Source organism: Rhizobium sp. K102, from assembly GCF_022385315.1.
Taxonomy (GTDB): Bacteria; Pseudomonadota; Alphaproteobacteria; order Rhizobiales; family Rhizobiaceae; genus Rhizobium; species Rhizobium croatiense.
This window is the reverse complement of the sequence record NZ_CP092438.1, coordinates 115,344-171,508: the sequence shown is the minus strand read 5'-3', so window position 1 is coordinate 171,508 and position 56,165 is coordinate 115,344. Positions and strand designations below refer to the sequence as shown.

Sequence of the window (56,165 nt, the reverse complement as noted above, 5' to 3'; positions counted from 1 at the left end):
TGACGAACTTGGTCGTCGTCATGGTGTTGGCCACCATGCCGCGCGCCTTGCCCTGCTGGACGGCGAGATAGGCAGAAGCGGTATCCTGGAATGTCAGCGGCTCGGATTTGTTGAGCTTGATCGACATTTCCGACGTCGAGCCCTTGGTCGAGGCGATGCGCTGGCCGGCGTAATCGGCCTTCTTCTTGCCGGCATCGTCGGCCGGCACGATCAGCATTTCCTTGGCGAGATAATAGGGATCGCTGAACTGGATCTGCTCGGCGCGGCTCAGCGTATAGGCAAGGTTGGCCACGGTGATGTCGACGCGGCCAAGCTTGACCTCGGGTACGCGCGCTTCGACCGAAACCGGCTTGATCTCGGCCTTGACGCCCAATTCCTTGGCGATCGCGGCGCAGAGATCGACGTCGAAACCGGCCATTTCACGGGTCTTCGGATCGGGCGAGGCGAAGGGGGGAACGTCGGCGAACGTCGCGCAGCGCAGCGTTTTCGCCGACATGATATTGTCGAGCTGATCGGCTTTTGCGGGCACAGCGGCTGCCATGCCGGCAAATGCGACGGTGAGGCCTAGGTATTTCCAGTTCATTGCTGTTCTCCTTTGTTTTTGGTGTTGGTATCAGTGCCTGAGATCAGCGAGGAAACGCTGAGCCCGGGGATGGCGCGGATGGCTGAAGAATTCCTTTGGGGTCGCCGTTTCGATGATCTGGCCGGCATCGATGAACCAGATCCGATCGGCGACGTCGCGCGCAAAACCCATTTCATGGGTGACGCAGAGCATGGTCATGCCTTCGGACACCAGGCTCTTCATGACGGTGAGCACTTCGCCGACCATTTCGGGGTCGAGCGCGCTCGTCGGTTCGTCGAACAGCATCACCGGCGGTTCCATGGCAAGGGCGCGGGCGATCGCCACCCGCTGCTGCTGGCCGCCCGACAGCTGACCGGGATAGGCCCGGGCCTTGTCGGCGAGGCCGACCCGATCGAGGAGCTTGAGAGCCTTTTCGTGCGCGATATCGGGCGCCACGCCCTTCACCCGGATCGGCGACATCGAGACGTTTTCGGCGACTGAAAGATGCGGAAACAGGTTGAAGTTCTGGAATACGAAGCCGATCCGGCTGCGCATCGCGTTGAGTTCCTTCGCCCGCATGGCGGCATGAATGTTCTGCCCGTCGAGCGTGATCGATCCGCTGTTGATCTCCTCGAGGCGATTGATCGTGCGGATCAGCGTCGATTTTCCCGAGCCGGACGGTCCGCAAATGACCACGACCTCGCCGCGTGCCACCTGCGCATCGATATCCTTGAGGACCGGATAGTCGCCGTAGCTCTTGCAGACCTGGGAAAGCCGGATCGTCTGCGATTCCTGCGTTGAAACGGACATCGTCATAGCTGCTCCGATACGATTTTCGACGGCGTGACCACGGCAGCGGCGGGGACGAGAAGTCCCGCACGCCGCCGGGTGATGCGCCGCTCGAGGCGATTGGCGAAGTAAGTGAGCGTCCAGCAGATGATGAAGTAGACGATCGCCAGGATGAGGAAGACCTGGAAGGGCTGCGTCAGCAGCTGGTTGTTGACCTGGCTTGCCGCAAAGGTCAGATCAGGCACGTTGATCACATAGCCGAGCGTGGTGTCCTTGATCGTCGAGACGAAGGTGGAGATAATACTCGGGATCATGTTGTAGAGCGCCTGCGGCAGGATGATGTAGCGCATCGCGCCCATATAGCTGTGGCCGAGCGCCCGCGCCGCATCCATCTGGCCCGGCCCGAGGGCGACGATGCCGGCGCGGACGACTTCGCTGAGGAAGGCGCTCTGATAGACCACGAGCGTCGTCAGCATGGTCACGAAGCTCGGCACGTCGGCGCCGGTCAGCAGCGGAACCAGGAAATAGCTCCACAGGATGAGCATCAACAGCGGCACGCCCCTGGTGAAATAGACGAGCGCCGTGACCGGCCAGCGCAGCAGCGGCGACTTGGAAAGCCGCGCTAAGGCGAAGAGGATACTGGCCGGAAAAGCGAGGGTGATGCTGAGCGCCGAAAGGATCAACGTGTTGGCGAGCCCGCCGAGCGGTCCGTTCGGATATTGGCCAATCAAGAGCAGCAGCCAGTAGTCTCGGACGATGGCGATCATGTCCTGGATCATGTGCGCGCACTCCTGGTAGGATCCGCGCGCATCGACAGATAGGCGCCGACGCTCATGATGATCAGCGAGAAGAAGAGGTAGAGAACCGTGCCGATCAGGTAGATCTCGAAGGTGCGGAAGCTGAGGTTCTCGATTTCCTTGACGGCATGCGTCAGTTCCGAGGCGCCGATGACGACGGCGAGACTGCTGTTCTTGAACAGGGAAACGCTGTGATTGACGAGCGGCGGCAGCGCGTTGCGCACGCCCTGCGGCATGATGACGAAACGCATCGCCGAGACATAACCATGGCCGAGCGCACGGGCGGCCTGCATCTGGCCGTCGCTGACCGAGCGCACGCCGGAGCGAAGATCTTCGCTGAAATAGGCTGCCTGGCAGAGCCCGAGCCCGATCACCGCGAAGATCGCTTCGGCATTATGGCTCGCGAGCCATGTGGCGACCCCGTTCGGCATCAGGGTGAAAATCCCGAAATACCACAGCATCAGCTGCACCAGGGTGGGGACGTTGCGGTGGTAGGATACGTAAGCGGCGACCAACGGATCGCCGAAGCGGAAGGGCGACAGGCGCACGCCGAGCAGCAGCAGGGCGAGTGCCATCGCCAGCAACCAGGAGCCGGCATAGATGATGAAGGTCATCTGGATGCCATGCAGCAGCATGGCGGCATAGTCGGGATTTCCGAGGATTGCCGAAAGGTCGAAACCGCTCACGGAGTTGGCTCCCCGGATGGGTCCGTCTTCGGCTGCGGCTTCGCCGTCTGCAGGCCGCCCATGACCTGCAGCGTCGGCGTGATCTCCATATGTCCGATGTTGACGGCGACGGGAGCTGCTATGGCGAAGGCGATCGCGTCGGCGATATCGGCCGCCTGCGGCAGTTCGAAACCATCGATGAACCGTTCCCGGATGCTGGGGTCATCGCCGTGGACGTGGTTGAAAATATCGGTGGCGACCCGGCCGGGGCAGATTTCGGTCACGCGCACCCGCTTGCCGAAAGCATCAATGCGCAGTTGGTTGGACAGCATGCTCACGCCGGCCTTGGTGGCGTGATAGGAGGAGTTGCCGCCGAAATTATAGGCGCCGGCGATCGACGAGATGTTGATGACGTGGCCGCGGTCCCGCGCCACCATGCCCGGCACGATGAGGCGGCAGAGGTGCAGAACCGCCCTGAGATTGACGTCGACGAGAAGGTCGATATCGCCCTCGTCGGCTTCAAGGAACTTCTTCGGCCGGTCGACGCCGGCATTGTTGACGAGAATGTCGAACTCCACGCGGCCCGCGAGCTCGGCGATTGCCGGGCGGTCGGTCACATCGATGATATGAGGAATGCAGCCCGTGCGCTCGGCGAGCTGCTGCAGCGCTTGGGCACTGCGGGCAACGGCGTGGACTTCGATGTTCTCCCGGCGAAGCCGCTCAACCACGGCTGCGCCGATCCCGGAGGATGCGCCGGTCACCAGTGCGGTCTTGTAATCGGAGAATGGCATTGTCGTTCCCTTGTGGTTGATTAAGACAGTAGCGAAGCTTTAACCCCTTGCCTAAGACCGATTATCTCTGGAGCAATAAGCAACGGTTATGGAGCACGTGCGGTCTGCCGAAGAAGAGAATGCGGCGATGCCGATACTCTCTCTCGGCCTTGCCTCGGGCCGCATCGCGTTGCAAAAGCAATGCGCCTCTGCAAACATGATCCGCAGATCAGAATGGTACCCCGATCCTCATGGACATCAGACGCCTCAAATCCTTCATCGTGATCGTCGACAGCGGTAGCATCACACGAGCGGCGGATCTTTTGCATATCGCCCAGCCGGCGCTCAGCCAGCAGCTTGCAGCACTTGAGGAGCATTTCGGCCACAAGCTGCTGATCCGCAGCCAGCAGGGTGTCAGCATGACCGATGCCGGACACGCGGTATATCGCCATGCGCAGATCATCCTTCGGCAGATGGAGCAGGCGCAGGCCGATGCATCCGCCGCCGGCAATTCGCTTGCCGGGCGCGTCTCGGTTGGCCTCGTGCCGTTCAGCAGCGCGGCGACGCTTTCGGTCGACCTTTTGGCGGAGACCCGGAAACGGCATCCCGGCATCCTGCTGCATCTCACCGAAAGCGTCGGGCAGACCTATAGCCAGATGATCATGAACGGCCGGCTGGAGATGGCGCTTCTGCATGGAACCGGGCCGATCAAGGGCGTGCGGTTCGAACCGATCCTCAGCGAAGAGTTTTTCCTGGTCGCCCATCGCGATTTTGCCATCGAAGCGGATGCCAAACCCGTTCCGGTCAACGCTCTCGACGGAATACCGCTGCTGTTGCCGCCGGCCTATAATTTCGTCCGCCGCGCGGTCGACACCGCTTTCACCCGCACGCGCACCAATTTGAAGGTCGTGGCGGAAGTCGAAATCGTGCGCACCCTCGCCCGCGCGGTCGGCAGCGGTCTCGGCGCGACGATCATGCCGAAGGCGATTGCCGACCGCATCGTCTCGGGAATCGAGCGAGCCGCTGATCTGCCGGCTCGTCTCGCCGCGGATCGAAGAAACCCTGTCGCTTTGCGTTTCCGATCAGAAATCCCTTGTCGGAACCGGCCCTTGCCGTCCGGGATATCCTTCTCGAATTGACGGCGCGGCTGAAAGCCTGAAAGGGGATCTCCGGTCAGCGCATGTCCTTGCAGAACTGGGCAATCCGCGCGCAGCCTTCACCGAGTTTTTCCATGCTTGTCGCGTAGGAAATACGAAAGAAGGGGCTCATTCCGTAAGCCGCGCCTTGCACGGTCGCGACGTGGTGCTCCTCCACCAGCGCCATGACGAAATCGACGTCGGTCTCGATCTTGCGCCCGCCCTTGCTGGTCTTGCCGATCAGCCCCGATATGTTGGGATAGATATAGAAGGCGCCCTCGGGCCGATGGCAGCGCAGCCCTTTCACCTCCGACAATTTGTCGAGGACGAAGTCGCGTCGCGTCTTGTAGATCGCTGCCCGCTCCTTCAGAAGATCCTGGGGTCCGTCCAGCGCCGCGGTCGCCGCCGCCTGGGTCAGCGTCGCGATGCCGCCGCCATTCTGGCCGTTGACGTTGCTGATCGCCGAGATCAATTCTTTCGATCCGGCGCAGAATCCGAGGCGCCAGCCGGTCATTGCATAAGCCTTTGAGACGCCGTTCATCGTCAGGACGCGGTCGTACAGTCTCGGCTCGACTTCCGCGATCGTGCAGAACTGGAAGTCGTCATAGACCAGGTGCTCATAGATGTCGTCGGTCATGATCCAGACATTGGGATGGCGCAGCATGACCTCGGCGATGGCGGCCATCTCCGCCCGGGAGCAGGCTGCTCCGGTCGGATTGTTCGGGAAATTCAGGAAGAGCCATTTGGTGCGCGGCGTGATCGCCGCCTCCAGATCCTCAGGGCGCAGCTTGAAGCCGGTCTGCTCGTGGCAGGGGACGGCAACCGGCACGCCGCCGGCGAATTTGACGATGTCGGCATAGCTGACCCAGGAGGGGGTGGGGATGACGACCTCGTCGCCCGGGTTGCAGGTCGCCAGCATGGCGTTGAAGATCACCTGCTTGCCGCCGCCCGAGACGACGATCTGGCTGGCATCGTAGTCGAGATTGTTGTCGCGCTTGAACTTCCTGATGATGGCGGATTTGAGCGCCGGCGTGCCGTCCATCGGCGGATATTTCGTATCGCCGGCAAGTGCAGCCGCATGGGCCGCCTCGATCGCGTGCGCCGGGGTGGGGAAATCCGGCTCGCCGGAGGAGAGGCTGACGACTTTGATCCCTTTGGCGGCCAATTCCCGGGCGCGCTGGGTCATGGCGGCGGATGCGGATATGGAGACGTTTTTCAGACGGTCGGCGATCACGGACATCGGAATGGTCCTTCGGTGAGGGATTGGAACAAAGACCGCGGGCGGGCGATCGAAGTGCGTCAGTCGGCGAGTTCGGCGGCGAGCGCGAGTGTGGCGCCGGTGGCTTCGATCTCACCGCGCACGATGCCGGCAAGCTCGAGGGCGCCCGGCGTGTCGCTGTGAACGAGGATGGAGCGCGCCGGCATGGCGATCACGGCGCCGTCGATGGCCTCGACGTTGCCGTCGAGGAGGAACTTTCGCACACGGGCGCGCACAGCAGCTTCGTCCTTGATGACGGCACCCGGGAGCCCGCGCGTGACAAGCCTGCCGCCGGCGTCATAGGCCCGGTCCGCAAGGAAAAGCGCCAGTGTCTTCAGGCGTGCGCGTTTGGCCGCCTGCTCGATCTCGCTGCCTGACGTGACGAAGACGACGAGACTGGGGTCGACGGTGACGATCGCATCCATCATCAGGTCGGCGAGGACAGGGTCGCGGTTGACCATATTGCCCATGGCGGCATGGAAGCTGATATGGGAGACAGCGACACGCTCGGCTTTGGCGATCGCCATCAGCGCGCCGAGCTGGTAGAGCATCTGCTGGCGAAGCTCGTCCGCCTGAAAGGGTATTTCGCGCCGGCCGAAGCCCAGCCGGTCGGGCAGGCCGGGATGGGCGCCGATGCCGACGCCATTCTGTTTTGCCAGCCGCACCATCCGCCCCATCGTATCGGGGTCGCCGCCGTGGAAACCGCAGGCGATGTTGGCAGAGGAGACGATTTTCATCATCGCTTCGTCGTCGCACAGCCGATAGGGACCAAATCCTTCGCCCATGTCGGAATTCAGATCGATCTTCATCAGTTCCTCCTTTCGCCTCCCTTAGGCCATCGCCTTCAGGGCGCGCTTGACCATCCCAGATGTCAGCCTGACATCCTCGACATAGCGGGCGACGGCCTGTTCGACTGTGCGCGCCTCCGCATGCGTCGAGCGGACGAATTTCAGGCGGGCGCCGATGCGGGCCTGCCCGAGCCGCCAGAGGTCGCATTCGATCACCCCGGCGACCTTCGGATAGCCACCGGCCGTGTTCGCATCGCTCATCTGCACGATCGGTTCGCCGCCGGGCGGAACCTGGATGACGCCGGGCACGACGCCGTGAGAGCGCATCTCGATGGCGGCGGTCGGCGTGATCGGCTCGCCGGACAGGCGGTAGCCCGTGCGGTCGCTGCGCGAGGAAATCCGCCAGGTCTGGCTCCAGAAGGCTTCGCCGTCTCCGGCGAAAAGATCGTGCTCGCCGGCAGGCAGGGCGCGGATCGGCAAGGTGCCGTCGACGGGCGCCAGAAAGACCTCGCGCAGTGCCACGGCCGGCTCGACGACCGCGAGGCCTGTGGCCGGCAGCATGGCAATCTCCAAGTTCTCGCCGACCGCGATCCGATCGCCCTTCGCCAGCGGCCGGCCGGCATTGCCGCCGAATCCGCCGCGCAGCGACGTGCTTCGCGATCCCATGACGACTGGAATATCCAGCCCGCCTCCTGTCGAAATATAGGCGCGCGCCAGCCGCGGGGGTTGCTGCAGTTGGAGAAGCTGTCCGGGTTCTGCGGAATAGGCGCACCAGGGAATGAGTTCCGATCCGTCGAGGTGAGGATGGCCGTCGGCTCCGGTCACGGCAAAGACGGTGCGCCGCTCGAAACGCAGGCTGAACGGGAAGGTCTGGACCTCGATCACCGCCGCATTCTCGTCATTGCCGACGAGAATATTGCCGATCCTGACCGCCAGCGGGTCCATCGCGCCGCTCGCCGATACGCCGATGTCGCGATAGCCGGGACGTCCGAGATCCTGCACCGTGTTGAAAGGGCCGCTTTCCCAAATCTCGATCATAGCTCGATCCTTGCCGGCAGGAACCGCACCGTATCTCCGGGCGCCATCAAGGCGGGGGTCGGCGAGCTTGGGTCGAACATCTCAAGCGTCGCGAAGCCGATGGAATTCCAGCCGTTGGGACCGGTCAGCATGGCGACGCCGGTCTGCATGCCGCCGATCGTCACGCAACCCCTCGGCATCTTCAGCGACGGCACGGTCTTTCGCGGCATGTAGATGCGCGGATCGAGGCCATGCAGATAGCCGAAGCCCGGCGCGCTGCCCAAGGCGAAGACGCGGTAGGTGGCTTCATGATGGATGCGGACGACCTCGCGGTCGCTTAAGCCCGAGAGATCGCAAAGGGCCGGAAGATCGGTCGCATGTTCGCCGCCGTAATGGACCGGAATCTCGATGGTCTTGCCGTTGAGATCGATGCTCTGCGCATTCTCCCATGCCTCCAGCAGCCGGGCGACCACCGCATCGGGATCTTCGGGCGTCTCCTTGAAGATCACCAGCAGGTTGGTCATCCCGGGAATATTTTCGGCAAGGTCCGCCCAGCCTCTCACCGTCTGAGACAGGGCCCAGATCCGCCGCTGCGCGATGAGATCGAAATCGCCCGGCGCCTCGAGCAGGAAGGATCTGGCCCCGATCGAGGAAACCCGCGCCCGGCTTTGGGTGGCCGGAACGATTTCGCGTGGCGAGGCATGTCTGTTCGTCGTGGCGATCATGATGGCAGCTCGATTTCGAACAGAGGATCACCGAAGCCGACCAGGGCGCCGGGCTCGGCGAGCAGCCTGGTCAAGACACCGGAACGGCCGGCGCGAAGGGGAAGCAGCACATGCCCTACCCTGATGAAGCCGAGGAGATCGGCATCGGATACCGAGCGCGGCAGCGTTTGCGGTGTGGCGGCGGCGGCCGGATGTTCGGCGCAGAAATGCCCCGCCAGCGGCGCCTTCACGACCACAGGTGCGGAGCCTGGAGCGCGGAGTGCGGCTACCTGGGCGCCGCCCTCCCCTGAAATGACGATGCGAAGCTGCCCGTCCGGCCGGGAGATTTCGAGGCCCTCCAGGCCGGCGGCCGTCAGCGCCTCGGTCAGGAATGCAATAGTTGCGGGATCGCTGAAGTCGATGGCGCTCATGCCGCCGTCCTCCTCAGCTTCAGCCATTGCTCGAGATAGTGGATATCGGTCTCACCGCGCGCGAATGCGTGGTCCTCGAACAGGGCGCGCAGGAAGGGGATATTGGTGGCGATGCCCTCGATCTCGGTGCCGGCAAGCGCCTCGCACATTCTGGCCATCGCTTTCGCCCGCGTCGGTGCGTGGACGATCAGCTTGGCGATCAGCGAGTCGTAATAGGGCGAGACCCTGTAGCCGGGATGCATATGCGTATCGACCCGGATGCCCGGCCCCTGCGGCAAAGCGAGATGAGTGACGACACCTGCCGAGGGCAGAAAAGTGTCGGGATCCTCGGCGTTGATGCGGCATTCGAAAGAGTGGCCCTCGCAGGTGACATCGCTCTGGGCGAGGTCCAGAACGTCGCCCTGGGCCGCTCTTATCTGCGCCTGGACGATATCGGTTCCGCTCGTCATCTCGGTGACGGGATGTTCGACCTGAAGCCGCGTGTTCATCTCGATGAAATAGAAAGCGCCGTCCTCATAGAGGAATTCGAAGGTGCCGACGCCGCGATAGCCGATCTGGCGGCAAGCCTCTACGCAGGCCATGCCGACGGGCTGGATGATATCGGGCGCGATTCCCGGCGCCGGTGCTTCCTCCACCACCTTCTGATGGCGGCGCTGCATCGAGCAGTCGCGATGGCCCAGCCACACGGCATTGCGGTGATCGTCGCAAAGAACCTGGATCTCGATGTGGCGCGGATGCTGGAGGAACTTTTCCATATAGAGGGAGGGCGAGCCGAAGGCCTTGCGCGCCTCTTCCCGGGTCAGCGCTATGGCTTCATGCAGCTGATCGGCCTTCGGCACGACGCGCATGCCGCGTCCGCCACCGCCCCCTGACGCCTTGACGATGACGGGATAGCCGATCTCCAGCGCGATGCGCTCGATTGCGGCCGGGTCGTCGGGCAGTGCGCTATCGGGACCGGGAACGCAGGGGACGCCGGCCGCCATCATCGCCCGCTTCGCCGCGATCTTGTCGCCCATGGTTGCGATCGATGATGCCGTCGGCCCGATGAAGGTCAGCCCGGCCTTTTCGACGGCGTCGGCGAATGCGGCGTTCTCAGACAGAAAACCATAACCGGGATGGATGGCGCCCGCGCCGGTCAGGCGTGCGGCGAGAAGAATGGCGTCCTGATTGAGATAGCTCTTGCCCGCGGTCGAAGGGCCGATGCAGAGAAAATGGTCTGCGGTCTTGATGCAAGGCGCTTGCCGGTCCGCCTCGGAGCAGATGGCGACTGTCTTCAGGCCGAGTTCGTGGCAGGCGCGCTCTATCCGGGCGGCGATCTCGCCGCGATTGGCGATGAGGACCGTGTCGAAACGGCGTCCTGAAGCAGCGGATTGTTCAGATGTTTCCGGCATCAGGCGATCTCCGCCAGCAGGTCGCCGGTCTCGACCTCGCCATTGTCGATATCGGTCAGGTGCGTGATGCGCCCGGATCGCGGCGCGGCGATCGTATTGAAGACCTTCATCGCCTCGATGATGAACAGGGTCTGCCCTTCCTCCACCGCGTCGCCGATCGCGACGAATGGCGGCTCGCCGGGCGCCGGCCCCCGGTGCAGGACGCCAAAGACGGGCGCCTTCACCGCATGGGAGGTTTTCTCGGCGCTCGAAGGCGCCTTAGAGACAGGGCTAAACGTCGATTCCGGCTTCTGTGGGGGCTCGGCAACGCCTGCCTCTGCCGCGGACGAGCGGAAAATCCGAACCGTCACGTCCTTTTCCGTCACGGTCAGCTCGGTAATATTCGATCGTCCGACAAAGTCGATCAGCGTCTTGATCTTCGAGAGGTCCATGTGCGTGCTCGGAATTTCAAATTCCACCGCGCGGACCTGAAGTTTCACGTCGCCCGGTGTCGTGATTTTCGTAGCACGACGCGCCGACTGATGGGGTCAGACGAAGTTTTGATGGAGTGCAATCGGTCCTGCACGAACTTGTCGCTGAACGCTTGTGAGTTTCCCTGGGCGACAGGCGTGGAACCCTCGGAATCCTGATCAGAACCCTGCTTCCTTCTGGTGCCGGACGGCAAGGACCGTCAAGATGTCGCCATCTACACGATAACGCGCGACGTATCCGCTCTCTCCGAAATCGATGAGCCATTCCCGGTATTGCTCGGGCAGGTCTTCGATAAGGCGTCCCATATGGGGATGCGCGGCGAGGAGGCTCACGCCTTTGAGAATGGTTTCGCCTGCCCGCCTGGCGACCGACGGGTTTTTCGGCCGTAGGAACTCCCGGAGCCGCTCGAGGTCGCGGATTGCAGCCGGGGAGAAGATTACTTGTGGCATTCTGGGGCGGACAACTCGTCGTCAGTTCCCCAGGTCGAAAGCCACTTTTCGACCTGGGCGCCGGTGACGTGCAGTCCCGTCGCTTCAAATTCATTCCAGGCGTCTAGCGTCTCCTGCCGCAGCGCCTCGCGCCTCTCCTCTCGCTCGACATATTGCGCAATGGCTTCGCGCATGATCCAGTGGGACGAACGGCGGCGCGCCTCGGCCAATTGTTGGACGCGGCCCTTCAGCTCGTCATCGAGCTTGAGCGAGGTCGGCGATGCCATGAGGCCTCCTTAGTCAGAGGTAATACCCAACGCTAATTTAGGCTTTCTCGCTGTATTTGTCCACGAATGAATTCAATGATGCAGTTGGGGCATCGTCAAGCCTTCGGAGGGGCGATGCTCTCCCGCAGGATAAGCTTGCTGCTGATGACGGTGCGCATCGCCACCGCATTTTGCGTCTGTCCGAGGGCGTCGAGCAGGAGCTCCACGGCAGCGCGCCCCATCTCTTCCACCGGCTGCTCGATCGTCGAGAGCGGTGGCGAGCAGAATTCGCAGACCGGAGAGCCGTCGAAGGAGACGATGGAGAGGTCGTCGGGAACACTCAAGCCGGCGCGCTGAATGCGGCTCATGAATGAGATCGCCATGTCGTCGCTCGTCGCGATGACGGCTGTCGGCCTTGCCGCGAGCTTCATGAAATCATCGACCGCGCGGATGCCGATTTCGAAGCCATGCTGATATTCGAGATCGCCGCCGGATCTCGACACGGCTTCCTCGGAAAGCCCCCCCGCCCGCAGTGCTTCCAGGACGCCACCGTAACGCTCGACGTCGTGATAGTTGCCTGCGGGGCCGGCGATATAGAGGAAGCGCCGATGACCGGAACGGAGCAACTCCGTCGTCGCTTCCCGTATCGCCTCCCGGTCATTGGTCACGACGCTCGGCACTCCTGTATCGCTCATGTCGAACAGCATCGAGACGATCGGCAGCCCCAAATCCGCGGGCGAACGCCCGTCGACTTCCGGAAGTTTCGATGAAAAGATGATGGCCCCCCGAACCGTTCCGCCGAAGGCAAGATCGAGGATGTGCCGTTCGGAGACCTCCTCGCGGTCAAGATTGGCGATCATCAAATTATACCCCCGCTGGATCAGGGATTTGTTGATGCTCTGCAGGACCTGCGGAATAATCTGCGAAGCGCCATAATAGGGTGATCCGGGCAGGATGATCATGATCGTATTGGATTTGCCGACCCTCAGGCCGCGCGCCATCGCATTGGGCGTATAGCCGAGTTGCTTGGCCGCCGCATTGATCCTGACACGCGTCTTCTCGTTGACCCGTCCGGGATTGGCGAGCGCGCGGCTGACTGTCGATATCGCAACACCGGCGAGCCGCGCCACATCGGCCATCAATGCCGTTGACTGCTCCTCTCCAACCACATCCTTGTTTTTATTCACGTTTATTTCTTTCTCCGGGATGCTTCGATTTGCAACTTTAAGGCAGGCAGTAGCTTATAGCAAACGTTTGCCAAAAATCGCTTGCTTAAAAAACCAGCTCGATTATCATCTAGGAATGGCAAACGATTGCCATTTCTTAATGCGTTGAAAATCCATGACTTATTGGATGTGGAGCTGCTGTTCCGCACGCAGATGGGTCGTGCCTCGAGAAATGGATAGATTATGGCTAGTGGCGACAGGCTGCGCTTCGGCGTTGATCTCGTGACGTTCTTTCATCCCGGCTTCTGGGGCGTTGATAGCGATGATGCGGTCGTCGCCTATGCGCGCGCCGAACCGCGCGCCTTCTGGGACAAGATCCTCGACAGCGTCCAGGCCTCCGGCGTCACCGGCGTCGAACTGACCTTCTCTCCCTTCAACTGGCAGGATGCGATCAAGACCTATGGTTCGGTGGAGGCTTTCGCGGCCGAGCTGGCGAAGCGCGGCCTGACGCTCTGCAGCGGCTTCTTCGCGGAACTGGAGGCCGCGGGCGACTTTACCGACCCCGAGGCCCAGCGCGCGCTGATCGACAAGGCGGGACGTTATGCCGACTTCCTGAAGGCCTGCGGCAGCGACATCATGGTGATCGGCGCCCCGCTTCGCCAGACGCTCGGCGCCCAGCCGGTGCAGTTTTATGATTTCGACCGCGCCAAGCTGATCGCCGACTTTCTGAACCGGCTCGGCGCGACCCTCTATGCCAAGGGCGTGCGGCTGGCGCTGCATACCGAGGCGCATTCGATTTTTGCCGGCGCGCGCGACGTCGATCTGATGATGCTTCTGACCGACCCCGCCTATGTGCATCTGTGCCCGGACACCGCCCATATCATCGTTGCCGGCTCCGATCCCGTCCAGCTCGTCGATCGTCATCACGAGCGGATGATCATCGCCCATTGGAAGGATGCGATCGGCCCCATGCCCGCCGACACCCCGATCGACAAACACATTCACGATCGCCACCGCCCCTATTTCTGCGGCTTCGGCCTCGGGCGGGTCGACTGGCCGGCCTGGATCCGGCTGCTGCGCGACCGGGCCTATGAAGGCTGGGCGATCCTCGAACTCGATGCCGCGCCGGATCCCGTCCGCGACATCGCCAACGGGCTGACGCTCGTCCGGCAGGCGCTCCTGCCGATCTATCGCTGACTATCATTCCGAAGACGACGAACGCCCCGCCAAGAGGGTATTTTCAAGAGGTGGAACAATGAAGACCATGATCAAGCTCTTTCTTGCCGGCGTGGCAGTCGCCGGTCTTTTCGCCGCGGCCCATGCCGAGGACAAGCCGACGATCGAGATGATGTCGTCCTGGACGTCGGGCGGCGAAGCCGCGGCCCTCAATGTCATCAGAAGCGAATTCGAAAAGCGCGGCGGCGTCTGGAAGGATTCCTCGATCGCCGGGTTCGGCGCGGCCGATGCGGCCTTCCAGAACCGGATCGTCGCCGGCGATGCGCCGGGCGCCAAACAGGGCGTCATCGGCCTTGCAGCTGCGGATTTCGTCAGCCAGGGCCTGTTCAATCCGATCGACGACGTCGCGGCCGCCGGCAAATGGGCCGACGTCCTGCCGAAATCGATCTACGATCTCATTTCCTATGACGGCAAGGTCTATCTCTCGCCGACCGGCGCCCATGGCGAAAGCTGGGTTTTCTATTCCAAGGAAGCCTTCGGAAAGGCCGGCATCGCAGAGGAGCCCAAGAGCTGGGACGAATTCTTCGCTGACCTCGACAAGCTGAAGGCCGCCGGCATTGTTCCGGTCGCCTGGGGCGGGCAGCCCTGGCAGCAGACCAAGGTCTTCAACATGATCCTGCTGTCGCAGGTCGGGATCGACGGTTTCCTAAAGATCTATGTCGAGAAGGACAAGAACGAGGCTTCCGTCGAGGGCGTAAAGAAGACCCTCGAAATCCTTGGCAAGCTGCGCGCTTATGTCGATGCGGGGGCCGCCGGCCGCAACTGGAACGACGCGACAGCCATGCTGATTACCGCCAAGGCCGGCGTTCAGTTCATGGGCGATTGGGCCAAGGGCGAGTTCACCGTTGCCGGCAAGGAGCCGGGCAAGGACTATGGCTGCATGATCGTGCCGGGGTCGAACGGCATGGTCTACATCGCCGACTCTCTGTGGTTCCCGAAGACCGGCAATGCCGCGACCGACAAGGCGCAGAAACTTCTCGCCGAGGTCGTCATGGATCCGGCCATCCAGGTCGAGTTCGCGCTGAAGAAGGGCGCGGTGCCCATGCGCACCGACGTTGACAAGTCGAAGCTCGATGTCTGTGCCCGGAAGGGCGCGGAGCTGATGGCTGCGGGCGCGATCGTGCCGGACCAGGCGATTGTGCTGACGCCCCAGCAGGTCGGCGCGCTCGACGACTACGTCGACGAATTTTGGAGCGGCGGTTCGAACGACGCGGCCTCCGCGGCGGAGAATTTCTTCGCCATTTTCGAATAGGATAGCGCCGTGGCGTCGGTCTGATCCGACGCCACGGCTGCTGGCCGCCGCGATTGTGCAGCGGCGGCTTGCCCCTTTCATCTGTCGACGAGCTCGCCGATGTCCTTCAAACGAAAGCCTGACCTTTCCGCCACCATCGCCCTGCTGCCGACATGGTTCGTCGCGGTGGTGGTCTTCATCGGCACGATGGCGTGGTCGATCCGCCTGTCCTTCACCAATTCCACGCTCTTTCCCTCCTCGACCTATGTCGGGTTTGCGCAATATTCGAAGCTCTTTTCTTCCGCCAAATGGCTCGCGTCGCTGCAGAACGTGCTGATCTTCGGCGTCCTTTACGTCGCAGGCTGTCTGCTGCTCGGCTTTCTGCTCGCCGCCGCACTCGACCGCAAGATCCGCTTCGAAAGCGCCTTCAGGACTATATTCCTTTATCCCTACGCCATGTCCTTCGTGGTGACCGGGCTGATCTGGCAATGGATGCTCAATCCGACGCTCGGCATCCAGGCGAGCGTGCGGTCGCTCGGCTGGGAAAGCTTCGTCCTCGACTGGGTGGTCAATCGCGACATGGCAATCTACGCGCTGGTGCTCGCCGGCGTCTGGCAGGGCGCGGGGCTGGTCATGGTCATTGCGCTTGCCGGCATGCGCGGCATCGAGGCCGAACAATGGAAGGCGGCGCGCATCGACGGCATTCCCGTCTGGCGGATCTACGTGTCGATCATCCTGCCACAGCTCGGGCCGGCGCTGGCGGCGGCCGGCATGCTGCTCGCCATGGGCGTGATCAAGACCTACGACATCGTCGTCGCCATGACCAATGGCGGCCCCGGCAATGCGACTGAGGTGCCGGCGAAATTCATCATGGACAATCTGTTCGGGCGCCAGAACCTCGGCCTCGCCACGGCAGGTGCCGCAGTGCTTGTGCTCGGCGTCATCATCGCGGTCGCTCCGTTCCGCTACGTGATGCACATGCGTGCCAGAGCGAAGGGAGCCGCGTGATGGCTGATCTCCATCCAAACGGCCCGAAGCCGGCCCGCCTCACGACCGGGCGCATCGGCCTCTATGCCTTCCTGGTCGCCGCTGCGCTGTTTTTCCTTCTGCCGCTCTACACCATGGTCGTCACCTCGCTGAAATCGATGGACGAAATCCGGCTCGGGCAGATCTTCGCTTTGCCTGCGACGCTGGACTTCTCCGCCTGGACGACCGCCTGGTCGGGTGCCTGCATGGGAACCGTCTGTGTCGGTATTCGCAGCGGCTTCTGGAATTCGGTGGCGATCACCGTTCCCGCGGTCGCGCTCTCGGTCTTCATCGGCGCCGTCAACGGCTATGCGCTGTCGCTCTGGCGGCCGCGCGGGGCAAACCTGCTCTTCGGCCTGCTGATGGCCGGTGGCCTCATCCCCTACCAGATCTTCCTCTATCCAATGGTCCGCTCCATGGCGAATATCGGCCTCTACAATTCGCTCGCCGGCATCATTCTCGTCCATGTCATCTTCGGCCTGCCGCTGGTGACCCTGCTCTTCCGCAACTATTTCGTCAGCGTGCCGGAGGAGCTCTGCAAGGCGGCGCGCGTCGATGGCGCCGGCTTCTGGCGCATCTTTTTCGAGATCATGCTGCCGATCGCCGTGCCGATGGTCGTCGTGGTCTCCATGCTGCAGTTCACTGGCATTTGGAACGACTTCCTGCTCGGGCTCGTCTTCGCCGGCCGCGACAATCTGCCGATGACCGTCCAGCTCAACAATATCGTCAACACCACGATGGGCGAGCGGACCTACAATGTGAACATGGCGGCGACGATCCTGACCGCCATCGTCCCGCTTGCCATTTATTTCCTGTCCGGCCGCTGGTTCGTGCGCGGCATCGCCGCCGGCGCAGTCAAGGGGTAACGCTTCCATGCAATCCGCCGTCTCCGTCAAGGATCTGAAGATCGCCTATGGCCACCATACGGTGATCGAAAAATGTCGATCAATATTGCACCGCGGGAGTTCCTGGTGCTGCTCGGCCCTTCCGGCTGCGGCAAGTCCACGCTTTTGAACGCCATTGCCGGCCTTCAGGACATTACGTTAGGCGAGATCTGGATATCGGGTCGGAACGTCAGCTGGGAGGAGCCGAAGGACCGCGGCATCGGCATGGTCTTCCAGTCTTATGCGCTCTACCCGCGCATGTCGGTCCGCAAGAACCTTTCCTTCGGGCTTCGCGTCGCCGGCCTGCCGAGGGCCGAGATCGAGGCGCGTGTTGCCCGCACGGCTGCCCTTCTCCATCTCGACACGCTGCTTGACAGACGCCCTGCCGAGCTCTCCGGCGGCCAGCGCCAGCGCGTCGCCATCGGCCGGGCGCTGGTGCGCGAAGTCGATGTCTTCCTCTTCGATGAACCGCTGTCGAACCTCGACGCCAAGCTGCGCAACGAATTGCGCGTCGAGATCAAGAAGCTGCATCAGCGCCTCGGCAACACCATGATCTATGTGACCCATGACCAGGTCGAGGCCCTGACCCTTGCCGACCGCATCGCCATCATGCGCGACGGCGTGATCCAGCAGCTTGCCTCGCCAGCCGAGATCTATCGCCGCCCGACCAATCTCTTCGTTGCCGGTTTCATCGGCGCGCCGGCGATGAACTTCGTCGAGGGCCGGATCGAGCGGGGCGACGGCGCGCCGGTCTTTCGGAGCAAGGGGCTTGCCGTCGATCTCTCCGGTTATTCCTTTCAAGCAGCTGCGGCGGAAGGACCGGCAACGCTCGGCTTTCGCCCTGAGCATCTCGTGCTCGACGGGGCGGCAGGTAGTCTGCCCACCATTACCGGCCGTGTTTCCGTCGTCGAACCGATGGGGTCCGATGCGGTCGTCTGGTTCGACTGGACCGATCAAAGTCTCTCGCTCAGGCTGATGGGCGACGTCACCCTGCAGCCGGGTGACGCCGTGGCCCCCGGGTTCGATATCGCCAAGGCGTCGCTCTTCGGCGCCGACGGATCGCGGCTCTGATGCGCCGCCCCGTTGTTTTCTCGCAATCGCCGGCGCGTTACGCGCCGTTTTGAGCAATTGCTCCAGGACAGGATTTGGAAGGACATGTCTGAGATCGTCTATGATGCGCTGGTGATCGGCTCCGGCGCGGCGGGTTCCTTCGCGGTCAAAGAACTGACGGCATTGGGACTGTCGGTGCTGCTGCTGGAGGCCGGTCCTGCCGTCAGCCTTAGGGATTTCGACCCGGCGCGCAAGAAAGAGCCGGCCAGCAGCATCAATATCTGGGAGCGTGCGCGTGCCACGATCAAGGGGCAGCCGATCCAGGCGCGCGCCGCCTTCTTCACCGAGCGCTTCAGCCACTTCTTCGTCAACGACCGCAAGAACCCCTATACGACGCCTAAGGGCGAGCCTTTCCTGTGGATCCGCGGCCGCCAGGGCGGCGGGCGTCTGCACAGTTTCGGCCGCGTGCTGCTGCGCTGGACCGACGACGATTTCAAGATCCGGTCGCGCTCTGGAAAGGGCGTCGACTGGCCGGTCTCCTTTGACGAGCTCACGCCGTTCTACGACGAAGTGGAGTCCTATCTCGGGCTCTACGGCAACAAGGACGATGTGCCGACGCTGCCGGACGGGATCTATGCCAAACCGGCGGGTCTGACGCCCGCCGAACAGATCTTCAAGCAAGCCGTGGAACGCCGTTGGCCGGAGAGGCGCGTCGTTTCCTGGCGCTACATCGCGCCGGACGCCGAACGCATGCCGCGGCCGCTTAAGGATGCCAAGGCCACCGGCCGGCTGAAGGTTCGCTACGACGCCGTCGTCCGCCGCATCACGACGGATGAGAAAACCGGCCGCGCCACCGGCGCGGAATTCATCGACCGCCATACGGGTGAGATATCGACGGCTCGTGCCGCGACGGTCGTGCTGTCGGCCTCGCCGATCGAGAGCGTGCGGCTGCTCCTCAATTCGGCCTCGGCAAGACATCCCGACGGGCTTGGGAACAGCTCGGGCGTCCTCGGCCGCTATTTCATGGATCAGCTTCCCTGCCTCGCCTTCGGTTCCTTTTCGAAGGCGAAAGGCTGGGCGCCCGACGAATCCGCCCCGATCGACCCGTTCTACAATCCCTCGGGCGGGATCTTCATCCCCCGTTTCGGCGAGGGTGACGCGGCCCGCGGCGATTTCGACTACCAGGGCAGCGTCGGCCGGGCGCCGGTCTCCGGGGACACCGATGCGCGTCTCGCCTTCTTCGGCTTCGGCCGCATGCTGCCTTATGCCGACAACCGCATCACCCTCGATGCCAGGCGCAGGGACGCCTGGAACATTCCCGTGCCGCATATCCGCTGCGTCATGCAGGCGGAGGAGCAGGCGCTGCTTCGCCGGCAGGAGGAAACGCTGATCGCCATGGTGAGCGAAGTCGGCGGCAAGCTCGAATTCATCGGCTCGCCGACCGGCCTCAAGGAGATGGGCAGGGGCGCCTTTCCCGATGCGGACGTCTTTAGCCGCTTCATGTTCCGCACATGGTTCCGCAAGACCATGTGCATGGGCGCGGCCATCCATGAAACCGGCGGTGCGCGCATGGGTGAAAGCCAGGAGGCGTCGGTGCTCAATTCCTATAACCAGGTCTGGGATGCTCCGAACCTGATCGTCACCGACGCCAGCGCTTTCCCGGGCAGCGGCATCGCCGGCACGACGCTCACCGTCATGGCCCTGACGATCCGCGCCTGCCGAAACCTTGTCGACCGATATCGCGCGGGGCAGCTCTAAGCTGCGTTTGGAACGAGAGACGCGGGTAACCGTTTCAGCTCGATCAGTGGTCGTCATATAAGCTTCGCACTGACATGCTCCTGTCAAAACAGCAGGAAGGAAAAAACCATGGCTCAAACACCGCAGGACCAACTCGACCGGATAAAGGCCGAAATCGCAGACAGCTTCGATGAGGAGCTGGAAATGCAGATGGAGGAAGACCGGCTGGACGACCTGGTCGCCGAGGGAATGTCGGAACCGGCCGAGCAGACGCTCGAGCGAAAGATCTACTTCCGCGAACTCTTCCGGCTGCAGCACGAACTGGTGCGGCTGCAGGATTGGGTCCAGCACAAGAAGCTGAAGGTCGTCGTGCTCTTCGAAGGCCGGGATTCGGCCGGCAAGGGCGGCGCGATCAAGCGCGTTACCCAGAGGCTCAATCCGCGCGTCTGCCGCACCGTCGCACTGCCCGCCCCGACCGAGCGTGAGCGCCATCAATGGTATTTCCAGCGTTACGTTCCGCACCTTCCCACAGCCGGCGAGATCGTGCTCTTCGACCGCAGCTGGTACAACCGCGCCGGCGTCGAGCGCGTGATGGGGTTCTGCACGCCGGATGAACTCGAGGAGTTCTTCCGCTCGGTGCCGGAATTCGAACGCATGCTCGTCCGCTCCGGCATCGTGCTGGTCAAATACTGGTTCTCGATCACCGACGAGGAGCAGGAATTCCGCTTCACGATGCGTATCCACGATCCGCTGAAGCAGTGGAAGCTTTCACCGATGGATATGGAAAGCCGTGTCCATTGGGAGGAATATACCAAGGCCAAGGAAGAAATGCTGGCGCGCACCCACACCAAGGAAGCGCCTTGGTGGGTGGTGCAGGCCGTGGACAAGAAACGGGCGCGGCTGAACTGCATCGCCCATCTTCTCGAGCAGATTCCCTATGAGGATGTCCCGAAACCCGAGATACAGCTGCCGGATCGTATCCGCCATGAAGATTACATCAGGGCGCCGGTCCCCGCTGAAATGTACGTGCCGGAGCGCTATTGAAGGCATAGCGGCCAAAGGTTGGCTGCCGCTGCATTGTAGTCAGGGACCAAATGGTCCCTGCTGTATATCCGCGAGGCACACTAGGCGTGCCAACCATGCGCTCTCCGCGCATAAATTGCCGAAGTGACCTTGATGCCTCTCCTGATTGCTCTAGCATTGCTGTGGTGAGACAAGGACGACGCTCATTTTGGCGACAGGAGGTCAATCATGACACGCCGCTCGAAACTGATTGTCCAGGAGGTCGCGTTGTCGGCCGTCTTGGCGGCCGTCACCGTGATCGGCATTCCCAAGCTGACCGATCCGAATGCGGCCGCCAATTATCCCTTGGCGATCGGGGTTTTCCTGATGATGTCAGCGGCCTTCGTGGCCTATGAACTTATCACCGGGAAATCGTCCTGATGATCAAGCGGCTTGCCGAGCCAGGTTCTTTCAGAAGCGTCTTGAAGTTTTGACCTGACCGGACAGGGACCGCGATCAGTCGGCCTGCCGAAACACCGATCTGCGGTCCGGCGCCTTGAGGCATTTTGATCGCAATGGCCGCTGGCCGCGCCAGAGCGTGGCGGCCAGCCGCCCGTCCGGCCATTCTAATGCCGTCAGGCAGCGATATCGGCCATGCGGTTCAATTCCTCGATGGCCTCATCGGGCAGTACGAGGCTGGCAGCGGCGAGATTTTCCCTGAGGTGGTCGAGCGACGACGTGCCTGGGATCAGCAGGATATTGGGCGCGCGATGCAGCAGCCAGGCGAGCGCCACCTGCATCGGGGTAGCGCTGAGGCGCGCGGCGACCTTGGAGAGGGTGGACGACTGCAGCGGCGTAAACCCACCGAGCGGGAAGAACGGCACATAGGTGGTGCCCTTACGGGCGAGCGCGTCGATGAGCGGATCGTCGGCCCGATGCGCCAGATTGTACTGGTTTTGCACGCAGACGATGTCGGTGATCCCGCGGCCTTCGGCGACCTGGCGCGAGGTGGCATTGCTCAAGCCGACGTGGCGGACGAGACCCTGCCGCTGGAGATCGGCAAGCACCGTCAGAGGTGCTTCTATCGACCCTTCGGCCGGGCCATGCACGTCGAACATGATCCTGAGGTTGACGACGTCAAGCACGTCAAGGCCGAGATTACGCAGATTGTCATGTACGGCCTCGGTCAGCTCATCGCGCGAGAAAGCCGGAATCCAGGACCCGTCCGTGCCGCGCCTGGCGCCGACCTTGGTGACGATGACGAGATCATCGCGATAGGGGTGGAGGGCTTCACGGATGATCTGGTTGGTGACGTGCGGACCGTAGAAATCGCTGGTGTCGATGTGATTGACACCGCTTGCGACCGCCTCGCGCAGCACCGCAAGCGCGGCGCCGTGATCCCTGGGCGGGCCGAACACGCCAGGCCCCGCGAGCTGCATGGCGCCATAGCCAAGTCGCTTCACGTTGTGGTCGCCGAGATTGAAGCTGCCGGCCTGATCGATAATGGACATCATTTCACTCCTTTCAAGAGGTGAGGCCAAGACTACGCCTTGGCGGAGCGTGTGATAATCGGGTACAATCCGTACAGGCCGTGCGGAGTGGCGAACAGTGAAAACAGATTTGAGCGATCTCAATGCCTTTGTCGCCGTGGCGCGGGCCGGCGGTTTTCGCGAGGCGGCGCGGGCCAGCGGCAGCAGCGCCTCTTTTCTCAGCGAAGCGGTGCGTCGCCTCGAGGCTGAGCTCGGGGTCAGACTGCTCAACCGCACGACGCGGAGCGTCGTTCCAACCGAAGCGGGCAAAGGCCTGCTGGAACGGCTTGGCCCTGCTTTGACGGAGGTGGAGGCCGCGCTCGACGTGGTCAACCGATTTCGCGACAGGCCGGCCGGTTCTCTGCGGCTCAACGTGCCGGTCAGCGCGGCGCGCCTGGTGCTGCCAGCCATCGTTCCGCCATTCCTCGCCGCTTATCCCGATATCCGCCTCGAGATCGTCGCCGAGGAGAGCTTCGTCGACGTGCTTGCTGCCGGATGCGATGCCGGCATCCGTTACGACGAGCGGCTGGAGCAGGATATGATCGCAATAGCGATCGGGCCGCGCCGGCAGCGCTTTGCCACTGCCGCGTCCCCCGACTATCTCGACCGCCATGGCCGGCCGCAACATCCGAGCGAACTCCTCGACCATGCCTGTCTACTGGGCCGTTTTGATAGCGGTGCGCTGACGACGCCCTGGGAATATGAGCGGGACGGCGAAGTGGTACGGGTCGAACCGTCAGGACCATTGATCGTCAAGGTCGGCGGGGCGACCGATCTGTCTGTCGACGCCGCCATAGCGGGCACGGGCGTGATCAGCATTTTCGAAGACTGGCTGCGCCCGTATTTTGACAGTGGCGTTCTCGAGCCCATTCTCGAACCCTGGTGGCAGCGCTTTTCCGGGCCGTTTCTCTATTATCCCGGACGGCGCCTGGTGCCGGCACCGCTCCGCGCCTTCATCGATTTCGTCAAGGCGTCAGCTAACCCGGCTTGAACGAAGTTGCAGTGCCGGTATCGCTTCGAGAACGGAACGCTGCAGATCCGGGGTTCCGATATCCGGGGAATATCGAAACCCCTTGGGAGGGCGGTCGTCGGCCACACCGGAGAGATCCTTCTGCGCCGTCGTCACCATTCGTTCCTCAATGCACGCTTGGAGTTTCCATGACCATTGCGAAGTCTTCTGCGACCAGTTCGCTGACAGCGATGAGGATTTCCTCCCGTGAAAAGCCCGATGTCAGCGCACGCTGGATCAGGTCCTGCAGATCCGGCTCGACCACATCACGGCAATCCTCGAGGCGTTCTTCTGAAATGGCAAGGCTATTCAATTCGTCCATTGTCTATCCTTTCGGGAAAGCTATTGACGCGCTACTGCCTGCTTCCGCCCGGCCAGCAGTCCTTCGCGCTGCATCTTCTTGCGTGCGGCCTTGCGCTGCCGGCTGATCGCCTGGGCTTTTTCTCTGACGCGGCGTTCGGACGGCTTCTCATAGGCGCGCCGCTCCTTCATTTCGCGGAACAGTCCTTCGCGCTGCATTTTCTTTTTCAAGGCCCTCAGGGCTTGATCGACGTTGTTGTCTCTGACGAGTACCTGCATTCGCATTCTCCTTGTTTGGATGGTGGGCCGATCTCCGTCAGCCGTGTTGTCAGGCGATCAGACCTGCATTCATGGCGGCTAAAGAGGCAAATGCCCTTCACGCTCCAGCAGTTTGGGACAGCATCGCGACCCTTGCGCCGGCTGATCAACGACCGCCGCCATAGTCGCCATATTTCATGGGTTCAAAAGGAAATCCTCTGACGGCCGTAGCCGGAATCATCTTGCTGCTGGGATTGCCCAAGGGCCGCCCGGATGGCGCATGCCGCCGATCCATTTGCGTTCATTCCCGTGTCGGCACTGCTTGAGTGTCCGGTGAGATCGGCTGCGGCTCTAAGTAGGTGCCGGTGTCAAGGATTGCAACGGTGTGCAGCCGGGATAGAAGCAGCGTCAGAAGAGCACGGCCGCAACATAGTCACGGGCCAGGTTCCTTCAAGTTTACCGGGTGTAAATTGGTCGAAATTGCTTCAAATTTGATTGATGCAGATAACGTATTGGTCGCTTCATAGACATCACTGCACGTTATGGGTGAATGTTAACCTTGCGTTAAATACCCCATTGACTTGCAGTATTAATAAGTTGTTAAAGAAGCCGCTCGCTAAGGTCAAAATGACCCACCGAAAAAACAATTTTAGGAGAAACTAATGGCTTCCCCAATTCACGCAACTGATGATAGTGCAACTTTTGCAGAAACCGACGTAATTTCCGGAAATCTTCTGTCCAACGATTCCTCCGACAACGGCCACCTGTTCCTGCGCGCCTTCGACCAGCAGACGGTCGGCGCCAAGCAGGCCGGTCAGGTCACCACGATCCAGGGTGACTACGGCACGTTCTTCGTCAAGGCCGACGGCAGCTACACCTATGTGCTGAGCGATGCTGCCAAGATCGGTTTCGCCAACGGTGAGACGCTGGTCGAAAAGGTTTCCTACAAGATCTCCGACGGCTCCGGTCACACCGATATGGGCCTGTTCACCCTGAACATCCAGGGCGTGACCCAGATCAAGCCGGTCGCGGTCGATGACACCTACAGCTTCACCGAAGGCCAGCCCATCGGCGGCAACGTTCTGGACAACGACATTGCCGGCGACAACGGCAAGATGTTCCTGCGCCAGTTCCTGAGCACTAAGGTAGACGCTGCTGCCGACGCCGTAACCGACGTTGCCGGCACGTATGGCACGTTCCATGTCAAGTCGGATGGCACGTTCACCTACGATCTGACGGCCGATCTGGATGCAGGCGTGACCTACACGGAAGTTCTCCGCTACTACAAGATCTCCGACGGCGAAGGTAATACGGACACTGCCAAGGTGACGCTCAACATCATCGGCACGGACGCTCATCCCGACGGCGTCGGTGTTTGATCCGCAGCAATAGATCAGTAAGACAAGACGCCCGCCGCGCCATCGGCGGGCGTTTTTGCATCCGCGTTGCTAATACGTGCTTCCTGGATATAGTTGCTCGTAATCCTTTTTAGCTAGTTCTTATAAAATCCTCAGGGGCGTAGTCTTGTTGTTCGGAGGACACGCCGTTGACCGAACACATCGAACCCAGGCAAATCGAAACGGACGATCTGACGAAAGTCTGGTCCGTCACGGAATTCTGCGCTCGTCACTATATAGATGCCGAGGAACAAGCGATGCTGCTCAAACTTTTCGGGCCCTTCGCGACAGCCTGCGAGCTGCTGCACAATGCCAGACGTGCACAGCGATTCAGATGATGTCTGTTGTTCTTCCCTCGCTCTTCTTTGCGGAAGAATGGCGGCTCCAACATATGCCCGAGGCTAGGATCTGACCGTGCGTTCGCGGGCGACTGCCTAATGTCGCAGTGTCCCCTGCGCGTCTGAACAGACGCGCAGCGCCAAGCCACCTTCGGCCGACGGTTGGCGCCGGCGCCGAGTTCGAAATCACCCTGCCCGTGCCATCGCCGCGCAGTTGAGGTGGAGCCTCCTGCCCTCAGCTTTTCAGATAGCTGACGACAGCGTCGGCAATCATGCCGCGATGGCGTTCGATGGTATCGCAGTCCGAGAGATTGCGCCTGAAGATAGTGCCGAACGTATAACGGTTGGACACGCGGAAGAAGCAGAAGGCGCTGATCATCATATGGATGTCGATCGGGTCGGCCTTGCGCCGGAAGATGCCCTGGTCGAAGCCGCGCTCCAATATGCCGGCGATGGTTTCGATAACCGAAACGTTGAGATCGCGGATCGCCTCCGAGCGAAGCATGTGTGCGGCATGATGAATATTCTCGATGCTGACGAGGCGGACGAAATCCGGATTGGCCTCGTCGTGGTCGAAGGTCGTCGAGATCAGCGTCCGCAGCGCCTCTTCCGGTTCGAGATTGGACAGATGCAGATCGGATTCCAGCGAGCGGATCTTGCGATAGGACTGCTCCAGGACGGCAAGATAGAGTCCCTCCTTGCTGCCGAAATAATAATAAATCATCCGTTTCGAGGTGCGCGTCTTCTCGGCAATCGAGTCGACGCGGGCGCCGGCGAGGCCATGGGTCGAGAATTCATGAGTTGCGACGAGGAGGATGTCTTCCTTCGTCTGCTCCGGATCATTCTTCCGGCCGTTTTCGCCCCGTTCCGCCATGGACCTCGCTACCGCACTTTCTAATCTACTGTTTTATATCTCGAATTTCGGTCTTCGGCTTCAGTGGAAGCATGCGTTTCTGTTTCCGATGACCCGTCAGTCTTATTCACGTTGACGACATGTTTCAACAGATGCCGCTTGACATACGAACTAGTTAGTACATTTTGAAGAGGCGACCAGTGGAGGAATTGATCGCGACGGCAATATTTCGGTCACGACGCGCCAGGCGGGTCTGACGACGGTCGGCCGACAGGGCAAGGCCACGCTTGGGAGGAGCGAATGACCCGTATTATCGATTTCTATTTCTTCGCGCTGAAGGTGACGATCGCGCTCCTGCTGGCAGCTATGGTCGTGCTGGTTTTCGGCAATGTCGTGCTCCGTTACGCCTTCAACCAGGGCATTACCTCTTCGGAGGAACTCTCGCGCATCTTTTTCGTATGGCTGACCTTCCTCGGCGCCGTCGTCGCGATGCGCGAGCACGCGCATCTCGGTGTCGATTCCCTCATCACGCGCCTCCCGAAGCCTGTCGCCAAACTTGCTGTCCTCCTCGGTTACGGCATGATGCTCGCCGCCACGTGGCTGATGATCAGCGGCAGCTGGACCCAGACGCTGATCAATCTTCATGTTTCGGCGCCGGCAACCGGTATTTCGATGGGTGCCTTCTACGGCGCCGGACTTGCCTTCGGTGTGCCGGCCTTTTTCATCCTTCTGTGGGACGCCTTCGCGATCGTCACCGACCGCATCGATGTGACGACGGCAGCGCTGGTGCGCGACAGCGAGGAAGAGGCTGCGCTCGAAGATCCCGCGCACACGGCTTTTTCCGTGCTGAAGCCGAAGCACTGAGGAGGCCGTCATGACCGTCACCATTTTCCTCGGCGCACTTCTCGGCCCCATGGCGCTCGGCGTGCCGATTGCCTTTGCCCTCATCATAACAGGCGTGGCGCTGATGATGTATCTCGGCATGTTCGATGCGCAGATCGTCGCGCAGAATGTGCTGAACGGCGCCGACAGCTTCCCGCTGATGGCCGTGCCCTTCTTCCTTCTCGCCGGTGAGGTGATGAACACCGGCGGCCTTTCGCGCCGTATCGTCAATCTCGCCATGGCCATGGTCGGTCATATCAGAGGCGGCCTCGGCTTCGTCGCGATCTTCGCGGCCTGCGTATTATCCAGCCTTTCGGGATCGGCCGTCGCCGATGCGGCCGCCCTTGGCGCCCTGCTCTTCCCGATGATGCTGAAATCGGGTCATGATCCGGCTCGCGCCGGCGGCCTGCTCGCCTCGGCCTCGATCATCGGCCCGATCATCCCGCCCTCGATCGGCTTCATCCTCTATGGCGTCATAGGCGGAGTTTCGATCACCAAGCTGTTCCTGGCCGGCATCGTCCCCGGCCTGTTGATCGCGGCTGCCCTTTGCATCACCTGGCTGATCGTAGCCCGCAAGGAACAATTCGCCCTGCCGCCGAAACAGAGCGGCGCCATGCGGATCAAGGCCTTCGTCGAAAGCATCTGGGCGCTGATGCTTCCCGTCATCATCATCGTGGGCCTGAAATTCGGCGTGTTCACGCCGACCGAAGCCGGCGTCGTGGCGGCGGTCTATTCGCTCTTCGTTTCAATGGTCGTCTATCGCGAACTGCCGCCGTCTCGGCTGTTCGAGGTCTTCGTCGCGGCCGCGAAGATCACCTCGGTGGTGATGTTCCTGGTGGCCTGCGCCGCCGTCTCGGCCTGGCTGATCACCGTCGCCGATGTGCCCGGCGAGCTTGCAAGCCTCGTCGAGCCGCTGATGGACAATCAGACGCTGCTGCTGCTTGCCATCATGGTGCTCATCATCGTCGTCGGTACGGCCATGGACATGACGCCGACGATCCTGGTGATGACGCCGGTGCTGATGCCGATCATCAAGCAGGCGGGCATCGACCCGGTCTATTTCGGCGTGCTGTTCATCATCAACAATTCGATCGGGCTGATAACGCCGCCGGTCGGCACGGTGCTCAACGTCATTTGCGGCGTTTCGAAGTTGTCGATGGAGGATCTGATGAAGGGCGTCATTCCCTTCATGATCGCCGAGCTGATCGTTCTGCTTCTGCTCGTCCTTTTCCCTGCGCTGGTGACCGCTCCGGTCGCCTGGTTCGGACACTGATGTCGCCGTGTCGGCGATGGAATCTCAACGCAGCCGGAGGGAGATCCGGCTCTATCCTGGGAGGAAAACATGCTGAATAGATTGACGAAACTGGCGCTGGGACTGGCTCTGCCCATTGCTCTCTTGGCGAACGGCCCTGCTATGGCCGAAATCCGCGAACACAGCCTCAAATTCGCTGCCGCCAACAATAAGGGCCATCCCCAGGTCATGGGCATGGAGAAGTTCGCCGAGCTGGTGAAGGAAAAGAGCGGCGGCAAGATCGAGGTCAAGTTGTTTCCGGGCGGCGTCCTCGGCGGCGACGTTCAGACCGTGTCGGCCCTGCAGGGCGGCGTCATCGAGATGACGGTGCTCAACGCCGGCATTCTCGCAAGCAACGTCAAGCAGTTCGGCGCCGTCGACCTGCCCTTCCTCTTCAACAGCGGCGAAGAGGCGGACAAGGTGATGGACGGCGCGTTCGGCACCAGTCTGATGAAACTCCTGCCCGACACCGGCCTCGTCGGCCTCGCCTATTGGGAGCTCGGTTTCCGCAACCTCACCAACAACCGTCATGCGGTCACCAAGCTCGAGGACATCAAAGGCCTGAAGATCCGCACCATCCAGTCGCCGATCCCGATCGAGCTCTTCAACAGCCTGGGCGCCAATGCAGTGCCGCTGCCCTATACGGAACTCTATACCGCGCTCGAAACAGGCACGGTCGACGGCCAGGAAAACCCAGCCGCCAACATCATCAATGCGAAGTTCTTCGAGGTGCAGAAGTACATGACGGTGACCCGTCACCAGTACAATCCGCAGATCGTGCTCATCAGCAAGAAGTTCTGGGACGGCCTGAACGACGAGGAAAGGGCGGTCTTCGAGGCGGCCGCGACGGAAGCCCGCGACTATCAGCGCAAGGTTTCCAGGGAGCTGGACGCCAAGGCGATCGAGGAAATCAAGAAGACCGGCATGGAAGTCGCCGAGCTCAGCCCCGAAGAAACGCAGAAGCTGCGTGATGCCGTCAAGCCATTGGTCGATAAGTTCGCGGCTCAGATCGGCGCCGATACCGTCACGCAGCTCTTCAAGGAGCTCGACACGGTTCGCGGCAAGTAAACAGATCAGGCCCGCGGGCGACCCCGCGGGCCCTTCCCGTCACAAGCAAGACAGGAACTGGCGCATGGCCGAGACACTCCTGAAACCATTGAAGGCCGGGCTGATCGGCTCCGGCATCCAGGCCTCGCTGACGCCTGCCATGCATATGCAGGAAGGTGCGGCGCAGGGGCTGGACTACGCCTATGAGCTGATCGACCTTACCAGGCTGAACGCGTCGCCGGCCGATCTTTCCCGGCTCATCGAGGATGCCGAGGCACGCGGTCTTGCCGGTCTCAATATCACCCATCCCTGCAAGCAGCTCGTCATTCCCCTGCTCGACGAGTTGTCGCCCGAGGCCCGGGCGCTCGGCGCCGTCAACACCGTCGTCCTGAAGGACGGCCGGCGCTTTGGCCACAACACCGACTGGTGGGGTTTTGCCGAAAGCTTTCGGCGCGGGCTGCCGCAAGCCGACCTTTCCTCCGCCGTGCAGCTTGGCGCCGGCGGGGCGGGCGTGGCGACCGCCTATGCGATCTTGACGCTCGGCCTCGAGCGGCTGACCGTCTTCGACCGCGAGCACGAGCGCGCCATCGATCTGGCCGAAACGATGTCCGCGCTCTTTCCCGGCGCGTCGATCGCTGCGGGAAGTGACCTGGAAACAGCAATGAAAGACGCATCCGGCCTGATCCATGCGACGCCGACGGGCATGGCCAAATATCCCGGCATGCCGCTTCCGCCCGAGCTTCTCGAACCACGGCATTGGGTCGCCGAGATCGTCTACTTCCCCCTGGAGACCGAGCTTCTGCGGCAAGCACGTCAGCGCCGCTGCCGGACGCTCGACGGCGGCGGCATGGCGGTTTTTCAGGCGGTCGGCGCCTTTCGCCTGATCACCGGCAGGGAGCCCGATGCCGGCCGCATGCTCGCGCATTTCAAGACGATGACGACTTAACGCGTGTCGGAAAGGACCCTGCGATGAAGACATCGATCGCGACCGTTTCATTGAGCGGCGACCTCAGCGACAAGCTGGAGGCGATCGCCAAGGCCGGCTTCGACGGGGTGGAGATTTTCGAGAATGATTTCCTGATCTTCGACGAGAGCCCGAAGGAGGTCGGTCGCATGGTGCGCGATCTCGGCATGGAGATCACGCTGTTTCAGCCGTTTCGCGATTTCGAGGGCATGCCGGAGCCGCTGCGCGGCCGCACCTTCGACCGGGCCGAACGCAAATTCGACCTCATGCAGGAGATGGGCACCGACCTGGTGCTGGTCTGCTCGAACGTATCGCCGGCCGCACTCGGCGGTCTCGACCGGGCGGCGGCGGATTTTCACGAACTGGGCGAGCGCGCCGCCAGGCGCGGTCTGCGCGTCGGCTACGAGGCACTTGCCTGGGGCCGCCACATCCACGATCACCGCGACGCCTGGGAGATCGTCCGGCGGGCCGATCATCCGAATATCGGCCTGATCCTCGACAGCTTTCATACGCTGTCGCGCAAGATCGACGTCAACTCCATCCGCTCGATCCCGAAGGAGAAGATCTTCATCATCCAGCTCGCCGATGCGCCGCTGATCGACATGGATCTGCTCTACTGGAGCCGGCACTTCCGCAACATGCCCGGCGAAGGCGACCTGCCGGTGCTCGACTTCATGAATGCCGTCGCCGCCACCGGTTATGACGGCTATCTGTCGCTGGAGATCTTCAACGACCAGTTCCGCGGCGGATCTGCCAGCGCCATTGCCGTCGACGGCCGCCGCTCGCTGATCTATCTCGGCGATCAGGTCAAGCGCCAGCAGCCGGAGAGCGTGCTGCCGGTGCCGGTGATGCCGCCGCGCGCCAAGGTCGAAGGCATCGCCTTCATCGAGTTCACCGCCGACGAGGACGAGGCGCTTGCGCTCGAAGCGCTGTTTGCAAGCCTCGGTTTCCGCAAGGCGGCCAGGCACAAGAGCAAGCGCGTCACGGTGTTTCGCCAGGGCGCCATCAATCTCGTCGTCAATACCGAACAGAAGGGCTTTGCCAGCGCTTCCTATGCCGTGCACGGCACCTCGGCCTATGCCGCCGGCCTGATGGTCGACGATGCGCAAGCGGCGTTGCATCGCGCTGTCACGCTCGGCGCCGAACGGTTCGAGCAATCGCTCGATGCCGGCGAGGTCGAGATGCCGGCCGTGCGCGGCGTCGGCGGCGGCATTCTCTATTTCCTCGACCGCAAGACCGAGCTCGGCCGCATCTGGGAGATCGAATTCGATGCGATCGAAGACGATACCGCACCGCAGCCGGCCGGGCTGCAGTCGATCGACCATATGGCGCAGACGATGAAATACGAGGAATTGCTCACCTGGCTGCTGTTCTACACCTCGCTCGTCGAGGCTGAGAAGACGCCGATGGTCGATATAATCGATCCCTCCGGCATTGTCCGCAGCCAGGTGGTCGAGAATAAAGAAGGCTCGCTGCGCATCACCATGAACGGCGCGGAAAACCGCAATACGCTCGCCGGCCGCTTCATCACTGAGACCTTCGGCTCCGGCATCCAGCATCTCGCCTTCCGGACCGACGACATTTTCGCGACTGCCGCTGCCCTTGCCGCCAATGGCTTCGTCTCGCTGGCGATCTCGCCGAATTATTTTGACGATCTTGAGGCTCGCTTCGGCCTCGACGCCGAATTCGCCGAGCGCCTCAAGGCCAACAACATCCTCTATGACCGCGACGATGCCGGCGAATATTTCCAGCTCTATAGCCCGACCTATGGCGAGGGCCTGTTCTTCGAGATCGTCGAGCGGCGCAGTTATCGCGGTTATGGTGCTGCGAACGCCATCTTCAGGATCGCCGCGCTGAGGAAGCATCTAAGGCCGGCGGGCCTGCCCCGCACCTGAAACGCGCCGTCAGGCCGAGGTTCTCAGCATAAGCGCGCCGCCGGAAAGACTGGCAGAGCAAGGCGACTCAGCATCGACGCAGAGAGGCCCCTCCCCCGAGGCCATCGTCGACGTTTATCGCGTCGTATAACCGCCATCGATGACAAGCACTTCGCCGGTGACATAGCTTGCCGCCGCCGAGCAGAGAAACAGGGCGGCGCCGGCCACCTCTTCCGGCTGTCCGACGCGTCCCATCGGGGTCATGCTGCGCCAGGTCGGGAACCAGTCGGGATTGTCGATGCCGCCGCGTGACAGGTCGGTCTCTATGTAGCCGGGGGCGATGGCATTGACGCGGATGTTCTCGGCGGCGACTTCGCTCCCCAGGCTCTTCGTCATCATATGGACCGCCGCCTTCGAGGTGTTGTAGGCGACCTGGTTCTGCGGAATGTTGGAAACGATGCCCGAGATCGAGCCGATATTGAGGATGGCGCCGCCGCCCTGGCGCCGCATGGGAGCGAGTGCGGCGCGGCAGGCGCGGAAGACGGCGTCGACATTGACGGTCAAGATCTCGCGCCAGATGGCATCGGGGAATTCACCGCTGTCGCCATGAATGGCAATGCCGGCATTGTTGACGAGGATATCGAGCCGGCCTGTCCGCGAGAGCGTCTCGGTGACGAGCGCGTCGGCGGCATCGTCTTTCATCAGGTCGGCGGCGATGAAATCGCAATCGACGCCGGCCTTGGCGAGCCGGTCTTCCGCCGCCGCGTTGCGGGTCCTTCCCGCAATGAGGACCTTGGCGCCCGCCTCGCCGAGCGCCTCGGCGATTGCAAGCCCGATGCCGCGCGTGCCACCGGTCACGAGCGCCACCTGTCCATCCAGGCGAAACCTATCGAAGATCATGTCCGTTTCCTTTTATGACTGCGAGAGGCCGGCAGACCCTCGTCAGATATCCGTGCTCTGCGGCAGAATGACGAGATCGCGGATCGTGATGTTGCGTGGCCGCGTCAGCATGAAAAGCACTGCTTCGGCCACTTCTTTCGGCTCCATCAGGCCGCCCGCGGCGAGCGCCTCATCGAGCTTCTCCTGCGGCCAGTCGCTGAGAAGCGCGGTGACGACGGGGCCCGGGGCGATGGCACCGACGCGCAGGCCGTGTTTGGCCACCTGCCGCCTCAGCGTATGGACGAAGGCCTGGACCGCATGTTTCGAGGCCGTATAGATCGGCTCCCAGACGACCGGGACCATGCCGGCAACGGAACTCGTCAGAATGATATCCCCGGTCTTGCGCTCGACCATGTGCGGCAGCACGGCGTGCACCGAGCGGAAGGCAGCATTGACGTTCAGATTGAGCATGCGGTCCCAGGCGTCGGGGTCGCCGGTCAGCACCTCGCCGCCGATATAGGAGCCGGCATTGGCGTGGAAAATATCCAGCTGGCCTGCCTTCGCCAGGATCTCGGGCATCATCCGCGCCACGCTTTTCGGATCCGTGAGATCGATGATCAGGGGAATGGCATCGGCACCGAGCGCCGAGCAGATTTCCTTCAATGCTTCTTCGTTCCGGTCGACCAGCACCACTCGGGCGCCGGCGGCAAGCATGGCCTTGGCGCATTCCAGGCCGATACCCGATGCGGCTCCGGTGACGGCCGCTACCTTTCCAGACAGATCCTGTCCCATTTGCTTCCTCTGCTTCCTGGTTGTTTAGGCCCGGCCGTGCGAAATGCGCGATCGGCGTGCCAGAGAGTTCGACGATGACGGCGACGGCAAGAACGGCGCCGGTGATCATGTAGCGAAGCGATGACGACAGATCGAGGAGCGTCAGCCCGCTGGCGATCGACTGGATGACGATGATGCCGAGAAGGGCCGAATAGGCGCTGCCGCGCCCGCCGAACAGGCTGGTGCCGCCGATCACCGCCGCAGCGATGGCGTTGAGATTGACGTCGCCGGTGCCGGCCTGCTGGCTTGCGGTTGCGAGCCGTGCCGCCGAGAGCACGCCGCCGGTTGCCGCAAGCAGGGCACAGGCGACGAAGGCGCTCGCATAGATACGCGACACATTGATGCCCGAGCGGCGGGCAGCCTCCCTGTTGCCGCCGACGGCTTGCATGGAGCGCCCCCATTTCGTGCGCGTCAGCGCATAATTCATCGCGATGACGAGGCCGACGAAGAGGCCGAACATCCAGGGGACACCACGCGACTGGTTGAGATAGAAGGCCACCGCCTCCAGAGCAACGGTGATGATGACAGCGCGCAGAACAAGTCCGCCGACCGATTTCGACGAAAGGCCGGCCGCCCGCCGCCGCGCCGCGGTGCGGTAGCTGGAGAAAAAGAATGCAATGCCGGCAAAGGCTACGAGCGCATAGGCGACTGGATCCGGCATGACCATGATCTGCCCGAAATTCACGAGCCACGAGCCATAGGTCAGATTAATCGAGCCGGTTGATCCGAGAATGTAGAGCTGCAGCCCGAGAACGGCGAGCAGTCCAGACAGGGTGGAGACGAAACTCGGCATGCCGAAGCGGTTGAAGAGGAAGGCGTAGAGCGAGCCGATCAAGGCGCCGACAGCCATGGCGGCGAGGATGGCCAGCACTACCGGCCAGCCCTGGTTAATCCAGAAGACACCGACCAGCGCCGAGGCAAAGCCGCTGACGGAGCCGACGGACAGATCGATTTCTCCAACCATCAGAATACAGACGATGCCGAGCGAGATGACGCCGACCGTCGAGCAGTCGAAGAGCATGTTGACGAGGTTGGCGCTAGAGAGAAACACGGGATTGAGCGCCTGGAATACCGTCCAGATGATCGCCAGGCCGACGATGACGGGCAGCGAGCCGAGGTCGCCGGAGCGGATGCGGTCGATAAAGCCGCGGATCCATCCAGTGAGGCTATCGTCATGGCGTACTCGTTCATCGCGCCGGTCGAGAAGCGGATGTGCTGCCGGTTCGTTCTGAATGGTCTTCATCATGGCCTGCCCTCCTCGTTCTCTTGGCCTTGCGCCTTGCGGCGCATGGCGCGGCGGGAGACGGAATTGTTGGACGCGCCGGTGATCGCGCTGACCAGCGCTTCGTTGGAGGCATCAGGCATGAAGGTGCCGTTGTTGCGCCCGAGCCGAAGGACGACGATGCGGTCGGCGACGGCACGCACATCCTCCATGTTATGGCTGATCATGATGACGCCAAGGCCGCGCTCACGCACGCGTTCGATCAGATCGAGCACTTCGGCCGTCTGGGCGACGCCAAGTGCCGCGGTAGGCTCATCGAGCATGATCAGTTTCGGTTCGAGTAGCAGCGACCGGGCGATCGCCACGGTCTGGCGCTGCCCGCCGGAAAGCGACGCGACCGGCTCGCGCACACTGGGGATTCGGGCCGAAAGCTCGTTCAACAGCTTCCAGGCGCGGATTTCCATGGCGACCTCATCGAGTTGGAAGGGATTGAGCTCCTTGCCGAGAAAAATATTGGCGACGACGTCGAGGTTTTCGCAAAGGGCCAAGTCCTGGAAAACGGTTGCAATGCCGAGATCAAGGGCAGCACTCGGGCTCGACAGATCGACCTGTTTTCCCTCGAATAGTATGGTACCGGAACTGGGCTGGTGCACGCCCGCCAATATCTTGACCAGCGTCGATTTGCCGGCGCCATTATCGCCCACCAGCGCCACGACTTCGCCGGCATGCACGTCGAGTTCGATATCGGTGAGCGCTGAGACCGCACCGAAGTTTTTCGATATTCCGCGCAAGCTGAGAACGGGCTGGCGGGCGCCGTCGAGTATATGAGAGGTGTCGGACATCGCCTGGCCTTTCCGAAGCGAAATAAGGCAAGCGCGGCCGGCGATCCGGCCGCGCTTGCCTTGGCTTGATTACTTGGTAATGCCGAGCTTCTTGCAGCCGTCGGCATAACGGCCGGTGCACAGCTCCTCGGCGGTGTTGATCTTCTTGTCGATGATCTCGGCCTTGAGGTTTTCGGCGGTGACGACAGCTGGCACGAAGAGCTGTGCCGGCGTGTCGTAAAGCGTCATCTCCGCCTTGATCGTCTCTCCTGCCAGGAGCTTGACGGCGACGTTGGCCGCGGCCGCGGCGACGATTTCGCTCGGCTTGGAGATCGTATTGTACTGATCCCCCGATATGATCAGCTGCAGCGCGGCGATCGTCGCGTCATTGCCGGTCACCGGCGGCACGGGATCGACACCGGCGGCCTTGAAGGCGGCGATGGCGCCGCCGCCGGTACCGTCATTGGCGGCGACGACGCCGACGATCTGTTTGCCGAAGCGGGTGATCTGGCCGGCCGCCCATTGCTGCGCATTCGCCGGCTGCCAGTTCGGCGTGTCGAATTCGGCAAGTGTCTTGTAGCCGCCGCTGGCGAGACCCTCGTGAATGCCGTCCTTGATCAGCCCGGCGGCCGCATCGGTCGGCGAACCGTTGATCTGCAGGATGCCGCCGCCGTCGGTCGGCACATTCTTCGCCTTCAGATGCTGGACCAGCGATTCCGCGATTGCCTTGCCGATCGCCTTGTTGTCGAAGGAGACGTAGAAATCGGCCTTGCCCTTCGGGATCGGACGGTCATAGGCGATGACCTTGACGCCCTGGCTCTGGGCGAGCTGGACCAGAGATGCGGCGGCTGCCGAATCCACCGGATCGAGCACAATGACCTTGGCGCCCTGAGTGATAGCCGAATTGAATTGCTGCTGCTGTTTGGCGATATCGGCATCGGCATTCTGATAGATGACCTTGCATGAGGCGCAGAGCTTTTTCATCTCCGCGACGAAGCCCGGATGGTCATGCTCTTCGTAACGGGTCGAGCCCTGGTCGGGCATGAGGAATGCGACCGTCGCATCCGCAACGGCGCTTTGCGCGAAGGCGGAAGCACTGCCGAGCAATGACAGGACAAGTGTTGCCGCGCCTGCCGCTTTTGTCGAGAATTTCATCATTTCCATCTCCTCCCATTGGAAAAATCGTGTAGTTTCGTCGTTGCGGTGTTCTCTGAACGAGCCGCCTCGCCTGTCCCGGCGGTTTGCAGTTTTCTAAGGACAAGCGTCTGCTTTCGCGAACCGCTCATTGCGTGTTCGCGCTCAAACCAGTGTCAGTTTTGTCCCCTCCTCCTCGTCCTCCCTATCGCCCTTTTCGGCGGATGGTCTATCACCCAAAAGCGTGCTCGTCCGGCGCTCTTACGCCGCCTTGACCACGTTGATATTGTCCCCCAGCAATCGTCGGAAGCGGGAGGGCGTCATGCCCTTTTCCGCGAGGAACTGGCGGTTGAAATTGGATAGATTGTTGAAACCGACCTCGAAGCAGATATCGGTGATCGATGCGTGATCGTCGCTCATCAGGATCTGACAGGCGAGGTTGATGCGCAGGCGTTTCACGTATTGCACGAGCGACATGCCGGTGTGGCGACGGAAGGCGCGCGAAAAGGCGCCGGTGGACTGTCCGGCAATCCCGGCAAGGTCGGCTTCGTCGAAGGATTTGGTCAGGTTCTCCCTGATATAGGCGAGTGCCTTGTTGATGCCGGCCGACATGTATCCGGATGGATCAGGCAGATAGCTTGGGCTGGCGAGAAGCTGGGCATCCTGCGCCCGGCTGAGCAGGCCGACGATCATCATGAAGAGCTCGATGCGACGCACGCCCTGCGCCTGCTGCACCTCGTTCATCAGCGGCGCGACCTGCCGGCTGGTCTCGGCGCCGAAGAGCACGCCGCGGCGGGACGCTTCGAGGACCGGCTCGAAGGGGCCGAGTTCGGCCAGCACCTTCATCGTATCGCTGATGAAATTTTCGCTGAACTGAATGAGCTGGCATCGAAGCGGAATGCTCGATCCCTTCGGGACGTCGCTGATCCAGTTGTGGGGAAGATTGGGGCCGGCAAGCACGAGATTGCCCGGTTCGAACTCCCCGATGAAATCGCCGACGAAATATCGACCGGTTGTCGCCACGACGAGATGCAGCTCGTATTCCGGATGAAAATGCCAGCGAACCGTATGATAGGGATAACCGTGCGCCTTCGTCGCGAAAGATTCGCCCGGACGGATCTGAACGACTTCCAAGTCAGGTTCCATCGTTTCCTCCTCCGAGGACGGGTTCCAAGCCCACCCGCCAAATTCCCTTTTTGGCTTTATTGTTGAGCGGAGTGTAGTGATCTCGTTTCGCGCCTGCCACCACGATTCACGGTCAAAACCGATACTTTTTTGACGGTTGACGCGGCGCAGGCGGTGCAAAGACGACGACAATCCGCAGCGGAGATCGCCCAAAGACCTATGTCAGGCGGCCAGGGCGGCGATGACGTTCCTGACCAGCGCAGCCGAAGACAGCCGGCTCGTGGCGCAGCTCGGAGCGCCGATCGCCCCGACGCGTACGGAAACGCCGCCGCGCGCATTGGCGATCGCAAACATCGACTCGTCGGTTAGATCATCGCCGATGGTGATCGGGCAGCGGTCCTTGAACGGGTCCGACTGAAAAAACGCTCCAGCGCATCACCCTTGCTTGAGCGTGCCGGCCGCAGCTCGAAGACCATCTTGCCGAGCTGCAGCGCCCAGTTCGGCCCGGCGACCTTGGCATAGTGATGCATGCGCTCTTCGAGCACTTTTTCATATTCGGGCGCGAGCCGGTAATGGGCGGCAACGGCGGCACCCTTATCCTCGATCAGCACGCCTGGATAGTGCTCGGCTTCGGCGGTCAGGGCATGTTTCAGAGCCTGAAACTCGGGTGTCGCCTCAAGCGTATGCATTCCGGCGGCACTTCTGATCTCGGCCCCATGCAGGCCCGCTGTCGGGAATGCAAAGGGTTTAAACAGGGCGTCCGCATAGGCAAGCGATCGTCCGGTCACCAGCGCCAGGGCGCCGCCGAGCTTGTTCGACAGGCGGTGAAGCTGTCCGGGAAGAGCCTCCGGGACTTCGATTGCATCCGGCGTGGGCGCGAGATTGAGCAGCGTTCCGTCGATGTCGAGAAACATTGCCCAGCGCTCCGGCTCGTCCAAAACCAATGAAAGCATTTCCTGTGTCGCGGTGTCGTCCTGCACGGCATTCTCCAATCCTGCAATCATTGAAGCTAGGTCGCCGGCCGGCAACGACAAGATGACTCGGCAGTCGGGAACATCCAGAGGCAAGTCGGCGTTTTATCTGGCCGCCCGTCCAAGCACTCCCATCGTAAAAGGTACATTGATGGCCAAAAGCAGTTCCAAGCATAGCGAGGAGGTCAACGCGCCATTGGCGCATGGTGCGACTGTTCTGCCGCTGGTGACCATCGACGACTACAACAACGAACTGCGCGACAAGAACGGTTTCGTCGGCGACAACGCCAACAAGGAAACCTTCCAGCAGAAGCTCGACGATTGGAGAAAACATGTCCGCAAGTTCGGAGATGATCCGATCGGCAAGGTTGCGACGGCAAAGCTCTCCAAGAAAAAGATCGAGGCTCTGCTGAAGGGAGACGATATGGAGGCCGCCGCACTTGTCATGGGTGCGGTGGAGGATTTCGCGCAGGCCTTTGCCGAGGTGATCGGGAAATTTCTGAAGGACAAGCGTTGGGGCAAGACCGAGCGCATTGTGGTCGGCGGCGGCTTTAGGCAAAGCCGCTTCGGGGAGCTGACGATCGCCAGGACCATGGTTCTTCTCAAGGCGGCGGGCATCAATATCGAGGTCGTGCCGATCGTCCACCATCCGGACGAGGCGGGACTGATCGGCTCCGTGCATCTCATGCCGCCCTGGATGTTCAAAGGCTACGAGGCGATGCTGGCCGTCGATATCGGCGGCACCAACGTCCGCGCCGGCGTCGTGGAATTCGGAAAGGAAAAAGGGCCGCATTTTGCCGATGCGCGCGTCTGGGAATCGGTCATCTGGCGCCATGCCAACGACGAGCCGAGCCGTAGTGCGACGATAGAGAAGCTGGCGGCGATGTTGCAGGGGCTGATCGACAAGGCCGAAAAAGCCAATCTGAAACCGGCGCCGATTATCGGGATCGGCTGTCCCGGCATCATCAAGGCCGACGGCTCGATCGAACGCGGTGGGCAGAACCTGCCGGGCGGGAATTGGGAAAGCGACAGCTTCAATCTCCCCGCCGCGCTGATAAAGGCAATTCCCGAGATCGGTGACCACAGCACATTCGTGATGATGCACAACGACGCCGTCGTGCAGGGATTGTCGCAGATCGCCTTCATGCACGACGTGTCGAGATGGGCGGTGCTGACCATCGGCACGGGCCTGGGCAATGCGCATTTCACCAATCGCGAGGGGATGAAGGCGCGATAGCGGCTGACCATCTGTCCGCGCTTCATGGCTGGCGCACACGTGGCAGCAAAGGTTTATGGTAAATAGTCGGTAAATAAAGAGGAATTTGGCAGACGGAAGTGAAGCAGTCGATAAGTTCCGCTAGAGACGGTTCGTTCGTAGCCGAGTGCGGATCGGTTGGGCTGGGAGAATGGCATTCAGCCGGTCTATTGCCCGCCGAGCATATCCATCGGCACCTGATTCGCCTAGCAGGAGCTTTTGTCATCTTTGTCCGGGACAATCCTGCCCCCGTATTGCAGGCGCGCTCCCTCCCCTCCCCTTCCGACTTTGAATCGAAAAGATGGTGATAACGCCGGCGGGCAGTTCTCCGCAGGTTCAAATTGCGCTTATCTCTGTGGCTCCTCGCAAGCCCATACGCAGACGAAAGATGGAAGATGAACTTCAAGGGAATAAGCGCTCCGCTCAATGCCGGTCGTCTCGAACAAATGCTCGGCCTTGCTCCGTCACGCCGCGATCCCGAAGCCCAAGACGCAAATGACAAGTCCTCCGGCAATGAACCCGTCCGCGGGCTGGAGGCCGAAAGCCTGTACCGTTCGTCTGTCTATAAGTGAGAAACGGCATCCTCAGCCGGGCCGGGCCGGGCCGAGCGACGGAGCCAGTCCGCGATGAGCCGGCAATGACGGTTTGGCGGTTCCGCCGGCTTCGGCGGATGCGGTCCTGGCGTCATTGTCAGCTGACAACTCCGCTAAGATTCCGGAATTCCACGTGATTTTTTCGTTGAATCCGGTTTGTTATTGATTGGCTAACCAAGAAATCGCTTGACGGAATCACCAGACTCACGATCATTTGCGCAAAATTACCCGATTTATCAGGATTTGCGTGAATGCCGACCAAGGCCGCGATTGTTGAGAAAGCCAAGAGGGCGAGTCAGGTCTCGATCGACGAGACGATTGCGCAGGACTCGACGATGCTCAGCAGCCAGTTGCAGGTGCTGTTCGAGCGGTTGTTTTCGCCCGATGCCCGTAAATCGTTGCGGCGGTTCAGCAGCACCGAGACGGCCAAGCTGCTTGGCGTCACCGACAGCTATGTTCGCCACCTCGCCGCGCAGGTGGAAAGCATCAATCCCGAAAAGACGGCCGCCGGCCGCCGGGTGTTCTCGCTCGAAGAAATTCATGCGATGCGCCAGCATCTCGGACGCACCAAGCCTTCCTATCTGCCGATGCGCCGGCCGGGCGACCATCTGCAGGTGATCGCGGTCACCAATTTCAAGGGTGGCTCCGGCAAGACGACGACATCCATCCATCTGGCGCAGTTCCTGGCGCTTCGCGGTTACCGCGTCCTTGCGGTCGACCTCGATCCGCAGGCATCGATGTCGGCGATGCTCGGCTATCAGCCGGAATTCGACGTCGGCGAAAACGAGACGCTTTACGGCGCCATCAAATATGACGAGACGCGCCGCGACGTCGCCGACATCGTCCGCCAGACCTATTTCCCCGGTCTCGATCTCATCCCCGGCAATCTCGAACTGCACGAGTTCGAACACGACACTCCAAAGGCGCTGGCCGATACCAACCGCGACGACAAGGACATGTTCTTCATGCGGGTCGGCAATGCCCTGCATTCGCTGGAGCAGAGCTATGACGTCGTCATCATCGATTGCCCCCCTACCCTCGGCTTCCTGACGCTGTCGGCTCTGTGCGCCGCCACCGCGGTGCTGATTACCGTTCATCCGCAGATGCTCGACGTAGCCTCGATGAACCAGTTCTTGACGATGACCTCCGACCTTCTGGCCGTGGTCAAGCAGGCAGGCGGCAACCTCGATTATGACTGGATGCGCTACCTGGTCACCCGCTATGAGGCCAATGACGGTCCGCAGGCCCAGATTGTCGCCTTCCTGCGCAGCCTGTTCGGCGAGCGCGTGCTGACCTCGATGATGGTCAAATCGACGGCGGTTTCGGATGCGGGCCTGTCCAAGCAGACGATCTACGAAGCGGGACGCGAAACGATGCATCGCCAGACCTACGACCGCGGCGTCGAATCCGTCGACAATGTCAATGCCGAGGTCGAGCAACTCATTCGCAGTGCGTGGAGCAGGACATGAGCCCAAAAGGTCGCGATATCCTGAAGAGCATGGTCGGCGCCGTGGAGCCGGCACGGCCGGAGGCACCGGGCGCGCTGCCGCAGCATCGGCCCTCGGGCGCGGTCAAGGCGATGAACCTGTCGCTCGGACGATTGGGTGAGGAAGCGGCAGCCGCCAAGGCCCTGCGCGAATCACTTGCCTCCGGCGACAGGGTGCTGGAGATCGATCCGGCTGCCGTCGAGATGTCCTTTATCCGCGACCGCATTCCGGTCGACAAGGACCCTGAATTCGAGCGGTTGAAGCAGTCGATCCAGGAAAGCGGACAGCAGGTTCCGATCCTGGTGCGGCCCGATCCGGTAAAGGCCGGGCATTACCAGGCTGCCTACGGTCACCGGCGTCTGCGTGCGGCTGCCGAGATCGGGGTTCCCATCAAGGCTGTGGTGCGCAAGCTGACGGACGAAGAACTGATCGTCGCACAGGGTCAGGAAAACGGCCCGCGTGTCGACTTAAGCTTTATCGAACGGGCGCTGTTTGCGCGGCGCATGGATGAACACGGCTTCAGCCGCGACATGATTGCTCAGGCGCTGGCGACGGACAAGCCGGAAACGTCAAGGCTGCTGCAGGTGGCGCAGACGATCGATCCCGAGATCATTCTTGCCATCGGGCCGGCGCCCAAAGTCGGACGGCCGCGCTGGTTGGCCTTTGCCGAGAAATTCAGGGAGGCCGGCGGGCAGAAGAAGGCGCGGGCCGCAATTGGTGCGGCCGCTTTCCAAACGCTGGAGAGCAATAGCCGCTTCGACGCCATCTGGAAGGCGCTGGAGGAAAAGAGCGCACCGCAGAGAGCCGAGCAAACGCTTCGCACCCAAGGCGGCACGCAACTTGCTTCGGTGACCCAGTCCGGGAAAACCTTTCGCATCACCGTCAAATCGGCGGCGTTTTCAGAATTCCTGGCTCAGCGGTTGATTGGCCTCGCCGCCGAGTTCGAAGAGGAAAATGAGGGAAAATGAGGCAGTTAGACCGATTGTCAGCTGACAATTCGGATAGGAGATAACCCGCAAAAGAAAAAAGCCCCCGAACGTCACCGTCACGGAAGCTTTCCTCGTAGTCTTGAACACCTCCGAGAATCGCACTTCCGAGAATCGCTGTCAAGAGTTTTTGGCGCCGTTTTGGCGAGCGGATTTCTTTTGCCTCGTCGAGGTGGAAGAGATGGAAACCGGAAGTATAACGACGCCCTTCGGGCGGCGGTCGATGACGCTTGGCATGCTCGCAAGCCAGGTGATGGCAGGTGAGATCAAGCCTGATCAGTCGGTCGACAAATGGAAGCTGTTTCGTACGCTGTGCGAAGCAAAGCCGCTGCTCGGCATCAGCGATCGCGCGCTTGCCGTGCTCAATGCGCTCTTAAGCTTTTATCCGAAGAACGAGCTGGCTCAGGAAAACGGCTTGATCGTATTCCCGTCGAATATCCAGCTGTCGCTCAGAACGCATGGCATGGCCGAACAGACCGTGCGGCGGCATCTTGCAGCACTCGTCGAGGCGGGGCTTCTGCTGCGCAAGGACAGCCCTAACGGCAAGCGATATGTGCGCAGAGACAGGGCAGGGGAGGTCAACGACGCTTTCGGCTTCTCGCTGGCGCCGCTGCTTGCCCGCGCCGAGGAGATCGAACAGCTGGCAGCCGAGGTGATGGCCGAGCGGCTGCATGTTCAGCGTCTGCGCGAACGCATCACGCTTTGCCGCCGCGATATCGCCAAGCTGATCGAAGCGGCTGTCGAAGAAGACGTTCAGGGGGATTGGCAGGGCCTGTACCAGGAGTTTCGGGATCTGGTCGAGGGGCTGCCCCGGTCGCCGACGACGGCACAGCTCGAACAATTGCTGGACGCATTGACGGCGCTCAGGGTGGATATCCTTAACCGGCTGGAAATTCGAGTTAAATCGACAAAACAGCGCGGCAATGCCGATTATATCGAGCGTCACATACAGAATTCAAACCCCGAATCCATTTCTGAACTTGAACCAGGCTTCGAAACGAAGCAGGGCGCGATGCCGGAGCAAGACAATGGGCGAGGGGCCGGGACGCTGGAAGAGGGGAGGCGTGAGATTGCCCATCCGGGCAGGCAGGAGGAGAGGCAAGGTCGACGACCGGGCGCGCGCGATGATGCCGGCGGGCTGAAATCCTTCCCGCTCGGCCTGGTTCTGCAGGCCTGCCCGGAAATCCTTGCCTACGGGGCGAATGGCGAAATCCGCAGCTGGCGCGACCTGATGGCCGCGGCCGTGACCGTTCGATCGATGCTCGGCGTCAGTCCGTCAGCCTACGAGGAGGCCGCAAACGCAATGGGACCGGAAAATGCCGCGACGGTGATGGCATGCATCCTTGAGCGCGGCGGCCATATCAATTCGGCCGGTGGTTACCTCCGCGACCTGACGCGGCGCAGTGAAAAGGGAGAGTTCGCGATCGGCCCGATGCTGATGGCGCTCCTGCGGGCAAATGCGCCGGCCGGCCGAAAAACTGGATAAGGTGCGAGGGTTGGTGGCCGCTGCAGCTTGATTTGCCGAATGTCAGCGGATCAGCCTTCGCTCCAGGAAAGCCTGCACGTCGCGGCGCCCATCGGCAACGCAGTAAACGACGACGTCGGTGCCTATGATGCGATAGATCATGCGCCGGAGCTTGTGGTGCAGCTCCCGATTTCCGGTGAGGCCGATGCTCGTAAGCTCTTTCGGATTATTTCCACGGGCAGGGAATTCTGCGAGATCGGTACACGCGCTTTCGATTTCCGTCAGAATACGCTCGGCTGTCTCGGCGCCGTCGCGACGGGCGGTGAAACGATAGAGATCCTCGATGTCGCGTTCCGCCTCCTCGGCGAAAAGAACATGGTACGACATCAGGATTGGCTGTCGGCCAGACGTTTTCGGATGCGTGCGAAGGATTCGGCAGCAGGGCGCAACTTGCCCTCCTCGACTTGCCGGTTGGTCAGCGCCAGAACTTTCAGGAGCGCCAGGGTCTCTTGTGTTTCCTCGTATTGGCCGACGTCCTGCAGAATAGCTTTCGCCTCGCCGTGAAGAGTAATGACGACCGGCTGCGGATTGTCCTTCAGTGTCCGGATGATCTCCGGCGCATGCGTCTTGAGATAGCTGATGGGTTTCACCTGTTCTGACAGCCTCATGCGGTCGCTCCCTTTCGACCAAAAGATAGATCACCGAATGGCCGATTGAAAGGAGCCTTTGCCGGTTGAGGCGCGGCCGCTTTTTTTCACGCAACCTCCGCGAAAGAGAATGTCATTTCTTATAATGAAGTTTGTCTACTGATTTTATAGATTAAACTTTGCAACCAGTGATCGGATCGTGATCTCATGACCTATCTCCTCAGCCTTCTCGACAAAAGCCCGATCGAACAGGGTTTCACTGCTGCGGATGCGTTGCGGGCAACGGTGAAGATTGCCGCACGAGCCGAGGAACTCGGTTATCACCGTTTCTGGGTCGCCGAACATCACAGTATGTCCAATCTGGCGAGCTCCGCGCCGGAGGCGCTGATCGCCTACCTCCTCGCCAGGACCTCAAAGATCCGTGTCGGCTCCGGCGGCGTCATGCTGCAGCACTATAGCGCCTATAAGGTTGCCGAGACCTTTAATCTTCTGGCATCGCTCGCGCCTGGCCGGGTCGATCTCGGCGTCGGCAAGGCGCCGGGCGGCTTTCCGTTGTCGACACGCGCCCTGCAGCTTGGCGTCGATCCGTCCAGGAAGCCGGATTTTGCAAGTCAGCTTTCCGATCTCAACGTCTATCTCGCCGCCGATCCGAATTACGACGGTGCGCAGGCGACCCCTTTCCCGCCGACGGCTCCGGAGCGCTTCTTACTCGGCGCCAGCGTCGAAAGCGCCGAACTGGCGGCCGAGAAGGGCTGGGAACTGGTCTTTGCCGGTCACCTGAATGGTGATCCTGACAATCTGCGCAGAACCTTCGAGGCCTATGAGCGGGCATCGGGCGGCAAGCGGCCGATCCTGGCGCTCGCAGCCTTTGCCGCCGAAAACGAGGATTATGCCCGCGAGCGCGTCGGCAAGCTGCGCATCGTCAAGCTGTTCCTGCCGAACGGCCAGACCGTCAATGTCGGCAGCGCGGAGCAGGCGGCCGAATTTGCCCGGCAGGCCGGGGTGACCGACTACCGCATCGAGGAGAAGGTGCCGAGTGTGCTGCACGGCACGGCACAGCAGATCCGCAATGAATTGGACGAGCTCCATCGCCGTTACGGCGTCAAGGAATTCGTGCTCGACACGCCGGCGCTTTCAACTGCTGACCGCCTTGCCTCCATCGAGCTGCTCGCCGCCGAGCGGCTTTCCCTCGTCGCCTGACCTTTTCAAGGAGATCGATCCCATGGCTCAGAAACACGTCACGTTCGGCATCATGCTGCAGGGTCCGGGCGGCCATATGAATGCCTGGAAACATCCGTGCGGACCGGCCGATGCCAGCGTCAATTTCGACTTCTTCGTGAGGACGGCACGCAAGGCGGAGGCGGCCGGCATCGCTTTCGCCTTCGTCGCCGACGGGCTATACATCAACGAGCAGTCGATCCCGCATTTCCTCAACCGGTTCGAACCGATCGCCATTCTCTCGGCGCTGGCGGCTTCCACCTCGAAGATCGGCCTCGTCGGCACGGTCTCGACTTCCTACAGCGATCCCTTCACCGTTGCCCGCCAGTTTGCCTCGATCGATCTCATCAGCGGCGGCAGGGCAGGGTGGAATGCGGTGACCTCGCCGCTCGAGGGTTCTGGCAGGAATTACAGCCGTGAACATCCCGAGCACGAGCTGCGCTACGAGATCGCTGAGGACTATATCGACGCGATCAAGGGTCTCTGGGATTCCTGGGACGACGATGCTTTCGTGCGCAATCGCGAGACCGGCGTCTTTGTCGACAAGGCGAAGATGCATCGCCTCAACCATAAGGGTCGCTTCTTCCGTATCGAAGGGCCGCTCAATATCGGCCGCTCGAAGCAGGGCCAGCCCGTTGTCTTCCAGGCGGGCGCTTCGGATTCCGGCATCAGGCTCGCCGGCAAACATGCCGATGCTGTCTTCACCAATGGCGGACCGTTCGAAGAGGCTCGAGGCTTCTATCGGCAGCTCAAGGACAGTGTCATTGCTCAGGGACGCCCCGCGGCGGAAGTCGGCATCTATCCCGGCATCGGCCCGATCGTCGGCAAGACGTCCGAGGAAGCGGAAGCCAAGTACCAGGCGATCCGCAATCTCGTCACGATCGAGGAGGCGCTCCTCTATCTCGGCCGCTTCTTCGATCATCATGATTTCAGCGTCTACCCGCTCGATGAGGCTTTTCCTGACATTGGCGATATCGGCAGGAACAATTTCCGCGCCACCACCGACCGCATCAAGAGGACGGCGCGCGAGAAGGGGCTGACGCTCCGCCAGGTCGCGCTCGATTCCGCGACGCCGCGCACGGCTTTCATCGGCACTGCGGAGCATATTGCCGATGAGATCATCCGCTGGGTGGATCATGGCGCCGCCGACGGCTTCATTCTCGGCTTCCCCGTCATCGCCGAAGGCTTCGACGATTTCGCTGAGCACGTTCTGCCGATCCTGACCGAGCGCGGCTATTTCGATCCGGTCCTGAAGGGCGAGACGCTGCGGGATCATCTGGGCCTGCCCTTCCGGGAGAGCCGGTATGCGGTCAGTGCCGACCAGGTCGAGCAGGGGAGGGCTGTCGGCGCCTGAGGCGCCGGCGAACCGCCATGGACACCATCGCTCTGAACACGCGCAGCAACGATCCGATCGAGACGGGCATCGCCGCCTATCTCGACGAGATCATCGCGCTTCGCCACGACCTGCATCAATATCCCGAGCTGGCCTTTCAGGAGTTGAGGACCAGCAAGCTCGTGGCATCCCGCCTTTCCTCCTGGGGCTACGAGGTGGCGACGGGCATTGCCGGCACCGGCATCGTCGCCACCCTCAGGCGTGGCGAGGGCAGGAAGCGGATCGGCATCCGGGCGGATATGGACGCGCTGCCGATCGAAGAGGCGACCGACCTTGCCTATGCCAGCAGCAATCCCGGCGTCATGCATGCCTGCGGCCATGATGGTCATACTGCGATCCTGCTGGCCGCCGCCCGCTATCTCGCCGAAATCGGCAATTTCAGCGGCACGCTCAGCCTGATCTTCCAGCCCGCCGAGGAAATCGGCGCCGGCGCCCGCAAGATGATCGCCGAAGGCCTGTTCGAACGGTTTCCCGTCGATGCGGTCTTCGGTTTGCACAACTGGCCGGGTGTGCCGACGGGGCAGTTCGGTTTCGTCACCGGCCCGGCCATGGCCTCGGTCGATCAGGCGGTGATCAAAATCATCGGCAAGGGCGGCCACGGCGCCGAGCCGCACCGCGCCGTCGATCCGGTGCTGGCTTCCGCCTCCTTCATCACCGCATTGCAGAGCGTCGTCTCGCGCAATGTCGATCCGCAGGATATGGCGGTCGCCACCGTCGGCTCGATCCATGCCGGCTCCGCCTCGAATGTCATCCCCGAGAGCGTGGAGATGAAACTGACCATGCGGGCCTTCAGCGAGCAGGTTCGCCAGCTGCTGCAGGAGCGAATTCCAGCCCTTGCGCGCGCCCAGGCCGAAAGCTTCGGCGCGGCGGCCGATGTGAACTACCGGCTCGGTTTTCCGGCGCTGGTCAACCATCCCAAGGAAACGGCCTTTGCCCGCGATGTCGCCTATGACGCGCTCGGCCTTGCGGCGATTGTGAAGGATTTCCGACCGCGAACCGCGAGCGAGGATTTCGCCTTCATGCTGCAGGCCAATCCAGGCAGTTACCTCTTCGTCGGCAACGGCGACAGTGCGCCTCTCCACAGCGCCCACTACGATTTCAACGACGCGATCATCGCGCCCGCCGCCCGCTACTGGGTCCGGCTCGCCGAAACATTCCTCACTGAAGACAACGGGTGACGAACGATATGAGCGACACGTTTCTTTATACGACCCCTCTCGATCCCCGAGCCAAGCCGTTGATCGATGAGCTGATCCACGAATATGACAGCCGCTACGGCACCTATTTCAATGCCGAAGGCGCTGCAGCTGAATTGAACCGCTATCCCCCCGAAGCCTTCGCGCCGCCTCACGGCAATTTTCTCCTGCTGATCCGCAATGGCGAAACTATCGGCGGCGGCGCGTTCAAGCATTACGACGATCGCACCGCCGAGTTCAAACGCATCTGGACACGCTCGGACCTGCGCCGCCAGGGCCTTGCCCGCAAAGTGCTGGTGGAGCTGGAAGCTCAGGCGGCCCGCCAGGGATATACGAGGATCTATCTGACGACCGGCTTCCGCCAGCCCGAGGCCGTCGGCCTCTACCTGAGTGATGGCTACACCGCTCTCTTCGACACGTCAGCCGATCCCGAGATCTACAAGAGCCTACCCTTCGAGAAGGACATCACCCATCTCGTTTCGCCGGTCTTCGGAACCAAGGCGGCCGAACCTCGCCTACGCGTGGCCGGCGCAAATCTCTGAAAGCGACAAGACGATAATCATAAAAGGGATGCAGAATGGCACTGACAACGGATTTCGCCGGCATTGAGCCGGGCAGCAGAACGGTTGAACCCAAGCAGGATCATTCCCGTTTCCGCATCGTGCCGGCGCGCCATCCCGAGAGGCTGGCGGGTACGATATTCGCGGCCGTCGTCATCGTCGCCGTGCTCTATTCCACCTTCACCAACCCGCGCTGGGGCTGGGACGTCTTTGCCGAATGGTTCTTCGCCGAACCGGTGCTCGTAGGCCTCGGCAGGACATTGCTCCTGACTGCGCTTGCCGCCATATCGGGCTCCATCCTCGGTACAGCCCTGGCGCTTGCCCGTGTCTCCAGGTCACCGCTGCTATCGGGCCTTTCTTGGGGCTATATCTGGCTGCTGCGCTCGATCCCGATGATCGTGCTGCTGCTGATATTGAACAATCTCGGCTATCTCTACGAAACGATCAGGATCGGCGTCCCGTTCACCGACACGGTCTTGTTCGATTATCCGACCGTGCAGTTGCTGACGCCTTTCGCCGCCGCCTTCCTTGGCCTCACGCTCAACCAATCGGCCTTCTTCGCCGAGATCGTCCGCGGCGGCATTCTGTCGGTGGATCATGGGCAGCTGGAAGCAGCCGCCGCACTCGGTCTGCCGCGCCGCCGCCAGGCCTTCCGCATCGTGCTGCCGCAGGCGATGCGCTCCATCCTGCCGACCGGGTTCAACGAGCTCATCGGATTGGCGAAAAGCACGTCCGTCGTCTACGTGCTGGCGCTGCCGGAGCTGTTCTACACCGTCCAGGTGATCTACCGCCGCAATCTCGAAGTCATTCCGCTGCTGATGGTCGCGACCGTCTGGTATCTGATCATTATGACCGTGCTGTCGGTCGCCCAGCACTATATCGAGCGCTACTTCTCCAAGGGCGCCGTTCGCAATCCAACACCGCTGCCTTTCCAGGCATTTTTCGAACGCTTCCGCCGCCCACTGCCGGTTCTCGATGGCGCAACCGACAAAGTGCGCAAGCATGGTTTCCATGATGCGACGGCTCTGCGGGCCGGCGGTGCCGTGCGCATCCACGGCATCTCGAAAAGCTTCGGCTCGCTGAAGGTGCTCGACGATGTCGAGCTCAACCTGCCGGCCGGCAGCGTGACCGCCATTCTTGGCCCCTCCGGTTCCGGTAAGTCAACGCTGCTGCGGTCAATCAATCACCTGGAGCGTGTCGACGACGGCTTCATCTCCATCGACGGCGATTTCGTCGGCTATAGCAGGAAGGGCGACACGCTCTACGAGCTCAAGGAAAAAGAGATCCTTAAACGCCGCGCCGATATCGGCATGGTCTTCCAAAACTTCAATCTCTTCCCGCATCTGACCGTGCTCGAAAACCTTATCGAGGCGCCGATCGAGGTTCGCGGCGTCGGCCGCGAGGACGCCGTGCAGCTGGCGCAGGAACTGCTGGCGCGCGTCGGCCTCAGCGACAAGATCCATGCCTATCCGCGCCAGCTCTCCGGTGGCCAGCAGCAGCGTGTGGCGATTGCCCGGGCGCTGGCGCTCCGTCCCAAGGTGCTGCTCTTCGACGAGCCGACCTCCGCACTCGATCCGGAACTCGTCGGCGAGGTGCTCGACGTAATCAAGGAACTCGCCCGCACCGGAACGACGCTCGTCATCGTCACCCATGAAATCGGCTTTGCCCGCGAAGTTGCCGATACGGTGGTCTTCATGGAAAGCGGCCGCATTCTGGAGGCCGGTCCGCCGGCCCGGATTTTCACGCAAGCGGAACATCCTCGAACGCGCGAATTCCTTGCCAAGGTTCTCTAGCGCCGAACAGCGCTGGTGAAATGCCGGGCCGCGACGGGCTGCTCCGGTCGAACGACAATAATCACAACCTTAAGACGAAGTGGAGAAGGGGCATGGCGTTTAGAGATAGAGTAAGACTTCTCATAGCGGGAGCTGTCACCATTGGCGCGATTGGGTTCGGTTCCGCTCAGGCGCAGCAGAAGTTCGATCTTAGCCCCGAACAGCCGAACCGGCTGCGGGTGGAAAAGAGCGAGAAGCGCATCGCTGAAATCAAGGACTTCAAGTTCGTCGAGAACGGTGTCTTCACCGTCGGCATCAGCTCGAGCGGTACTCTGCCGCTGCACGACTATGCCTCCGATTCCAAGACGGTCATCGGTTATGACGTCGATCTCGCCCAGGCCATTGCCGACAGCCTGGGCCTGAAGCTCAACCTCGTTTCCGTCGCATGGGCCGATTGGCCGCTGGGGCTCACCTCCGGCAAGTTCGATGCGGTGATCTCGAACGTCACGGTGACGGAAGAGCGCAAGCAAAAGTTCGATTTCTCGACCTACCGCAAGGATGAGCTCGGTTTCTACGTCAGGGCCGACAACCCGATCACATCGATCAAGGAGCCGCAGGATACCGCCGGCCTGAGGGTCATTACCGATGCCGGCACCAACCAGGAGAAGATCCTGCTGGAATGGGACCGGCAGAATGTCGCCGCCGGCCTCAAGCCGATCGAGGTGCAGTATTACGACGACGATGCGGTGAAGGACCTCGCTGTCCAGTCCGGCAGGGCCGACGCCGTCTTCAGCGTCAACGCTACCCAAGCCTATGCGGCGGGCATCAACGGCAAGACCAAACTTGTCGGCACCGTCAGCGGCGGCTGGCCGATCACGGCCAAGATCGCCGTCACCACGCGCAAGGGCAGCGGTCTGGCGGCGCCTGTCACCGATGTCGTCAACGACCTGATCGCCAGCGGCGCCTACAAGAAGATTCTCGACACCTGGAATCTCGGTCCCGAGGCGATCGACAAGGCCCAGACCAACCCGCCCGGCCTGCCGAAGAGCGGTTCGTAATGTTTACGGGACGGGCGGCCGTTTGAGCTGGTCCGTCCCTGCCTTTCACTGCAAACGGAGACATATCGAACGTGGCGAATTTTCTTGATATCCGCAGCTTTTTCTTCGCGGCGCTGACGGCAGCCTTGACTGGCCTCAGTGCAGCCCATGCGGCAGATGATTTTGACCTGAGCCCGCAGCAGCCGGGCAGGCTTCATGCAGCCAGGAACGATGCGGCGATCGCTGCGATCCCCAAGGATTTCAAGTTCGTCACCCCAGGCAAGTTCACCATCGCCGTCAGCCCCGGCGGCCCGCCGCTTGCGACCTATGCCACCGACGCCAAAACCGTGGTCGGCGCCGATCCCGATCACGCCTATGCCATCGCCGACAGCCTCGGCCTGACGCTGGAGATCGTGCCGGTCGCCTGGATCGACTGGTCGCTCGGCCTCACATCGGGCAAATATGATGCCGTCATCTCCAATGTCGGCGTGACCGAACAGCGCAAGGAGAAGTTCGATTTCTCCACCTATCGCCGGGGTCTGCACGGTTTCTTCGTGAAAGCCGATAGTCCCATCACCTCGATCAGCGAGCCGAAGGATGCGGCAGGCCTGAGGATCATCGTCGGCGCCGGCACCAACCAGGAGCGTATCCTGGTCAAGTGGAGCGAGGAGGATGTTGCCGCAGGCCTGAAGCCGATCGAGCTGCAATATTACGACGACGAGGCGGCGAGCCTTCTCGCGCTGCGTTCCGGCCGGGCCGATGTCATCGTCCAGCCGCACGCGCAGCTCGTCTTCATCGCGGCGCGCGACAAGAACATCAAGCGGGTGGGCACGCTGAGCGCCGGCTGGCCGGATCGATCGGACGTCGCCATCGCCACCCGCAAGGGAAGCGGGCTCGCCGATGCGCTGACCATCGCCACCAATGGTCTGATCAAGGACGGCACCTATGCCAGGATTCTCGCTCACTGGCACCTTTCGGAGGAAGCCTTGCCCGCATCCGAAACCAATCCGCCCGGTCTGCCGAAATATTGATTGTCGGAAGGCAAGTCATACCCATCAGCCATATCGGCTTCCTCACCCCGGCGACTATTCCGATGATGATCGCTTGGCGGAATCGCCCCGGAGCTCGGATGGAAAGCGCAGCCGGAAATTCGGGCCGCTTCCTGAAGGGCCGTCGACCGCGCCCATTCGGCACCAAACAACCATTTTAAGAGGAACATTCGCCAGTGACCAAATCGGTGGAATATTTCTTTTCGATCGGCTCGCCCTGGTCCCACATCGGCTTTGACGCCTTTACCGACCTGGCGGCGAAGAACGACGTCGTCGTCACGCCCTATCTGACGACCGTGGTCGAGGAGAATGGCGGCATCTTCTCGCGCAACCGCCCGGAGATCCGCCGCGCTTATTGGACGCGCGACCTCAAACGCTGGGCGCGCGTGCGTGGCAAGGAATTGCGGCTGGAACATCGGCCGGAGCTCAGCGATCCGACGCCGGCATCTCTCTTTGTGATCGCTGCCTATCTCGACGGGCAGGATTGGATTGGCGTTAGCAGGGCCCTGCAGCATGCTTTCTGGAGCGAAGCGAGGGATATCGGCAAGGCTGATGTTCGCGAGGCGATCGTGACAGCAGCAGGTTTCGATGGCGCAGCGCTTCTCAGACGCCAAGCCGATGACGACGTCCAGAACAAATGGTCGGCAGACCGCGTGCATGCGCGCGACAGCGGCGTCTTCGGTTTTCCCAGCTATGTCTATGACGGTGAGCTCTATTGGGGCCAGGACAATCTGCCCTTCCTCGAACGCCATCTCCGCGGCGACAGACCGTAAACGTCAAGACGAATGTTTTTTCAATCGAGCGCCGAAGGAGAGACGCACATTCCTTTAATCCAGTAATTTTATAGACAATATTTGAAGCAACCATAGAGAGGAAAAACCATGTCAGGTTTCAAACTCGTCGGCATTGCCGGCAGCTTCAGCCGCCCATCGAAGACACTGGCTCTTGTTCGGCATGTCGCCGAACGCGCCAGCATCAGATACGGCTTTTCGAGCAAAACCTATGATCTGCACGATCTCGGTCCGTCGCTGGGTCGCGCCTTGTGGCGCAAGGACCTCGACGAGCAGGCCAGGCGTGTCGTCGACGAGATCGTAAGGGCCGATGTGCTGATTATCGGTTCGCCGACTTACAAGGGCTCCTATCCCGGTCTTTTCAAGCACCTCATCGATCTGATCGACCCGCAGGAGCTCCGCGCGAAGCCGATCATCATTACGGCGACCGGCGGCGGCGACCGGCATGCCTTGATGGTCGAGCATCAGCTTCGGCCGCTGTTCGGTTTCTTCATGGCCCATACGCTGCCGACGGCCGTCTATGCGTCCGACCGTGATTTTGCGGATTACGCGGTTTCATCCGATGCGCTTTCGAACCGCATCGGTGAGGTGGTCGGTGAATTGTCGGCCTTCTTTCCAGAGGCAAGACCGGCAGTAGCGGCAGCCGAATAAGGCGCGCCACGAACTTCGTTCATAGGAGGCAGCGATGGATGATGCAGGTCCGCAGGGATCAAGCGAGCAAATCTGGAGCGTCTTTGAATTTGCTCGCCGATATCGGTTGGCCAAGCGCGAGGAGAACCGCCTGCTGATGCTCTACGTGCCGAGCGCATCGCTGCGCGATCTTCTCGCCAATGCGCAACGTCATTCGTTCATTCCCCAGCCTGCCGATTCCTGACAGGAGGTTCGCATGAAGCTTGATTTCCATTTCTGGCTGAAGTTTGCGATCGCCCGCTTGCGGCGCAACGCGCGGAAGCCTGCAAACGCACTGGTCAACAGCGTCGAGGAGCAGGACCGGTCGGCGCGCGAATACGAGCTCCATTATTGGGGTGCAATGCCCGGACTTTGGTATTGAGAGGGGTGTCGGGATGGCGATCGTCGTTGAGACCGGCCTCCGTCGGCAGGCTACGAGAAGAGCAACGGGAAGCGCTATGTCGCAGCTCAGGCATGCTGCCGGGATCTGCAGGGTCGCCGGTTCCTTCACCTTCCT

56 protein-coding genes and 5 pseudogenes (1 of these 61 only partly in view) are annotated in these 56,165 nt (G+C 61.6%); 33 read left to right on the top strand and 28 right to left on the bottom strand.

The genetic code is table 11. From position 1 onward, the window contains the following. From MHI61_RS31430 to MHI61_RS31410, 5 genes and pseudogenes are all read right to left on the bottom strand, one after another. Positions 1–583, bottom strand: a pseudogene (locus tag MHI61_RS31430) (ABC transporter substrate-binding protein) (it extends 255 nt beyond the left edge of the window). A 30-nt stretch (positions 584–613) separates the two neighbouring features. Then, the gene (locus MHI61_RS31425; protein WP_239793703.1) at positions 614–1,378 is read right to left on the bottom strand and encodes an amino acid ABC transporter ATP-binding protein; all 765 of its coding nucleotides are present in this window, start codon (positions 1,376–1,378) and stop codon (positions 614–616) included. Next, positions 1,375–2,130 (bottom strand): amino acid ABC transporter permease, encoded by a 756-nt coding sequence (locus MHI61_RS31420; protein WP_239793702.1) that lies wholly within the window; start codon positions 2,128–2,130, stop codon positions 1,375–1,377. Before MHI61_RS31420 ends, MHI61_RS31425 begins: the two co-directional genes overlap by 4 nt. Beyond that, complete coding sequence (locus tag MHI61_RS31415; protein WP_239793701.1) at positions 2,127–2,834, bottom strand: amino acid ABC transporter permease; 708 nt, start codon at positions 2,832–2,834, stop codon at positions 2,127–2,129. The genes MHI61_RS31420 and MHI61_RS31415 overlap by 4 nt, the downstream gene beginning before the upstream one ends. Next, on the bottom strand, positions 2,831–3,604 hold the full coding sequence (locus MHI61_RS31410) for an SDR family oxidoreductase (RefSeq protein ID WP_239793700.1): 774 nt from the start codon (positions 3,602–3,604) through the stop codon (positions 2,831–2,833). Before MHI61_RS31410 ends, MHI61_RS31415 begins: the two co-directional genes overlap by 4 nt. Positions 3,605–3,834: 230 nt before the next feature. Here MHI61_RS31410 and nac point away from each other — a divergent pair. Then, positions 3,835–4,742 (top strand): annotated as a pseudogene (gene nac / locus MHI61_RS31405) (nitrogen assimilation transcriptional regulator NAC). 14 nt (positions 4,743–4,756) lie between these two features. Here the strand turns inward: nac and MHI61_RS31400 are convergent. From MHI61_RS31400 to MHI61_RS31355, 10 genes are all read right to left on the bottom strand, one after another. Beyond that, positions 4,757–5,959, bottom strand: coding sequence for a pyridoxal phosphate-dependent aminotransferase (locus MHI61_RS31400; protein ID WP_239793699.1), 1,203 nt, complete (start codon positions 5,957–5,959; stop codon positions 4,757–4,759). 59 nt (positions 5,960–6,018) lie between these two features. Then, positions 6,019–6,786, bottom strand: coding sequence for a 5-oxoprolinase subunit PxpA (locus tag MHI61_RS31395; RefSeq protein WP_239793698.1), 768 nt, complete (start codon positions 6,784–6,786; stop codon positions 6,019–6,021). Between the two features lie 21 nt (positions 6,787–6,807). Then, positions 6,808–7,803, bottom strand: coding sequence for a biotin-dependent carboxyltransferase family protein (locus MHI61_RS31390; protein WP_239793697.1), 996 nt, complete (start codon positions 7,801–7,803; stop codon positions 6,808–6,810). Continuing rightward, the gene (gene pxpB, locus MHI61_RS31385) at positions 7,800–8,507 is read right to left on the bottom strand and encodes a 5-oxoprolinase subunit PxpB (RefSeq protein WP_239793696.1); all 708 of its coding nucleotides are present in this window, start codon (positions 8,505–8,507) and stop codon (positions 7,800–7,802) included. The genes MHI61_RS31390 and pxpB overlap by 4 nt, the downstream gene beginning before the upstream one ends. Further along, positions 8,504–8,917 (bottom strand): acetyl-CoA carboxylase, encoded by a 414-nt coding sequence (locus MHI61_RS31380; protein WP_239793695.1) that lies wholly within the window; start codon positions 8,915–8,917, stop codon positions 8,504–8,506. Before MHI61_RS31380 ends, pxpB begins: the two co-directional genes overlap by 4 nt. Continuing rightward, entirely contained in the window at positions 8,914–10,308 is a 1,395-nt protein-coding gene (gene accC / locus MHI61_RS31375; protein WP_239793694.1) for an acetyl-CoA carboxylase biotin carboxylase subunit, read from the bottom strand. The genes MHI61_RS31380 and accC overlap by 4 nt, the downstream gene beginning before the upstream one ends. After that, positions 10,308–10,739, bottom strand: a complete 432-nt coding sequence (locus MHI61_RS31370) for an acetyl-CoA carboxylase biotin carboxyl carrier protein subunit (RefSeq protein ID WP_239793693.1) — start codon at positions 10,737–10,739, stop codon at positions 10,308–10,310. The genes accC and MHI61_RS31370 overlap by 1 nt, the downstream gene beginning before the upstream one ends. A 198-nt stretch (positions 10,740–10,937) precedes the next feature. Continuing rightward, positions 10,938–11,228 carry a type II toxin-antitoxin system RelE/ParE family toxin gene (locus MHI61_RS31365; protein ID WP_239793692.1) on the bottom strand — a complete coding sequence of 97 codons (291 nt, stop codon included), beginning with the start codon at positions 11,226–11,228 and terminating at the stop codon, positions 10,938–10,940. Then, positions 11,216–11,494, bottom strand: a complete 279-nt coding sequence (locus tag MHI61_RS31360; protein ID WP_239793691.1) for a CopG family ribbon-helix-helix protein — start codon at positions 11,492–11,494, stop codon at positions 11,216–11,218. Before MHI61_RS31360 ends, MHI61_RS31365 begins: the two co-directional genes overlap by 13 nt. Positions 11,495–11,589: 95 nt before the next feature. Next, a complete protein-coding gene (locus MHI61_RS31355) occupies positions 11,590–12,660 on the bottom strand; it encodes a LacI family DNA-binding transcriptional regulator (RefSeq protein WP_239793690.1) in 1,071 nt (356 codons plus the stop codon). Positions 12,661–12,882: 222 nt separating this feature from the next. Between MHI61_RS31355 and MHI61_RS31350 the strand changes: the two genes are divergently transcribed. The 8 genes and pseudogenes from MHI61_RS31350 to MHI61_RS31315 all read left to right on the top strand — a co-directional run bounded on the left by MHI61_RS31350 (position 12,883) and on the right by MHI61_RS31315 (position 21,246). After that, a complete protein-coding gene (locus MHI61_RS31350; RefSeq protein WP_239793689.1) occupies positions 12,883–13,836 on the top strand; it encodes a sugar phosphate isomerase/epimerase in 954 nt (317 codons plus the stop codon). Between the two features lie 58 nt (positions 13,837–13,894). Further along, on the top strand, positions 13,895–15,127 hold the full coding sequence (locus MHI61_RS31345; protein WP_239793688.1) for an ABC transporter substrate-binding protein: 1,233 nt from the start codon (positions 13,895–13,897) through the stop codon (positions 15,125–15,127). 99 nt (positions 15,128–15,226) lie between these two features. Beyond that, on the top strand, positions 15,227–16,114 hold the full coding sequence (locus MHI61_RS31340; RefSeq protein WP_239793687.1) for a sugar ABC transporter permease: 888 nt from the start codon (positions 15,227–15,229) through the stop codon (positions 16,112–16,114). Continuing rightward, on the top strand, positions 16,114–16,998 hold the full coding sequence (locus MHI61_RS31335) for a carbohydrate ABC transporter permease (protein ID WP_239793686.1): 885 nt from the start codon (positions 16,114–16,116) through the stop codon (positions 16,996–16,998). Before MHI61_RS31340 ends, MHI61_RS31335 begins: the two co-directional genes overlap by 1 nt. A 7-nt stretch (positions 16,999–17,005) precedes the next feature. Next, a pseudogene (locus tag MHI61_RS31330) lies at positions 17,006–18,087 on the top strand (ABC transporter ATP-binding protein). An 84-nt stretch (positions 18,088–18,171) separates the two neighbouring features. Next, positions 18,172–19,824: a GMC family oxidoreductase gene (locus MHI61_RS31325; RefSeq protein WP_239793685.1), complete on the top strand. Its 1,653-nt coding sequence runs from the start codon at positions 18,172–18,174 to the stop codon at positions 19,822–19,824. Positions 19,825–19,932: 108 nt separating this feature from the next. Further along, positions 19,933–20,847, top strand: coding sequence for a polyphosphate kinase 2 (gene ppk2 / locus MHI61_RS31320; protein ID WP_239793684.1), 915 nt, complete (start codon positions 19,933–19,935; stop codon positions 20,845–20,847). A gap of 207 nt (positions 20,848–21,054) precedes the next feature. Then, complete coding sequence (locus tag MHI61_RS31315) at positions 21,055–21,246, top strand: hypothetical protein (RefSeq protein WP_239793683.1); 192 nt, start codon at positions 21,055–21,057, stop codon at positions 21,244–21,246. Positions 21,247–21,440: 194 nt separating this feature from the next. Here MHI61_RS31315 and MHI61_RS31310 read toward each other — a convergent pair whose 3' ends face one another. Continuing rightward, positions 21,441–22,316 (bottom strand): aldo/keto reductase family oxidoreductase, encoded by an 876-nt coding sequence (locus MHI61_RS31310; RefSeq protein WP_239793682.1) that lies wholly within the window; start codon positions 22,314–22,316, stop codon positions 21,441–21,443. A 97-nt stretch (positions 22,317–22,413) separates the two neighbouring features. Between MHI61_RS31310 and MHI61_RS31305 the strand changes: the two genes are divergently transcribed. Beyond that, on the top strand, positions 22,414–23,325 hold the full coding sequence (locus MHI61_RS31305; RefSeq protein ID WP_239793681.1) for a LysR family transcriptional regulator: 912 nt from the start codon (positions 22,414–22,416) through the stop codon (positions 23,323–23,325). Between the two features lie 145 nt (positions 23,326–23,470). Here the strand turns inward: MHI61_RS31305 and MHI61_RS31300 are convergent, their stop codons facing one another. Further along, a complete protein-coding gene (locus tag MHI61_RS31300) occupies positions 23,471–23,665 on the bottom strand; it encodes a hypothetical protein (RefSeq protein ID WP_064685076.1) in 195 nt (64 codons plus the stop codon). A gap of 20 nt (positions 23,666–23,685) precedes the next feature. Further along, on the bottom strand, positions 23,686–23,922 hold the full coding sequence (rpsU, locus tag MHI61_RS31295) for a 30S ribosomal protein S21 (RefSeq protein ID WP_239793680.1): 237 nt from the start codon (positions 23,920–23,922) through the stop codon (positions 23,686–23,688). 641 nt (positions 23,923–24,563) lie between these two features. Here rpsU and MHI61_RS31290 point away from each other — a divergent pair. Both MHI61_RS31290 and MHI61_RS31285 read left to right on the top strand, forming a co-directional pair. Then, positions 24,564–25,280, top strand: a complete 717-nt coding sequence (locus tag MHI61_RS31290; RefSeq protein ID WP_239793679.1) for an Ig-like domain-containing protein — start codon at positions 24,564–24,566, stop codon at positions 25,278–25,280. Positions 25,281–25,447: 167 nt separating this feature from the next. Then, a complete protein-coding gene (locus MHI61_RS31285) occupies positions 25,448–25,636 on the top strand; it encodes a hypothetical protein (protein WP_064685074.1) in 189 nt (62 codons plus the stop codon). 235 nt (positions 25,637–25,871) lie between these two features. On the opposite strand, the gene MHI61_RS31280 is transcribed toward MHI61_RS31285, so the two are convergent. Further along, positions 25,872–26,510 (bottom strand): TetR/AcrR family transcriptional regulator, encoded by a 639-nt coding sequence (locus tag MHI61_RS31280; protein ID WP_239793678.1) that lies wholly within the window; start codon positions 26,508–26,510, stop codon positions 25,872–25,874. Positions 26,511–26,789: 279 nt separating this feature from the next. On the opposite strand from MHI61_RS31280, the gene MHI61_RS31275 reads away from it, so the two are divergent. From MHI61_RS31275 to MHI61_RS31255, 5 genes are all read left to right on the top strand, one after another. Continuing rightward, the gene (locus MHI61_RS31275) at positions 26,790–27,353 is read left to right on the top strand and encodes a TRAP transporter small permease (protein WP_239793677.1); all 564 of its coding nucleotides are present in this window, start codon (positions 26,790–26,792) and stop codon (positions 27,351–27,353) included. 10 nt (positions 27,354–27,363) lie between these two features. Further along, positions 27,364–28,644, top strand: coding sequence for a TRAP transporter large permease subunit (locus MHI61_RS31270; protein ID WP_239793676.1), 1,281 nt, complete (start codon positions 27,364–27,366; stop codon positions 28,642–28,644). 69 nt (positions 28,645–28,713) lie between these two features. Then, positions 28,714–29,730 carry a TRAP transporter substrate-binding protein gene (locus MHI61_RS31265; protein ID WP_097580809.1) on the top strand — a complete coding sequence of 339 codons (1,017 nt, stop codon included), beginning with the start codon at positions 28,714–28,716 and terminating at the stop codon, positions 29,728–29,730. 64 nt (positions 29,731–29,794) lie between these two features. Beyond that, on the top strand, positions 29,795–30,655 hold the full coding sequence (locus MHI61_RS31260) for a shikimate dehydrogenase (RefSeq protein WP_239793675.1): 861 nt from the start codon (positions 29,795–29,797) through the stop codon (positions 30,653–30,655). A 23-nt stretch (positions 30,656–30,678) separates the two neighbouring features. After that, entirely contained in the window at positions 30,679–32,568 is a 1,890-nt protein-coding gene (locus MHI61_RS31255; RefSeq protein ID WP_239793674.1) for a sugar phosphate isomerase/epimerase and 4-hydroxyphenylpyruvate domain-containing protein, read from the top strand. Between the two features lie 114 nt (positions 32,569–32,682). On the opposite strand, the gene MHI61_RS31250 is transcribed toward MHI61_RS31255, so the two are convergent. The 7 genes and pseudogenes from MHI61_RS31250 to otsB form a co-directional block, all read right to left on the bottom strand. Beyond that, positions 32,683–33,447: an SDR family NAD(P)-dependent oxidoreductase gene (locus tag MHI61_RS31250; protein WP_239793673.1), complete on the bottom strand. Its 765-nt coding sequence runs from the start codon at positions 33,445–33,447 to the stop codon at positions 32,683–32,685. Between the two features lie 42 nt (positions 33,448–33,489). Next, positions 33,490–34,218, bottom strand: coding sequence for an SDR family oxidoreductase (locus MHI61_RS31245; protein ID WP_222140411.1), 729 nt, complete (start codon positions 34,216–34,218; stop codon positions 33,490–33,492). Between the two features lie 24 nt (positions 34,219–34,242). Next, positions 34,243–35,503: pseudogene (locus MHI61_RS31240) on the bottom strand (sugar ABC transporter permease). Beyond that, the gene (locus tag MHI61_RS31235; RefSeq protein WP_096769076.1) at positions 35,500–36,321 is read right to left on the bottom strand and encodes an ATP-binding cassette domain-containing protein; all 822 of its coding nucleotides are present in this window, start codon (positions 36,319–36,321) and stop codon (positions 35,500–35,502) included. The pseudogene MHI61_RS31240 and the gene MHI61_RS31235 overlap by 4 nt, the downstream one beginning before the upstream one ends. 69 nt (positions 36,322–36,390) lie before the next feature. Then, the gene (locus MHI61_RS31230; RefSeq protein WP_176539282.1) at positions 36,391–37,464 is read right to left on the bottom strand and encodes a sugar ABC transporter substrate-binding protein; all 1,074 of its coding nucleotides are present in this window, start codon (positions 37,462–37,464) and stop codon (positions 36,391–36,393) included. A gap of 231 nt (positions 37,465–37,695) precedes the next feature. Continuing rightward, positions 37,696–38,580, bottom strand: a complete 885-nt coding sequence (locus MHI61_RS31225) for an AraC family transcriptional regulator (RefSeq protein ID WP_097666477.1) — start codon at positions 38,578–38,580, stop codon at positions 37,696–37,698. Between the two features lie 201 nt (positions 38,581–38,781). Next, a pseudogene (gene otsB, locus MHI61_RS31220) lies at positions 38,782–39,560 on the bottom strand (trehalose-phosphatase). A 121-nt stretch (positions 39,561–39,681) separates the two neighbouring features. Between otsB and MHI61_RS31215 the strand changes: the two are divergent. The 5 genes from MHI61_RS31215 to repC all read left to right on the top strand — a co-directional run bounded on the left by MHI61_RS31215 (position 39,682) and on the right by repC (position 45,337). Next, positions 39,682–40,767, top strand: coding sequence for an ROK family protein (locus MHI61_RS31215; protein WP_239793672.1), 1,086 nt, complete (start codon positions 39,682–39,684; stop codon positions 40,765–40,767). 413 nt (positions 40,768–41,180) lie between these two features. Further along, positions 41,181–41,357, top strand: coding sequence for a hypothetical protein (locus MHI61_RS31210; protein ID WP_170964972.1), 177 nt, complete (start codon positions 41,181–41,183; stop codon positions 41,355–41,357). 272 nt (positions 41,358–41,629) lie between these two features. Continuing rightward, positions 41,630–42,847 (top strand): plasmid partitioning protein RepA, encoded by a 1,218-nt coding sequence (gene repA / locus MHI61_RS31205; RefSeq protein WP_097580800.1) that lies wholly within the window; start codon positions 41,630–41,632, stop codon positions 42,845–42,847. Then, the gene (gene repB, locus MHI61_RS31200) at positions 42,844–43,833 is read left to right on the top strand and encodes a plasmid partitioning protein RepB (protein WP_239793671.1); all 990 of its coding nucleotides are present in this window, start codon (positions 42,844–42,846) and stop codon (positions 43,831–43,833) included. The genes repA and repB overlap by 4 nt, the downstream gene beginning before the upstream one ends. Positions 43,834–44,032: 199 nt before the next feature. Then, on the top strand, positions 44,033–45,337 hold the full coding sequence (gene repC, locus MHI61_RS31195; RefSeq protein WP_239793670.1) for a plasmid replication protein RepC: 1,305 nt from the start codon (positions 44,033–44,035) through the stop codon (positions 45,335–45,337). A gap of 42 nt (positions 45,338–45,379) precedes the next feature. Here the strand turns inward: repC and MHI61_RS31190 are convergent, their stop codons facing one another. Continuing rightward, positions 45,380–45,703, bottom strand: a complete 324-nt coding sequence (locus MHI61_RS31190) for a type II toxin-antitoxin system RelE/ParE family toxin (RefSeq protein WP_239793669.1) — start codon at positions 45,701–45,703, stop codon at positions 45,380–45,382. Continuing rightward, positions 45,703–45,984: a type II toxin-antitoxin system Phd/YefM family antitoxin gene (locus MHI61_RS31185; protein WP_239793668.1), complete on the bottom strand. Its 282-nt coding sequence runs from the start codon at positions 45,982–45,984 to the stop codon at positions 45,703–45,705. Before MHI61_RS31185 ends, MHI61_RS31190 begins: the two co-directional genes overlap by 1 nt. A 186-nt stretch (positions 45,985–46,170) precedes the next feature. Between MHI61_RS31185 and MHI61_RS31180 the strand changes: the two genes are divergently transcribed. The 11 genes from MHI61_RS31180 to MHI61_RS31125 all read left to right on the top strand — a co-directional run bounded on the left by MHI61_RS31180 (position 46,171) and on the right by MHI61_RS31125 (position 56,030). Then, the gene (locus MHI61_RS31180; RefSeq protein ID WP_239793667.1) at positions 46,171–47,163 is read left to right on the top strand and encodes an LLM class flavin-dependent oxidoreductase; all 993 of its coding nucleotides are present in this window, start codon (positions 46,171–46,173) and stop codon (positions 47,161–47,163) included. Between the two features lie 22 nt (positions 47,164–47,185). After that, positions 47,186–48,535, top strand: a complete 1,350-nt coding sequence (locus MHI61_RS31175; RefSeq protein ID WP_239793666.1) for an LLM class flavin-dependent oxidoreductase — start codon at positions 47,186–47,188, stop codon at positions 48,533–48,535. 17 nt (positions 48,536–48,552) lie between these two features. Further along, positions 48,553–49,752, top strand: coding sequence for a M20 aminoacylase family protein (locus MHI61_RS31170; RefSeq protein ID WP_239793665.1), 1,200 nt, complete (start codon positions 48,553–48,555; stop codon positions 49,750–49,752). Between the two features lie 8 nt (positions 49,753–49,760). Next, positions 49,761–50,312 (top strand): GNAT family N-acetyltransferase, encoded by a 552-nt coding sequence (locus tag MHI61_RS31165; RefSeq protein ID WP_239793664.1) that lies wholly within the window; start codon positions 49,761–49,763, stop codon positions 50,310–50,312. Between the two features lie 35 nt (positions 50,313–50,347). Beyond that, complete coding sequence (locus MHI61_RS32685; protein ID WP_275593102.1) at positions 50,348–52,123, top strand: amino acid ABC transporter permease/ATP-binding protein; 1,776 nt, start codon at positions 50,348–50,350, stop codon at positions 52,121–52,123. Between the two features lie 92 nt (positions 52,124–52,215). Next, positions 52,216–53,160: an ABC transporter substrate-binding protein gene (locus MHI61_RS31150; RefSeq protein ID WP_239793663.1), complete on the top strand. Its 945-nt coding sequence runs from the start codon at positions 52,216–52,218 to the stop codon at positions 53,158–53,160. Positions 53,161–53,231: 71 nt separating this feature from the next. Next, on the top strand, positions 53,232–54,170 hold the full coding sequence (locus MHI61_RS31145; protein WP_239793662.1) for an ABC transporter substrate-binding protein: 939 nt from the start codon (positions 53,232–53,234) through the stop codon (positions 54,168–54,170). 194 nt (positions 54,171–54,364) lie between these two features. Next, positions 54,365–54,961 carry a DsbA family protein gene (locus MHI61_RS31140; protein WP_097606164.1) on the top strand — a complete coding sequence of 199 codons (597 nt, stop codon included), beginning with the start codon at positions 54,365–54,367 and terminating at the stop codon, positions 54,959–54,961. Positions 54,962–55,069: 108 nt separating this feature from the next. Further along, the gene (msuE, locus tag MHI61_RS31135; RefSeq protein ID WP_239793661.1) at positions 55,070–55,630 is read left to right on the top strand and encodes an FMN reductase; all 561 of its coding nucleotides are present in this window, start codon (positions 55,070–55,072) and stop codon (positions 55,628–55,630) included. A 34-nt stretch (positions 55,631–55,664) separates the two neighbouring features. Beyond that, entirely contained in the window at positions 55,665–55,853 is a 189-nt protein-coding gene (locus MHI61_RS31130; protein WP_239793660.1) for a hypothetical protein, read from the top strand. A gap of 12 nt (positions 55,854–55,865) precedes the next feature. Beyond that, the gene (locus MHI61_RS31125) at positions 55,866–56,030 is read left to right on the top strand and encodes a hypothetical protein (RefSeq protein WP_239793659.1); all 165 of its coding nucleotides are present in this window, start codon (positions 55,866–55,868) and stop codon (positions 56,028–56,030) included. Positions 56,031–56,165: the final 135 nt, after the last annotated feature.

Coding starts and splice junctions, on each gene's coding strand:
- MHI61_RS31425 (WP_239793703.1), bottom strand. CDS start 1,378: ATGACGATGTCCGTTTCAACGCAGGAATCGCAGACGATCCGGCTTTCC.
- MHI61_RS31420 (WP_239793702.1), bottom strand. CDS start 2,130: ATGATCCAGGACATGATCGCCATCGTCCGAGACTACTGGCTGCTGCTC.
- MHI61_RS31410 (WP_239793700.1), bottom strand. CDS start 3,604: ATGCCATTCTCCGATTACAAGACCGCACTGGTGACCGGCGCATCCTCC.
- MHI61_RS31400 (WP_239793699.1), bottom strand. CDS start 5,959: ATGTCCGTGATCGCCGACCGTCTGAAAAACGTCTCCATATCCGCATCC.
- MHI61_RS31395 (WP_239793698.1), bottom strand. CDS start 6,786: ATGAAGATCGATCTGAATTCCGACATGGGCGAAGGATTTGGTCCCTAT.
- MHI61_RS31390 (WP_239793697.1), bottom strand. CDS start 7,803: ATGATCGAGATTTGGGAAAGCGGCCCTTTCAACACGGTGCAGGATCTC.
- pxpB (WP_239793696.1), bottom strand. CDS start 8,507: ATGATCGCCACGACGAACAGACATGCCTCGCCACGCGAAATCGTTCCG.
- MHI61_RS31380 (WP_239793695.1), bottom strand. CDS start 8,917: ATGAGCGCCATCGACTTCAGCGATCCCGCAACTATTGCATTCCTGACC.
- accC (WP_239793694.1), bottom strand. CDS start 10,308: ATGCCGGAAACATCTGAACAATCCGCTGCTTCAGGACGCCGTTTCGAC.
- MHI61_RS31370 (WP_239793693.1), bottom strand. CDS start 10,739: ATGGACCTCTCGAAGATCAAGACGCTGATCGACTTTGTCGGACGATCG.
- MHI61_RS31365 (WP_239793692.1), bottom strand. CDS start 11,228: ATGCCACAAGTAATCTTCTCCCCGGCTGCAATCCGCGACCTCGAGCGG.
- MHI61_RS31360 (WP_239793691.1), bottom strand. CDS start 11,494: ATGGCATCGCCGACCTCGCTCAAGCTCGATGACGAGCTGAAGGGCCGC.
- MHI61_RS31350 (WP_239793689.1), top strand. CDS start 12,883: ATGGCTAGTGGCGACAGGCTGCGCTTCGGCGTTGATCTCGTGACGTTC.
- MHI61_RS31345 (WP_239793688.1), top strand. CDS start 13,895: ATGAAGACCATGATCAAGCTCTTTCTTGCCGGCGTGGCAGTCGCCGGT.
- MHI61_RS31340 (WP_239793687.1), top strand. CDS start 15,227: ATGTCCTTCAAACGAAAGCCTGACCTTTCCGCCACCATCGCCCTGCTG.
- MHI61_RS31335 (WP_239793686.1), top strand. CDS start 16,114: ATGGCTGATCTCCATCCAAACGGCCCGAAGCCGGCCCGCCTCACGACC.
- MHI61_RS31325 (WP_239793685.1), top strand. CDS start 18,172: ATGTCTGAGATCGTCTATGATGCGCTGGTGATCGGCTCCGGCGCGGCG.
- ppk2 (WP_239793684.1), top strand. CDS start 19,933: ATGGCTCAAACACCGCAGGACCAACTCGACCGGATAAAGGCCGAAATC.
- MHI61_RS31315 (WP_239793683.1), top strand. CDS start 21,055: ATGACACGCCGCTCGAAACTGATTGTCCAGGAGGTCGCGTTGTCGGCC.
- MHI61_RS31310 (WP_239793682.1), bottom strand. CDS start 22,316: ATGTCCATTATCGATCAGGCCGGCAGCTTCAATCTCGGCGACCACAAC.
- MHI61_RS31300 (WP_064685076.1), bottom strand. CDS start 23,665: ATGGACGAATTGAATAGCCTTGCCATTTCAGAAGAACGCCTCGAGGAT.
- rpsU (WP_239793680.1), bottom strand. CDS start 23,922: ATGCAGGTACTCGTCAGAGACAACAACGTCGATCAAGCCCTGAGGGCC.
- MHI61_RS31290 (WP_239793679.1), top strand. CDS start 24,564: ATGGCTTCCCCAATTCACGCAACTGATGATAGTGCAACTTTTGCAGAA.
- MHI61_RS31280 (WP_239793678.1), bottom strand. CDS start 26,510: ATGGCGGAACGGGGCGAAAACGGCCGGAAGAATGATCCGGAGCAGACG.
- MHI61_RS31275 (WP_239793677.1), top strand. CDS start 26,790: ATGACCCGTATTATCGATTTCTATTTCTTCGCGCTGAAGGTGACGATC.
- MHI61_RS31270 (WP_239793676.1), top strand. CDS start 27,364: ATGACCGTCACCATTTTCCTCGGCGCACTTCTCGGCCCCATGGCGCTC.
- MHI61_RS31265 (WP_097580809.1), top strand. CDS start 28,714: ATGCTGAATAGATTGACGAAACTGGCGCTGGGACTGGCTCTGCCCATT.
- MHI61_RS31260 (WP_239793675.1), top strand. CDS start 29,795: ATGGCCGAGACACTCCTGAAACCATTGAAGGCCGGGCTGATCGGCTCC.
- MHI61_RS31255 (WP_239793674.1), top strand. CDS start 30,679: ATGAAGACATCGATCGCGACCGTTTCATTGAGCGGCGACCTCAGCGAC.
- MHI61_RS31250 (WP_239793673.1), bottom strand. CDS start 33,447: ATGATCTTCGATAGGTTTCGCCTGGATGGACAGGTGGCGCTCGTGACC.
- MHI61_RS31245 (WP_222140411.1), bottom strand. CDS start 34,218: ATGGGACAGGATCTGTCTGGAAAGGTAGCGGCCGTCACCGGAGCCGCA.
- MHI61_RS31235 (WP_096769076.1), bottom strand. CDS start 36,321: ATGTCCGACACCTCTCATATACTCGACGGCGCCCGCCAGCCCGTTCTC.
- MHI61_RS31230 (WP_176539282.1), bottom strand. CDS start 37,464: ATGGAAATGATGAAATTCTCGACAAAAGCGGCAGGCGCGGCAACACTT.
- MHI61_RS31225 (WP_097666477.1), bottom strand. CDS start 38,580: ATGGAACCTGACTTGGAAGTCGTTCAGATCCGTCCGGGCGAATCTTTC.
- MHI61_RS31215 (WP_239793672.1), top strand. CDS start 39,682: ATGGCCAAAAGCAGTTCCAAGCATAGCGAGGAGGTCAACGCGCCATTG.
- MHI61_RS31210 (WP_170964972.1), top strand. CDS start 41,181: ATGAACTTCAAGGGAATAAGCGCTCCGCTCAATGCCGGTCGTCTCGAA.
- repA (WP_097580800.1), top strand. CDS start 41,630: ATGCCGACCAAGGCCGCGATTGTTGAGAAAGCCAAGAGGGCGAGTCAG.
- repB (WP_239793671.1), top strand. CDS start 42,844: ATGAGCCCAAAAGGTCGCGATATCCTGAAGAGCATGGTCGGCGCCGTG.
- repC (WP_239793670.1), top strand. CDS start 44,033: ATGGAAACCGGAAGTATAACGACGCCCTTCGGGCGGCGGTCGATGACG.
- MHI61_RS31190 (WP_239793669.1), bottom strand. CDS start 45,703: ATGTCGTACCATGTTCTTTTCGCCGAGGAGGCGGAACGCGACATCGAG.
- MHI61_RS31185 (WP_239793668.1), bottom strand. CDS start 45,984: ATGAGGCTGTCAGAACAGGTGAAACCCATCAGCTATCTCAAGACGCAT.
- MHI61_RS31180 (WP_239793667.1), top strand. CDS start 46,171: ATGACCTATCTCCTCAGCCTTCTCGACAAAAGCCCGATCGAACAGGGT.
- MHI61_RS31175 (WP_239793666.1), top strand. CDS start 47,186: ATGGCTCAGAAACACGTCACGTTCGGCATCATGCTGCAGGGTCCGGGC.
- MHI61_RS31170 (WP_239793665.1), top strand. CDS start 48,553: ATGGACACCATCGCTCTGAACACGCGCAGCAACGATCCGATCGAGACG.
- MHI61_RS31165 (WP_239793664.1), top strand. CDS start 49,761: ATGAGCGACACGTTTCTTTATACGACCCCTCTCGATCCCCGAGCCAAG.
- MHI61_RS32685 (WP_275593102.1), top strand. CDS start 50,348: ATGGCACTGACAACGGATTTCGCCGGCATTGAGCCGGGCAGCAGAACG.
- MHI61_RS31150 (WP_239793663.1), top strand. CDS start 52,216: ATGGCGTTTAGAGATAGAGTAAGACTTCTCATAGCGGGAGCTGTCACC.
- msuE (WP_239793661.1), top strand. CDS start 55,070: ATGTCAGGTTTCAAACTCGTCGGCATTGCCGGCAGCTTCAGCCGCCCA.
- MHI61_RS31130 (WP_239793660.1), top strand. CDS start 55,665: ATGGATGATGCAGGTCCGCAGGGATCAAGCGAGCAAATCTGGAGCGTC.
- MHI61_RS31125 (WP_239793659.1), top strand. CDS start 55,866: ATGAAGCTTGATTTCCATTTCTGGCTGAAGTTTGCGATCGCCCGCTTG.